This is a genomic window from Oceanobacillus timonensis (assembly GCF_900166635.1).
Lineage (GTDB): Bacteria > Bacillota > Bacilli > Bacillales > Amphibacillaceae > Oceanobacillus > Oceanobacillus timonensis.
The window spans coordinates 991,345-1,049,015 of sequence record NZ_LT800497.1 but is presented as its reverse complement, the minus strand read 5'-3'; the positions used below and the strand labels follow the sequence as shown (position 1 = coordinate 1,049,015).

Below are 57,671 nucleotides of genomic sequence, written 5' to 3'. Positions count from 1 at the left end.
GCTTTTCATAGATAGTAGGAATTTTCCCGGTTACCAAAGAAACCTTTGGAATAGGATGATTGGTCTGTTGCATTGCTTTTTGAAAAGCATGGACACGTTCCATTCTTGGTGTCACTTGTTTCAGTAAAGGCGGGCTTACTACGGCAACATGCTTATACTCCCCCTGTAATAATGTTTCAGCAGCCAGCCTTGATGCTTCTGCATTATCTAGCAGAATCGTATCTACTTTCAGTTCTTCAACAATCCTGTCCATAAATACTAGTGGATACCCCTCATCCAGCAACTGCTGGTAAAGCGCTACATTATCTCCAGTAGGAAAAGCAATCATGCCATCCACCTGCTTTGCCTTCAACATTTCAATGTACTTTTTTTCTTTCTCCGGCTGATCATCGGCATTACAGACAATCACATGAAATCCTCTTTGATGACAATAATCCTCAATTGCCCGGATGACTTGCGTGGAAAATACATGCAGAATATTTGCTACAATAACGCCTATCGTGGTCGATGATTTTTGCTTTAAACTCCGTGCTACCATATTAGGCTGATAATTTAAATGCTTGACAGCTTTGCCTATTTTTTCACGCGTCTCTTTTCCCATATAGTCAAAACGACCATTTACATATTGGGAAACCGTGCTTTTAGACACGCCTGCATATTTAGCTACATCAGCCATCGTAATTCTTTCCATTTGCTTCACCCATTTATCGTTCATTTGATAAACCGGTTTAGTAAACCGATTTAGATTTAGTATAAATCATAAGAAAGCGTTTTACAATACTTTTTTAAAGTATTCCTTCATTCAGCAAGGGAGTAACAGACGATTTTTCCATATTCACTTTTCTGTATCTACCGTTGAAATATCGCTCCTCTTACATTCTGTTCATACTTGCACGCTACGGTTATATCCGCTGCTATCCATAAGAAAAGCTGCCCCCGCGAGTTGAAGGACAGCCTCTTATTTCCTATTTTTGAAATGCCTGTACCGTAATTCCTGCTTCTTTTACTTTTTCTTTCACTTGTTTAGCAAACGCAAGCGCATTGGCCCCGTCACCGTGAATGCAGATGGTATCAGCTTGTATCATGATATCTTTTCCTTGTGCCGTTTCCACTTGGTTTTCTGTAACCATACGAATCACTTGCGCACTGGCTGTATCTACATCCTCGATAAGTGCATTTGCTTCACGGCGCGACGTAAGCATGCCTGTTTCCTGATATGTCCGATCCGCAAAAACTTCGCTGGCTGTTTGCAAGCCGACTTTTTCACCTGCTTCAAGCAGTTTGCTACCTGCCAGCCCATATAAGATGAGATTAGAGTCGAGATCGTAGACCGCTTGGGCAATTCCTTCGGCTAAATTCTCATTTGTTGCCGCCATATTATACAATGCACCATGTGCTTTAACGTGCTGGAGCTTTCCACCTTCTGATTTGACGATACCTTGAAGTGCGCCGACTTGATATTGCACGAGATCGTAAGCTTCTTTATATGAAATATCCATATTTCTTCTCCCGAATCCAATTAAATCCTGAAGACCTGGATGCGCTCCGAGCTTTACACCGTGTTCCATTGCCAGCTGAACGGTGTTGCGCATCGTTGAAGGGTCTCCGGCATGAAACCCGCACGCGATATTTGCTGATGTAATAAACGGAAGAATTTCTTCATCCGCCCCCATTTTGTAAGCTCCAAAACTTTCTCCCATATCACAATTTATATCTATGGTTAACATAGTAAACTCCTCCCTCTATATCATTTAAATAAATCCAGTAACCCTTCCAGCGCGATGATACTTGCACCAATTGTAAATAAAGCCGTAATTGCCCCAAAGACAATCAACCATGTCGGATGTTTATAGTCACCGACAATTTTTTTCTTTCGAGATGCGATAAGAATGGTGATGAGAATAATTGGTAGGATGATTCCGTTCAATGCCCCGGCAATGATTAATAACCGGACCGGCTCTCCAAGAAAAATAAAAATAACAGCAGATATTGCAATAAAAGCGGCAATAAACCAACTATTATACTTTTCGAAAATAGGATGAAAGGAACGTAAGAACGAAATACTCGTATAACCGACACCAATAACAGAACTGATAGCCGCTACAAACAGGACGATGCCAAACATATAATAACCGATATCACCAAGACCAACGAGAAATGCAGTTGCAGCAGGGTTGTTTTCATCAAGGGTATATCCCGCAGTAACGACACCTAAAAAAGCAAGGAATAAAAATAGGCGCATGAGACCGGTTGTTAAAATCCCGTAACTTGCCGCTTTACTGACAAACCCGACGTTTTCTCTTCCAGTTACGCCTGCATCAACCAATCGATGACCACCGGCAAAGGAAATATAGCCTCCGACCGTTCCTCCAACGATGGTGACAATCGGCAGCAATAATATGACATAATCTTCAGGTACAAATGCACGAACGAATGCTTCTTGATACGGTGGATTGGTCGTAAACATAACATATCCGGTCATAATAACCATGATCACACCAAAAACCTGCATTAAACGATCCATCACTTTGCCGTAATTTCGAATAGAGAAAATAATAATCGTAATCACAGCTGTCATACCAGCTCCGAGCGCCGGAGGGAGATCAAAAAGTACGTTCAAGGCAAGACCGGCTCCGCCTAAATTTGCAATGTTAAATGCAAAGCCTCCAAACACGATAAGTCCGGCAATCAGAAAACCTAAACCAGGCAATACAAAATTGGCTATTTCTTGTCCCCTCATCCCTGATACAGAAATAACACGCCAAATATTAAGCTGCACCCCGATATCAATGATAAGCGAGACAACAATTGCAAATGCGAAGCTCGCCATGAATTCATCAGTAAATGTCGCCGTTTGCGTTAGAAATGCCGGACCAATGGCCGATGTTGCCATCAAGAAAATCGCACCGCGTAAAAATCTGTTTCGTTCTTTCTCACTCAGCTGTCCATGCACATGGAGCCCTCCCTTCTCTATCTACAGGACACCTAATGTCTCATTTTTTATATCCGTAAGAAACATATGCCCCGGTGCATGCGTAATCATATCAAGCTTATTTGCTTTTGCAGCTGCTTGAGGAGTCACTCCGCAAGCCCAGAAAACCGGGACTTCTCCTTCTTTTAATGTCACTGCATCCCCATAATCTGGTTGTGTGATATTTTTTATTCCAATCGCACTCGGGTCTCCAATATGCACCGGTGCACCATGAACATCAGGAAAACGGGAGGTGACTTGCACAGCACGGATGGCATCCGCCCGTTTCATCGGGCGCATACTTACAACCATCGGACCGCTGAACAACCCGGCCGGCACGGTGTCTATATTCGTCTCAAACATTGGCACATTGCAGTTTTCCTCGTTATGTCTGATAGCAATTCCATTATGAATTAACGCCTCTTCAAAGGTGAAACTGCACCCTAGTAAAAAAGCAACAGATGTATCCGTCCAAAAATGTTCTATATGCTCAACGGTCTCCACATGTTCACCAGTTTGATAAACATGATATTTCGGGATATCGCTGCGTAAATCGGAATCCTTGCCTGCAAGTTCCGGCACTGCTCTGCCTGGTTCGGTGACATCAAGTACCGGACAAGGCTTCGGGTTTCGCTGGCAATATAGCAAGAATTCAAACGCCACAGCTTTATCAAGTACAACCAGATTCGCCTGTGCAAAACCGGGCAGGATTCCTGATGTAGGAGCAGACCAGCTTCCATCTCGAATCTTTTTTATAATGCTTTTTCTGTCCTCCATTGCAACCATCCTTTCATGATATAAGCTTGTCAAAAAGGGCTTCTTGGTACATGTCAATCAACTTGTATGACATTATCTGAATCAGATGCTTCGTTTTCCAATATTTTTAGTTGGAAAACGATGGCCGTTCCCCTTCCAAGACTGTCTCTTGCAAAACCTTTCTCTATTTAATTGCTATTGATTTCCTTCATTTTCCCACTTTAATTGAATGGCAATGGCTCGTTCTTTCATGGCATCTTCTTGTTGAAAATACAGTTCTTCTGCTTTCTCAAACGTAATTGGCTCAAAGTGAATTTGTTCATTCGTCCGCAATTGCGCGAGCTTTGGCAAATCCACAACAGCGACCTGGGCAATTCTTGGATACCCTCCGGTTGTCTGTCTATCCGCCATTAATACCATCGGCTTCCCCTCATTGGGGACTTGAACCGTACCGAACGCCACCGCTTCGGAAAGAACGTTGAATGGTTCCTTGAGTTTTAATATGTTTTCCGACTGAAAATGAAAACCCATTCGATCAGCCTGTGTAGATAAAGAATACGCTTCAGAAAAGAAAAGCTTCTGACTCTCCTTTGTAAAATAGTCAAAGTGCGTACCCGGAAAAGCTCGAACCGTATACCGGTCCTTGTCGTCGAGCCGTAAGTCAACCGCTCCCCATCTTGGTGCATAGGCTTGTCCATTTGCTTTATCAGCCAACATGTCCTTACGCTTCGCAGCACTTTCACTTAACTCCCCTATCTGTAAGGTGTCCTTTTTTTGCAGCGCACGTCCATGGTAGCCCCCAAATCCGGCACGTAAATAGGTGCTTTTACTATTCATCATTTCCGGAACCTTTAATCCTCCGGCAATAGACAGATATGCTCGTATTCCAACCCCTGTTGGTTTAAACGAAAGAACCTGTCCGCTTGGGATAAAGATTGGTGAGCCAAGATAGAAAGTCTTCCCATTCACAACAGGATTCATTCCACCGCCAGTTACTGCGATAAGAGCATCTTCTTTAAAACAAATCTCCGGACCAGATATCGTTAATTCAAGTACAGCCTCCCATTCATCATTGCCTATTAATAAGTTAGCTGTACGCATTGCAATGGGATCCATCGCCCCACTTTGAAGTACTCCCTGGTTCAAAAAACCGAATCTCCCATTGTCTTGTACTGTCGTTAACATGCCGGGCTTTACGACCTCTACGTCCATTACCTCGCCTCCTTTTGCTCCTCATATTCCTTCCGGGAGATTGGCTTGAACTTCACCATATCACCTGACTTCAAAAGGCTCGGCTGTTCCCGGTCCACATCAAACAAAGTGATGGGCGTCTGTCCGATTAGTTGCCATCCTCCCGGCGTCGCAAATGGATAAACTCCTGTCTGGGCCCCCGCAATTCCAACAGCACCGGCTGGTACGAGTTCTCTGGGTTTTTCTTTCCTCGGGGTCGCAATTTCTTCCGACATCCCGCCAATAAACGGAAAACCCGGTGCGAAACCAATCATATAAACCAGATACTCCCCGTTTGCATGAATCTGAATAACTTCTTCTTCGCTTAACTCATTCTTCTCTGCCACGTCGCTTAAGTCCGGACCAAAATCTCCGCCATAGCAAACGGGAACCTCGACAATATGCTGCTTGCTGTTTGAAGTATATTTCTTTCCTGCCTCCTTTACTCTTTCTTCCAGCCATCCCATAACTGTTTTATGAATTTTCGCTTTAGGATACGTGTTTTTTCGAACCTTTATTGGATCATAAAACACCGTAACCCCTGTATAACTCGGAACCGATTCGATATACCCTTCGAAAGGGTTTTCATTTAAAGCTGTCATCACTTTTTGAACATAAGCATGCAGCTGTGGATCAATGCCCTCTCCTAAAGTGATAATAATGGCCCGTTCACTTAAAGGATGAAATGTTGCATTTGGCAAAAGGCTCACATGAACTTCCTCCCCTCAACGCTTTTCTGCGAGACATGTTACTATTTATCCCTTGCGATAATATTTCTGATTATTTCATCGATTATAATTATCTTCTTATTACCTTTTCATTCCTTATCATGGCCCGAATATACTAAACACATATAATCCGTATTACGTCTATTCCCTTTTTTAAAACAAGAAAACGTAGCAAGTCCAGTTTTCAACCAAATGGAGGTATAAATGAAAATACAGCCATTTGGTTGACTGAGTCGCATGAATGTGCCATTTAGTATATCTCATACGACTCGCAACACAAAAGAGATTAATTTATGCTTGATTTAAACAGAATGATTTCCTTGCCAATAGGATGCTGGATGCCCATATGGATGGGCATGTCGAGGAAATTGATCAATAGCCATACCAGTGATTACCCCGCCCAGAAAGGGAACACCATATTGGAAAACTGGATTTCCGTAAAATGGAGGTCCATACCCGGGACCAAAGAAACCAGGTCCATAAAATCCTGGACCATAAAATCCCGATCCCCAGAAGCCGGGCCCTCCTCCAAAAAAGAGCCGGGAATCCGTCCCCCCATGCTGATTCATTTGTTCTTCAGGAAATTGATGCATCTCATGCATTTTACATTCGCTCCTCCCCTATTCATATCCCATTTAATATATGCATTTACCCAAAAAACGTATGGGCTTGGTCCCCTCCATTGGACTGTCCTTCTTCCATGAATACGAACCATTTCTTTATTACACAAATAGAGAAAACGCATTCTCTCACAACATCATTTTCGTTAAGGTATGGTACAATGAAAGCAATAATTTGAGAAAGCAGGTGATACAGATGACAAAGCAACACTACGCCATCATTGACATCGGCTCCAACACCATGCGTTTAGTCATTTACGAAAAAACCAAGAGTAACCGCCTGAAAGAGATTGAAAACGTAAAAGCCTCCACCAGGCTGCGAACTTTCTTAGAAGAAGACAATACGTTAAACCAGGACGGGATAGATCTTTTAATCAATACGCTGAAAAGCTTTCAGGAAGTACTCGCTACCTATGCCTTACAGGATACGATTTGTGCGGCTACAGCTGCCATTCGACAGGCTGAAAATAAAGAAGAAATAGAAACGCAGATTGTTCAAAAAACCGGTTTAAATATTCGTATTTTCAGTGAAGAGGAAGAGGCGTACTATGGCTATTTAGCCGTTGTTCATTCTACCTCTATAAAGGAAGGCGTTACCGTGGATATCGGCGGTGGTAGTACAGAAGTGACTTATTTCCAAAACCGGGAATTGAAAGAATCACACAGCTTTCCTTTTGGCGCCCTTACTTTAAAGGACTTCTTCCAAGATCCTGTTCCAACAACCCAGGAATTAAAAAAACTGCGTTCCTATCTAAAAAAACAATTTGCAACACTTCCATGGCTTGAAAATAAAGAAGTAAAATTAGTAGCCATTGGCGGAAGCGCCCGTAATATGGCACAAATTCACCAAAATCTGGAGTCCTATCCCCTGGCCGGTCTGCATGAATATCAAATGTTCCAAAAAGATATGGTGGAGGTCAGCAACTATTTAACCTCTTTAAAACCAAATAAATTAGCAAAAGTGGACGGACTGACGAAAGACCGGGCAGATATTATCATTCCAGCAATCGAAGTCTTCCACTGTCTTTACCAGACTGTTGAAGCAGAAAGCCTTGTTTTGAGCCGGAAAGGTCTCCGCGATGGCGTTTTATATGAACACCTCGCTCAGGAAACAGATGCTTCCCTCTACCCGGATGTGCTCAAGGAAAGCATCCAGGAGCTCGTTAATGATTATCATTTAAACAAAAAACACATCAAACACATCCAAAAGTTAACCAACCAGCTATTTGATTTTTGCAAGGACAACGGGTTGATTCATTTAGACAAGCAGGATCGGGAATTGCTTAATATGTCCAGTCTTTTATTTAATCTCGGGGAGTATATCGATTCGGAATCCAGTCCTCAACATACTTTTTATCTGCTTGCCAACCGTACGATTGATGGACTGGAACATCAGGAACGACTAAAACTGGCGCTTGTTGCCTCTTATAAAAATAAAACCATCTTTAAACAATTTATCCACCCCTACAAATCATGGTTCTTAAAAGAAGAGCGTCACAAGCTATTGGATTTGGGGTCCTTGTTGAAATTCACTTATTGTCTGGATGCCACCAAAAGACAGGTTGTGGAAGAAATGTCATTTCAATGGAAGAAAAACCATGTCCTAATCTATATCTACACAAATGCAAATGCCATGCCGGAAGAATATCAGGCCGAAAAGCAGAAAAAGCATCTTGAAAAGGCAATCGGAAAAAATGTTGAATTAGAATTCCGTACTTTGTAAAATGTATCTTCTTACTATAGGCATAGGCGTTTTCTAAATTGCATACCGCTTTTGCAAGTGAGATTAATTAAAAAACAGCTTAGCTTCTCCTGCAAAACAGAATGTTCACATAAACTTTACATCCCTTTAACATACTTTATATTGAAAAGGATTATGATATATATAGGACCTTAAAAGGGAGGGTGTTCCATGGAAAAACAAATGAAAAACAGCTCATCCGCCTCCTACAATAACAGGGAGCTGAGTTGGCTCTCTTTTAATAAACGTGTATTGGAAGAAGCTATGGACAGTGGCAATCCATTGCTCGAAAGGCTACGATTTTTATCTATATTCTCCTCAAACTTGGATGAATTTTTTATGGTGCGTGTTGCTGGATTAAAAGATCAAGTAAAAGCTGATTTTAATCGTCCGGATGACAAGTCAAATTTAACGCCGAAGCAGCAGCTGGCTGCCATTGCAGCATTAAATCACGAGCTGGTAAAGCAGCAGTATAAACAATACAAGCAATTAAAAAAAGAATTAGAGAAACAGGAGATTCGTCTCTTAGAGATGGATGATTTATCAGCAGATGCTTTATATCATTTAGAGCAATACTTTGATGAACACATTTATCCGATTCTTACGCCGATGGCCATCGATGCCTATCGTGCATTTCCGATGCTGTTAAATAAATCGTTAAACCTTGCTATTCAATTAGAAGATGAATATGAACAAGAACAGAATCATAAGAAAACAGCCATTGTTCAGGTACCTGCGTTGTTAAACCGGTTCATCCAGATTGAGCAAGAACATCATTATGTTCTGTTAGAAGATCTTATCAGCTTTTTTATTCATAAGCTTTTTCAAGGATATCGTGTGCTTTCATCCAGCACCTTCCGTATTACCAGAAATGCAGATATGAATATCCATGAGGACAGTGCGCATGATTTACTAAAGGAAATTGAAAAAGAGCTGAAGAAACGGAAATTCGGAGCAGCTGTCCGTTTAGAGATGCGTGCTGCAGATCAGAATCCGACCATCATTTCCTTTTTACTTCATGACCTGGAAATTCATGAGAAAGACTTATATATTGTGGACGGACCGCTGGATTTAACCTGCTTAAATGATTTCTATGATCAAATCAAGCATGATTATGAACAACTTATTTATGAAACATTTATTCCACAGCCGGCACAAGACATTCATGAAGATGAATCTGTCTTGGAAGCAGTCCGAAAAAGAGACCTCTTTCTCCATCATCCATACGAATCTTTTGAACCAATTGTTGATTTAATGCGGGAAGCTGCCGATGATCCAGACGTATTGGCTATTAAGCAGACACTTTATCGCGTTAGTGGAGACTCGCCGATTATTGCCAGCTTAAAACGGGCCGCTGAAAATGGGAAACAAGTCACTGTATTGGTAGAATTGAAAGCACGTTTTGACGAAGCAAATAATGTAGAGTGGGCTAAACAATTGGAAATTGCCGGTTGCCATGTTATCTACGGCATGATTTCGTTAAAAACGCATAGTAAAATTACATTGATCGTCCGGAAGCATGATAACCGGGTGGAACGTGTCGTGCACCTTGGAACCGGAAATTATAATGACCAGACCGCTAAATTTTATACTGATATGTCCTATTTAACAACGAAAAGAAAATATGGCATTGATGCAACGAATTTCTTTAATTATTTGAGCGGTTATACGGAAAAACCTGATTTCTATCACTTGTCGATGGCTCCTTTCGATATCCAAAAAGATTTAATCAAGTTTATTGATCAGGAAATCCAGTTTCATAAACAATATAAAAATGGACGGATTATTGCCAAAATGAACTCCTTAACAGATAAACCGCTGATTAAAAAGTTTTATGAAGCTTCCAAGGCCGGCGTGCAAATCGATTTGATTGTCCGCGGTATCTGTTGTCTGCGCCCTGGTATACCAGATATAAGCGAAAATATTCGGGTCATCAGCATTGTTGGACGCTTTTTGGAACACAGCCGTATTTATCTGTTCCATCATAATGGTGCGATGAATACATTCTTGTCATCAGCCGATTTAATGACGCGGAATATGAATAAACGGGTAGAGCTGATGTTTCCCATCTATGAACAGCGGATAAAAGAGCGCATTTACGATATACTCGATATCATGCTTCATGATACCGAAAAAGCGAGACAACAAGCAAAAGATGGCACATACGCTTATGTTGAATCCAAGGAAGCAAGGAACAGCCAATTACAGTTATTTGAACAGGCAATGGATGTGTTTGCCTAAAGTAAAGGACATGGTAAAGACCAAAGACTGTCGGAAATAGTCTTTGGTCTTTCTTTAACCCCTTCCCAGCGTTCCAGGGGAGAACTGATGTAATCCCGACTTTTCGACAACCAATATTGCCATTGTGTATTCATCTGCTTTATAATGACATATAATGAATAAAAATTCATGCATCAAACGGATATCTTCAACTTATATCATGATGCAAGCGGCAAATCACAGTAAAAGGAGCTCTCTTTCATGAAAATTACAGAGATAACGATGCATCGTTTAAACATGCGTATGAAAAACCCATTTACAACAAGCTTTGGGACAGAACAAGATCGTGAATTCATTATTTTAGAAGCAAAAGATGAGGATGGAACGATTGGCTGGGGAGAATGTGTTACTTCTGAGTCTCCTCTTTATATTGAAGAATTTACAAAAGCTGCCTGGGTGATGCTGGAGGAATATTTAATCCCTCTTACACTCGGCCGGGAGATTGCACATCCAGACGAGCTGACAGATTTATTTGCGCCATTTAAGCGTAATAATTTAGCCAAAGCAGCCATCGATGCTGCTGCCTGGGATATTTATGCAAAACAGCAAAGCATCTCCCTGGCAGAAGCAATCGGCGGATGCAGAACGGAGATTGAGGTTGGTGTCAGTCTCGGAATTGAAGATGATATGGAGGACCTGCTTCACAACATTAAAGAGAAAACCGAAGAAAGATATAAACGGATTAAAATTAAAATAAAGCCAGGAAAAGATGTAGAGGTTGTTAAGGAAATCCGCGAACATTTCCCTGATATTCCATTGATGGTTGATGCGAACTCCGCTTATACACTGGATGATATGGAGACGCTAAAAAAACTGGACCCATATCATCTCATGATGATTGAACAGCCTTTAACAGCTGGTGACTTAATTGATCACGCAGAGCTGCAAAAACACATTAAAACACCGATTTGTCTGGACGAGAGCATTCATTCCTATGAAGATGCCAGACAAGCGATTCAAATCGGCAGCGGCAAAATTATTAACATGAAGGTCGGCCGTGTCGGCGGAATTACAACCATGAAACGAATCCATGAACTATGTAAAGAAGCGAATATTCCGATGTGGTGCGGTGGCATGCTTGAATCAGGTGTAGGCCGTGCCCATAATATCGCGATTACCTCGCTTTCTGCATTTACCTTACCTGGAGACACCGCCGCTTCTTCTCGCTATTGGGAAGAAGATATTATCGATCCGGAAGTACACGTGAAAGACGGAATCGTGCAGGTCCCTGCATCTCCGGGAATCGGCTATGAAGTTAACCGGGAGAAATTAGCGAAATATACCGTTCAGAAAAAATCATTTACACAATAAGTAATATGTTTTTCACAGAAGCGAAGAGGTTTACAATGACAGGCCTTTTTTAGACAGGAGGCCTGTCAGAACCTCTTCGCTTTTTTTGATGCCAAATTCATCATGTTCTTGCAAAGATAGCACATAATAAGAGGAAGGAAATAGAATGCATACATCGATATACTGCATTTTCCGGATATGCATCAGGTAGAAGTTTTTCATGAGAATGTTCAAAGCAGCTTTCTTGAAATCAAAAAAGAATCATTGTATAGTTTAATCCGTACTATTTTTGTTGGATTTATTAGACGATGTTCAAAAGTTCCTGAAATCATAAGCCGTCAACGGTTTAGTGAACGTGCCTTTTTGAACATGCACTTTTAGAAATATTTATTGAAGGAGGATATTGCCCAATGGATAATTGGTTTATTGTATTAAATGTTGCCATCTTACTTGCATTAATCGGTTTATTGATTTATATGCAGAAAAAACATGTTTCCTTTGCGAAACGCGTTTTTACCGGGATGGGACTCGGTATTGTATTAGGAGCTATTTTCCACGTTAGCTATGGAGAAGGTTCAGATATTCTTACAGGAACACTGGACTGGTATGATATTGTCGGCAGCGGATATATCCGCTTCTTAATGCTGATTGTGGTTCCGCTCGTGATGGTTTCCATTATTCGTGCCATTATTAATCTGAATGAAACGAAACAGCTTGGGAAATTGGCCAGCTTGGTGATTGGTATACTTATCTCCACCACCCTTGTAGCGGCAACACTTGGTGTGGTAACTTCTCTCGTCTTTGATTTGAATGCGGAACAAATTGAAGCTGGTCAGGAAGAAACAGAACAAGGTGCTTCCATGGAAGAAAGCTTGGACTCGATGACAGAGGAAACAACACCACAGCGGATTATTAACTTTATCCCGAATAATATCTTCCTAGATATGACAGGGGAACGCTCCACATCCGTTATTGCGGTAGTTATTTTCTCTGTTCTGGTCGGAATAGCCACTCTCGGAGTGAGCAGGAAACAGCCAGAGCAGGCAGAACGCTTCACAAAAATGGTTAATGCTGTATTTGCCATTGTGATGCGGCTTGTTACCCTTATTTTACGCTTAACACCATTCGGGGTACTCGCATTGATGACGAATATGGTTGCGACCACAAACTTTGCCGGAATAGTACAGCTCGGTAAATTTGTGATTGCATCCTATACAGCCATGATTGTAATGGTGCTGATCCATATGCTGATTATCAGCGGATTCAAATTAAATCCAGTTACCTTTATGAAAAAAGTATTTCCGGTTCTTGGTTTCGCCTTTACATCACGTTCCAGTGCTGGTGCGATTCCTTTAAACGTCACTGCACAGAAAAATGCACTTGGTGTCGATGACGGAGCTGCGAACATGTCCGCCTCCTTTGGGGCAACCATGGGGCAAAATGCTTGTGCTGGTATTTATCCAGCGATGCTTGGTGTCATGATTGCACCAACTGTCGGTATTGATCCAACGTCGCTTGACTTTATTATACAGCTTGTACTGATTACAGCTATCAGTTCATTCGGGGTTGCCGGAGTTGGCGGCGGTGCAACATTCGCAGCAATTATTGTGCTGTCCTCTATGGGACTGCCGATTGCTTTAGCCGGCTTGCTGATTACTGTCGAACCTCTGATTGATATGGGCCGTACCGCTGTCAATGTCAACGGCAGCATGGTTTCCGGTACCGTCACTTCTAAAGTGCTGGGTAACTTGGATGAAGACACCTTTAATAAAAAAGATGCTGTTGTTGAAAGCAATGGTATTTAACCTTTCATGAAAAAAGCAGTTATCTCCGTAAGTGGAGGTAACTGCTTTTTTTATAGGGATTTTTTACTTGTCTGTATACCATCATCATTTTCCGTCCTGCCATGAAGAACCTTGTTGGCTTTGGAAGTAAATGCATTCTAAGAAAAAACGAAAACAATATGTATTCCCGCCCAAGCTGCTGCAATACTTAACAAAACAGATGTCGCAACATACCAAAAAGCCTGCACCCACTGCTTATCCAGCAGCAAATCAATCACTTCCTTCCCAAAAGTGGAGAACGTGGTGTAACCACCGCAAAAACCGACCCCTAACAGCAGCCAAAGTTCTAAAGGTAAATCAAACCCATATAGCATTCCCAACAGAAGAGAGCCGGATACATTAATCATCCATGTTGCAACAGGAAAAATAATACCTTTTTCTGCCTTGAACGGTTTCATATATTCACTGATGATATAACGTAATAATGCACCAACAGCACCGCCTGCACCTACCAAAAACATAGCAATGACGCCTCCTTCTGTTTGTTATACTTTCCTGACTTGCGAATAGATGAAATGTGCAGTCCAAACACCAGCCCCTGCAAAAATAATGCCCACAATCAAGCTTGTTCCAATATAAAGCAGAGCCATTGGCAATGTTAATAGCATAACGTCTAAAGCAAAGGTAGAAAACGTTGTAAATGCACCAAGAAATCCTGTGCCAAACGTCCATGCCCACACTTGACGGTCATGCCTTGAATGCGAAACAAGTGTTAGTAAAAAACTTAATAAAAAACAACCGATTATATTAACCGTCATCGTCGCCATCGGAAATGTCAGATCACCAAACCATCGGCTGATTTCATAGCGGGCCATTGCTCCAAAAAAAGCCCCGACCATCACAAATAGATAATTCATTGAACCACCAGACCTTTATCCGTATATCATTGCTATCCATAGAATAAGTATAATTTAATCCTAACCAGCAGAGAAAGCAAGTGTTTGCAATAAACCAGTTCTGTTTACCCAAAAAATGTATTTTTCCATTTACATTGAAACTTTCTCACACCCCGCCCGTATTTATAGTACAGACAGAATATGGAGGGAGCAAACGAATGGAATATATCTACGTTATTCAAACCTTTTTAATTCTCCTATTTTTCTTGTTCAGTTACCTTATTTTAATACGAAAAAACTATTATATTATCAGCGGGTTTCATTCAAGTACACCTGAAGAACAGCGGAAGATGATCAAAGCAGGATATCCGCATGCTGTTGGTAAGATGATGTTGCATATTGCCATTATTTTAACCATCGGAGTTCTACTCCAACTTTTGCATGTTCCTTATGCAATGGAAGGTTCATACGTTGTCATGCTTATCGTTTTATTTGTAGAATCTTTTTGGATGTCGAAAAAAGTGAAAAAGAAATCTCGGAAGATAAATAAAACAATACTATTGCTCTCCCTGATGTTAACCATTGCTATATTTGCTATTCCTTTTGTACCAAATACATTGGAAATAAACGAAAACTCCTTTGAGATAACCGGTTTGTATGGAGAAACATGGCCGTTTTCTGATATAGAACATATCTCACTCCAAGATGAGCTTCCTGAAATGATGGTACGCACAAACGGCATTTCCCTGTTCGGAAAACGCATCGGGAATTATCGTATAGAAGAATGGGGAACTGGAAAGCTGTTTCTGCGTTCGAATGAGGCTCCATTTATTGTGATACATACACAGGACAGTTTTGTCATAATGAATACGGAGCAAAGTGATAAAACAGCAGATCATTATCAGCAGCTGGAGCAAGCATATCAGCAATATAACAACCATTAGAAAAAGCTGTCCCTAGTGCGGGCAGCTTTTTCTAATCATCCATTATTTATTTCAAAAAATCAGGGTCTTCATAGGACGGATTCGGATATTTATAGAAGCCTTCTCCAGATTCAATTCCATTCTTTAAATCGGGCAATCATTTGTTTCAGCATCTTCTCAAGCTTCCCTTCTCCTTCACGCTGCTTTTTCCATTCATTGTAACTGGCTATACCGATAAACAATATACCGGCAATAAGCAGATACGCCCACCATGGAAGATTGCCCCAATATGGCCGTGTCTGATAAATCACATTAAATAACAATGTACCAATTCCGACGAAGAAGTACGATTTTAATTGATAATGCATCCCTGCAAGTAAGGACACAATGGATAGAACCCCGATAATCAATGCATCCAGAATCGTCCCGCTTTGTATAGCATCGGCAATTAAATATACCGTAACCACAATCAGCAGCACAGTCTGAATATGCCGCATAAGCGCTCCATAATCATGCCATGTTTTCTTAGACAGCAAAATCGCCAAAGCAAGGATCGGCAAGGCTTGCAGTTCTCCATAAATGACTTCTGGAACCGCATCGCTATAATGACCAAGCACCAGGTAATAAGGTGCTAACCAGGCCACGCCGCCAATCGTAATACATACGTTCCGCAGCATACTGTGGTCAATACGATTCATCTGCAAGAAAAACCAGGAAGCGAACAAGATAAGCGGCATTACAGTCAGCCAAATATTATCCAGCTCTCCTGCCCACTGCAATGCAGAAATCAGATAGGCAATTGCCATTAGAGAATACCAATCAATCGCTTGTAGTCTTCCCTCATGTGCCACATACAATTTTGTAAATAAATAGCTTCCGGCAGCTGCTAAAACGCCAAATCCAACGTTATACATCAGCCATAAATCAACTGCGCCCTCAAATACTCCTTGCATTTGCCATAAATAGACGGAGAAGAATAAAGGAACAACAAGAAATAACGTACCTTTCCGCTTATGCAGAAAATATAAAATCAAGATAATAAGTCCAACAAAGCTGATGAGCTGCCAAAATTCCTGTACAACCGCCAGAAACAAGCCCATCGCCAGAACCAGGTTTAAATATGGAATCAAAAACCAGTCGATACGGTGTTTCCATACTGCTGGCGCCACTGACCAAATAGCCACCATCACGAGTCCGGCAATTAGCCACGCATAGACAAAGGAGAGATCTGCCAGTAGTTCATAATGCGATATGAAAGAAACCACCGCTCCCACCAGCATCATAAGCCCGGCGTATAGAGCTGCTTTTATCTGCCACTCCTTTTCCTTTATCCATGCTGTATAAGCATAAATAAGAAGCGGAACAAGCCAGACTGCCGGGTGAAGGAGCGGCTGGGCTACACTATCTCCTGCTATGAGAAGAACCAGAATTAAAAGTACTCCCTGTGCAAAACAAAAGAAATAAGGCTTTAAGCGTGCCTCCCATTTTCCTAAAAAACGTTCCACCACCAAAAATAGAATAGGCAGGCCCAGCATAAACCAGATAAAACTTGCAACTGTATCGATTGAAAACGGGCTCAGCAATGATACATAAAAACCAAAACTTACTGTCGTAACAAGGTTCCAAAGGATTGGCTGCCCCGTAAAACGGACGAGCCAGTACGTTACCCCGATTCCGATAAATAACAGCATTGGCCTTATAAACATTTCATCCCCCGTAAAATCTGCAAACAATAACAGCATGGCTAACAGATAGCTTCCCTGTCCTGTATAAAAAGTTGTACGTGTCAGTTCTGTCTGCTTTCTCTGCTTCCAGATAAGGCTGACACCGAGCAGAATCAGCCCTGCTGCAGCCAGCTGAAACGGGATATCCAGCTGATTCCGGTAAACATAGGACCTTCCCGCAAATTCAAAGTAAAGAATATACATGGCCAACAGCCAATTTATTGGTACTGCCCAGGCAGCCACACGCTTCTCCAACTGCTTTTTCGATATAACAGTCATGTATAATGCAACCGCACCAAGAATAGCAAACATGATAGCAATACCGATAAACTCAAGCAATAAGAGCTTCAGCAAAATCGTTATTCCAATCACCGGCATCGACCAGACATACATACTTTTCTGCACCGATTGCAGATACGGGATACGATGTTGAAAGCCAATTGTCAGAAATAATACAACCATATAGAAAAACATAAAGTTAAGGATACTTTCCGGGAAAAACGGTTGGATGATTAACGACCAAAACTGGATACCGACAGCAATAAAGAACGCAGGAGCTATCCAACGGAACACGCCCCGCTTCGTCACCTCTGCTAAATAGACATATGTTCCTGCAATAACGATGTACGCAAGCAGCATATACCAGGAATCTCCATCTGCCCGGATAACCAGACCTTGAAAGCTGATATATAAAAAAGCAAAGCCTGAAATAATCCCGCTCGTGTAGTAGAAAACGTTACGTGCAAAATAATCTTTCCGCATGACATAAGCAAATCCTAAATAGGCCGCACCCATTAATGCATAAATAAAGGAATCTGCTGTATACAACACGGAATTCTCTGTCAGCTGATAAATGCCATAAGCAAATAGAGCGACAAACACGAACTGATACCCTTTTGTCTGATAAACAAACACCATGGCCATATATAGAAAAGCCGTTAAAAGCACATTAAAACTGTAAAAAACCGCCTGATTATAAACAAACAGCATCAATAATGTGGAAACAATCAGATTCAACTGTGCATAAGCAGGCAATTCAGGTAAAAAGACACGAAGCACCTTCTGCTCCTTCTTCTGAAAACGATGATACACCACTAACAAAACACCGTTATACAGCATCATCAGGAAAAAGAACATATCTATCGGTATTTGCAATGCTGCCAGGAAAAAGCCGATAAAAAAAGATAAGAAAAAATAAAAAATCCATACAAATAATTTTGCTTTTGTCTTATAAGCATTCCAGGCATATAACGGGAGCGGAACCAGGGTACATAGTATTCCCAGCCAATAACGCCCCTCTCCGGTTAACGTTAGATAATCGCCAAACAAACCGAAAAATCCGATACCGATAATCGCAATCGGCAACAATAAACTGCCCAGTGTCAAAAACGCAAATGCCGTCTTTTCGATTTTAAGAAAACGGGAAGATAAACCGCTCAACGCTAAAAAGAAAACCGCAACGCCAAGCAATGTTGCAACCTTCAATAACGCACCCATCTGATCCCAGGAACTGGTTGCCACCACAAGACCGCTGATCAACAGAAAAGAAACACCTAAAATAAGCAGCCAAGTAATATTTCTTTCCCGAACTTGCTCCGCCGTCTTTGGTTCCCGTACCGGCTTCTCTTTCTTCTGTTTTGCTGCTTCCTGCTTCACTTCTGCAGTCTGATACATTTCTTTGAAAGCACCTTCTTCTTGCTTCATTTCAGGCTGCTCTTGCTTTCCAACTTCTGTTGTTTGACCTTCCTTAACCTGTCGTGCGTATTCCTGATGAGCAGTTAATATACGCTTATAATCTTCCATACTGATTAAATCTCTTTTTAATAATTCAATTAATTCTTCTTGAAGAATCTGGGCTCGATTTTTTGAATGGGAAATAATAGTCACGCCCCTTTACGATGGTGAAGAATCCTGTTTATCTATTATCTATTTTTCATTCAATGTAAATAAGTAAAGTATTTAAAAACCCCCGCTTCATCGTTACAAGAAAGCGGGGAGACTGCTTTTTTCTTACAGTACCACACAAACCAAAAAAGGTTAAGCCTTCACATCAATGGAATGCCCTAAGTCCGGATGCTGCGGCTGATCCAGCATTTTAATCATTTCCGTACTTTGTGTTTCCGCATGGTCCATGGCTTTCCCCATTAAACTGAAAGACATCTGTGTCTGCAAATTAGCCTGACTCATTATCATTGACATTTTTCCAACGTCCACTTACCATTCACCCCGCTTCAAGAGATTTATTTGTTGTCTTTATTTTAACATAGCTACCAGAGGAATAACGCATATTTATGGCAAAACAATCCGCGCAAAGAAAAAATTCTTATTCAAACAAACAAGCAGAAAGGAAATACGCATACCTGCGGAATATATTTTTCAATTTATGAATATTTATCATTGCTTGACCTATTAATATAGCTCCTAGCTTGGTAAGTATAAAGATTCATGATAAAATCTTATTAATAGAATATAGAACTATTCCTAAAGAATCATCTAAAAAGATATAATTACCTATTCACTCGTTTGCATATGATCAGAAAACAGATGCATGAACCTGAAACAACTATTCATACCCGTCTCTGAAAAGAGATCGATTCTATCATTTATATCATACATACACATTAGAAATGTTACACCTCCAGAGAAAACATGATTGTGGAATAAAGGAGAGGAAACCGTTTGATAAACGGAAATATGCTATTTTATTTTTTTGACGATTTTTTTATTAATCTTTGTGTCATCATCACTTTAACGATTTTATACATACCTCTGCGTTCCAAGTTAAAGATAGCTGCCAGGCCATTTTGGCAAAAAGGGGTAATTGATGGTGTTATTTGCGGAGTGGCCAGCGTTATATTAATCGCATTCGCCATTGAGGTGACAGAAAATATACTTGTCGACTTGCGATTCGTGCCAATTATGCTGGTTCTTCTGTTTAACGGGTTATTTCCAGCTGTTATTGCAGGTATCGTCGTTATAATAGGGAGATTTATGATTGGGGGCGTTTCAAGCTTTTCTATATCAGCAATGTTTATCATTATTGCTCTGATTGTCGGTTTTCAATTCATTCATCAATTATATCAGGCCGACTATAGGAAAGTAACTTATCGAAAAGTCATTGTCATGATTCTGTATTCCAATGTAGTATTTGCTATTTTTATGCTATTCCATTTTAGTAACCATTCGTCTTATCTGATTACTTTTTTACCCATGTATTGTATTATCTCTTTTGCCGGCGGGTTGACTGCACTCTTTTTTACAAACTACATGAAAAAAACAGAGCTGCTTCTATTGAGGTATAAAGAAGAAGTATCAACAGACTTCTTAACAGGCTTGCAAAATATGCGTTCATTCGCAACTGTTTGGAAAGAATCTATTAACAAAGCGGTTACAAACAATGAGAAACTGACGATATTATCCTTGGATATTGACCACTTCAAAGAGATAAATGATACATACGGACATCCGGCCGGTGACCAGCTCTTAACACAGTTTAGCACCATTTTATCCCAAAATATACGGTCCTTAGATAAAGCCTTCCGACATGGTGGAGATGAATTTCTGGTTGTTCTGCCAAACTGCGATATTACTAATGGATTAGAGGTTGCCAGGAGAATCAGAGGAGATGTCGCAATGCATTCATTTCTAATTTCTAAAAGCCGGCACATCTATGTGACGGTTTCCATTGGTGTTGCAACTTATCCGGATACATGCAGCAATTACCAGCAAATCATCCAACAGGCGGACGAAGCGTTATATAAAGCAAAGCACGCAGGAAAAAACCACGTATTCTCAACAGTCGCGTCATCCCCAAAAGAATCCTAGAGATTCTTGGGATGACTTTCTTTTTATGTCAATGCTTATAGCTTGCCAGATACATGCTCTCATGAACCAGAAGGAAAACTGTTATGTAACCAGCATCTTCGTCTTTAATACTTCAGACATTGCCGCAACAGGAAGCGGTTTGCTATAATAATAACCTTGAATTTCATCAATATCATAGCGGCATAAAATCTCCATTTCCTCTTTGTTCTCCACACCTTCCGCAACCACTTTCATACCAAGACTTTTCCCCAGCTGAACAATCGTTGTTGCAATTTCTTTTTTTGTGGAAGCATTGGAAATACCGCGAATTAAAGACTTATCAATCTTCAAAATATCTAAATCCAGCTTTTGTAAGTAGGCCAAAGAAGAATAACCCGTTCCAAAATCATCCAGCGCTACTTTCACTCCCTGGCTTTTCATTGTTTTTAAAATTTGCTGGACATAAGCCATATTATCAATAAAGAGACTTTCTGTAATTTCAATTTGGATCCAGGACGGATTCACATGATAAGTTTGAAGGTAGGACCAGAATTTTTCGGCAAAATTCACTTGCAGAAATTGACTCGGGGATAAATTAATTGACACCGGAAGCAGGTCATATCCAAGTGCTTCCCATTGCTGCAGCTGCTTACAAACATTTTCTATCACCCAATCACCAATATCGTTAATCATTCCCAATTCTTCTGCCAGTGGTATAAATTCGCCAGGAGAAATCTCTTGAAAATCAGGATGTTTCCAGCGTATCAATGCTTCACAACTGGTAACGATGCCCTCTTCCGGAGAAACTTTTGGCTGATACACCATATAAAACTGATTATTTTCCAAACCCATTCTTAAATCATTTTTAATTTGAAAAGCCCGTTGATTAGATATTTTCATTTCCCTATCAAAAAATCCAAAATCATTTTTAGACGTATTTTTCACACGATACATGGCCAAGTCTGCATGCTTCATCATCGTGGATGTGTCTGAACCAGCCTCGGGGAAAGTTGCGATACCTATACTTGCAGTCATATTTAACTGGTATTCATCGATTGCAAAAGGCTCTTTAAAACTTGTAATAATCGCTTCAGCAAAGTACTGCATCTCTTTTGGAGCAGCTATCGAATCAATCAAAACAGCAAATACATCGCCGCTCAATCTGGAAACAACGCCCCCCTCGCCAATTATCTTTTCCAAACGGCGGGCAACCGCTATCAGTAATTCATCACCAGCAATATTTCCCAGCGTGTCAATAACGTACTTGAAACCGTCTAAGTCAACAAACATAATCCCGAATTTCGTATCATTCTTTTTCGCAATGGCCACTTTTTGGGTTAACTGTTCATCAAATTTCCGGCGGTTCGGCAATCCTGTTAAATGGTCATAGTAAGCCATTAGGCGAACCCTTTCCTGATTTTTTTTCTTGTCCGTTATATCATAGCGCATCGCAATATACTGTATCGGCTTTCCTTTGGCATCTTTTACGGGCACAATCGTGGTATCCACCCAATAACATGAACCATCTTTGGCACGATTTCTGATTTCACCGTGCCATACACCGCCAAAACCAATCGTCCGCCACATCTCTTTAAAGAAAGCTCTCGAATGATAGCCCGAATTAATGAGCTGGTGAGTATTTCCAATTAATTCATCGGGAGAGTAACCGGATATTTCGCAAAAATGTGCATTGGCATGAATGATTTTTCCCTGCGGATCCGTTATTGCTACAATCACAGATTGGTCCAGGGCATATTTAATATCGGACAGCTCTTTTAAAGCGGTCATTAATTGATTATTTGCTTCTCGCTCATCGGAAATAATACCGAATATTTCCGTACTATTTCCAGAAATCATAGAATAACCGGAAACATGTAACAACAGGAATTCCCCATGCTTTTTGTCAAAAGTTGTATGAAAATGAACTTGTTCCTCTTCCCCATTAACAAGCTGTGAAAATGCTTCTGCACCATAAGGTCCGATGTAGGTAGAAAGCACTTCTTTATAATCTCCGCCAGAAATGATACCTTTCGACTCATCTAAAACAACCTGTGACATGCCTTCTGTGAAATATATTTTCTTATCCTTAATCGTAAATATAACCTGAGCCAACTTTGGTTCCTCCTCACACCGACTGTGCAATCTAGTATAAATATATCATGTAAAGACGCGGAAAAGATATATATTTTGACGTAATAAAACATTTTCCACGGCCTTTATTTTTTAACCATTTGACAAAAACTGCTAAAATCCAAGAAATAATGCATGAGTTTCCATGCAAATAGAACATCATGATGATAAAACCTTAGCAACCGTATAAAGACCTTCATCCTTTTTGTTTATTCACCGACAAAAATGGCGTTTATTCCCTCTCTCCGTTACAATTAAATGAGAAGATAATGCGCTAAAAACATCGGAGGTATCCCATTGAGTAAAGAAGAAATGCAGCAGGAAGCGGCAGCTTTCTTAACAACCTATTACGAAGAAACCGGCGCCCCTGCAGAAAATGCACAAGCACGAATCGAGGAAGTCACAGCAGAAATACATACAAGCGGCACGTATACACAAACATACGAAGAAATAGCTTACGGAGCCAAACTGGCATGGCGAAATTCAAACCGCTGCATCGGCAGACTATTCTGGGAGCGGCTGGAAGTTATGGATGCCAGAACAGCAACATCAGAAGAAGCAATATTCGAATTTCTGTTCAGCCATTTGAAAAAAGCCTTTAACCAAGGAAGAATTAAACCCTATATCACGATCTTCCCGGCCACCTCAGCAAAAGAAGAAACCGTAACCATCTGGAATCATCAATTGCTGCGCTATGCCGGCTATGAAACAGAAGAAGGGATCATCGGTGATTCCGATTCGCTGGCATTCACAAAAATATGCGAACGACTGGGCTGGCAAGGCAAAAGAACCCATTTTGACATCCTGCCTCTTGTGATTCAAATTGGCAATCAGCCGCCTGTCTGGAGAGAAATCCCGGAAGCATTGATTCCGGAAATCCCAATGGAACATCCGACCTATGAAGCGGTTGCCAATCTGCATTTAAAATGGTATGCCGTCCCGGTTATTACCGATATGCGCCTGGAAATCGGCGGATTGCATTACCTCGCCGCCCCTTTTAACGGCTGGTACATGGGAACAGAGATTGGAGCCAGAAACTTTGCAGATGAACACCGCTATAACCTGCTGCCAAAAATGGCAGAAATCATGGGCTTAAATACAAAACATGCCAGTAATTTATGGCAGGATCGTGCCCTGATTGAATTGAACGAAATGGTGCTGCATTCTTTTAAAAAACAAGGCGTATCCATCGTCGATCATCACACCGCCGCATCCCAATTCCGCATTTTTGAAAAGCAGGAAGCAAAAGCAGAACGCGACATAACCGGAAAATGGACTTGGCTTATCCCGCCTGTTTCCCCGGCAACCACACATGTCTGGCATCAGCCTTACAACAATGAATGGAAAAAACCGAATTTCTTTTATCAGGATAGGGGCGGTAAGCGCGGGAAGGGGTGTCCGTTTCATGGGTAGAGATGATAGTGTTCTTACTTTTTGTGAGAGCACTTTTATTTGAAGAAAAAGGTATACATTTCGTTACTATGTTCAACCCGCGAATTTATGCTTACATCTTTTTAGAATTGGCTAACCCTGTTCAATTATCCGCAGCATTGTTAATACACTTACTAGTTGCTATACATGTATGAATTTCTGAACTAATGCATAGTGATTATTCATATTATTGATGCCCAACCTCTTATCTTAATTAAATGTCTTGTTATTAAATGTATCGGCTCAATTAGACTGTATTTGAAGCGATTAAGAAATACTTTTTTATTTAAGGATAATTATAGAGGTAATCAAGAAATAAAAACCTCACTAAAGAATTAAACTATACTAGCATCAATAGGTTGTTTTTTTATCCGTGTTATTTTATAGGGTCCAGTTTATTTATTGAGTGGAGGTTTTTTCGACACGCAATGATTTTGCGACCTACATTCTATAATCCGGAACGAACTGAGCCATTACTGACTGCCCGATTCCCACTTAGAATTTTCGAATGCTCTCCTTTCTTGAAATCGAGTCTTACAGCTAGTTACACTGCAATAAAGTTTATTAAAACCTAAAGTTAAAGATATTACTTTCACAAGTTAAATTTAATAAATTGTGAAAGTAATATCTATCCACTCATCAACTTCTAAAGTTGTTTAATTTTCTACTTTATTTATTTCTGCTAAATAAACGGCATAAGGAATTGCAGACCTGGCTACTTCAAATTCATATAATACAATACCCGGTTTATTGACATTCACTTCAATTAAATATATATCTGAATCTGTACCAATAGCAAAATCAAGCCCTAATTCACTTAATTCATTATTATACGATTCTTCAAAATTAACAGCAATGTTCAGAGCTGCTTTTATTATATGTTCTTTCAAGTTTTTTGACTTAGGGAAATTTCGATTTAAGAACCCTTCAATTCCTCCCATATATCCGCCATTATCAATAGTAGCTATAGTAGCGTAATTAAAACCAATCCTTGGGCGAATATTAACAGTAGACCATTGACCTTTTCCATTTTTCATAAGGTGGACTCTTATATCAAATGGATTTCCTTCTTTTGTTCTTGTATCTATATATCGTTGCACAACAAAAATTCTTTTTTTTATCATACTTCTCAAATAATCCGATAAAGAAAATTCACTATGATAAGTTTCTTTATCCCCATCTACTACAAAATACTCATTCATTTTAACCTTTCGAATAAGATGTACTTCTTTAGCAAAAGAACCAATTTCCGGTTTAACAATAACTGTTCCGAATTTCTCGATAAAACGAAATATATCTTTTACTTTATCAACTTTTTGATATGGAATTATCACATCATCAACTAATTTTGTTTTTGTCAATCTATCGTAAACCTCTAACTTACTAATCGAATTACCATAAAATTCATTGGTAAAAGGAATTCCTTCTAATTCTTGATATACAATACTATGCCCCTTCACCCCTCTTAATCTGAGGCGATCATAAATGACATCTGGATAACTGACTACTTTCGGAACCCACTCTTTTTCTTCATAAAAATAACCTTTTATCAACATTTCATCGTAGTCAATATCCTTCGGTGAAAAGTAAAAAAAGTCAACATCTTCATATTTTGCTACATAAGCACAAGCGACAGCTAACTTATTTTCTCCATGTTCGGGGACAAGCATGCCGACGCTTGTTTGTTTTTTCAGCTCACCCCAAGGTAATTTCGTACTTCTAACATTAAATTGCCCTTTATTAGTTAAGTGTTGTGAACTATTAGTTAAGTAAATTCCTTTTTCCGCAATGTATTTTGCATAACCAATGGTATTTACCGCTCGTTCTTTCTCATGATAGGTAGATTGTGGTCCCATATTTACTTCATGCATCCAGAAACGTCCTGTTTTATCAATAGTTAAATCCAAACCTAGTTCGTCTAGTACCAATCCATATATTTTATCCAAATGCTGTGTTAAGTCTAGGGAGAGTTTTTTCATATCTTCGTAGTATTTTTTTCCTTTTTCTCCAAATTCATTTATTAAAAAAAGCTCTAAATCACCCGTTTTACCACCGCGGCTAATATTACTTAAAATACTCTTTTTATTTCCAATCCGTGGATATATCTTTGTTATTTGCCATTCTCCTTCGCCATTTTTTTGAACATGGGAACGAATGTCAAATGGTTCTCCATTTTTTGTACGAGCTTCAACATACTTTTGAATCATATAATGATGTCCTCTTTGCAATGTAAGTTCATGTATCCAGCTTTTTAACTCTGGTTGAGTAAACCTACGTTCCTTTGTATCATCTTGCACAATAAAATGATTTTTATCTTTTTTAATAAAATAAACATTTAATCCTCGTTTCCCCATAACAGGTTTTAAAACAGCTCTTTCATTTTCGTTTACAAAGTCCAATACAATAGATTCGTCTGTAACTATTTTAAAAGGAACCAATAAACCAGCAAACTTCATATATTGCAGCATTTTCTTAGGTAAATGTAATTTATTTTCGACACCAAAACTTGTAAATGGTAATTTTCTTCTTAAGTTTCTTTCTGTTAGTGATTGTCTCACCCTTGGTATAATACCAATATTGTGAATAACATTAGGAAAGGAGCTCAAGACAGTCTCCCACGAATTATTTATGTACATATCACCTTTTATTTGTTCTGTCTCAAAATTAACATCTGCCGAAGAAAAAAATAACAATTTTACTTCCTGTTTTTCCGCTTCTTCTACAAGCGCATTAATTCTAGCTTCAGGATAGCTTTTTCTTGGATTGTTCGAGTCAAGATAAACACCAATTATCATTTTCTGATTAGCATGACAGTCATTACTTTCTTGAAAAAATTTCTGCAGTTTTCTTAATTGTGGCTGTAAAGAAAAACGAGTTATTTCGGATACTTTTGAGAAATTACTTTTCTCCATTTCTTGAGCAATGAATAATAATGTCTTATTAATTTTCTCTGTTTTTATATCGTCTATCTTTAATTCAACTCTATTAAGTAAATTTTCAATTGCTGTTACCCCTTCTACAATAGAATTAATTATGAATATACTTTGTTGAATCTCTTTTGCTTTAATTAATTTAGAAAAATGCTCTGTTGCTTCTAATAATGTATCAATAATATTTTTCAATTGAAATGTTTGCTTTTCTTTTAATTTTTCCATACGAAACAAAACTCCTTTACTATTTATACAGCATTTAAAATAGCTTTATATATAATATCGGATAAAAAGTCTACTTTATAAAGTTCTTCATAAAGTAAAAAAGATCCCAGCTGGGATCTTTTTTATAATTTTTCTTATTGAAGTAATTGAAGTACGCCTTGTGGTACTTGGTTTGCTTGCGCAAGCATAGATTGAGCTGATTGAGAAAGAATATTGTTCTTGGTGAACTCCATCATCTCTTTTGCCATATCGGTGTCCCTAATACGAGATTCCGCTGCAGTTAGATTTTCAGCAGACGTACCTAAGTTGTTGATAGTGTGTTCTAAACGGTTTTGTACTGCACCGAGTGAAGAACGTTCCGTAGATACCGTTTCAATAGCTTTATCGATTTTTGCAATTTGCTCATCAAAATCAAATGGAGTATCAGCTCCTTCATTTCCTCCTGAAGTTCCCATTACATTTAAATCATCTACTTCTAACGCTTCAGCACTCATATTATTAATATTTATAGATAATTGTTGTCCTTCATTAGCGCCTACTTGGAATGTAATTTCAGTATCGTCAAATGTTCCATCTAATAAGTTTTTACCGTTAAATTGAGTACGATCAGAAATACCAGGACTGCCAGAATCAACTCCACCTAATTCTTCTGTTAATGAATCAAGCTCATCTTGAATCGCTTGTAAATCTTCAGTCTCTTGAGTACCAGTATTACCAGCTTTAACAACAAGCTCTCTTTGACGCTGTAAAATATCGTGTGTTTCATTTAAAGCTCCCTCCGCAGTTTGAATAAGAGAGATTCCGTCCTGAGCATTTGTAGAAGCCTGCTCCAAACCACGAATTTGTCCACGCATTTTTTCTGAAATTGATAAACCTGCAGCGTCATCACCTGCACGGTTAATCTGAAGACCTGAAGAAAGTTTCTCCAAAGAGTTCTGAACTCCATTTTGATTTGCTCCCAATTGACGATGCGCATTAAGAGCAGAAATATTGTGATTAATAATCATAATTCCATACCTCCATGTGTTTATAAAATGTTGAGCCACATCCTTGTGAACTCTTTAACACCAACCAAATCCGGTCAATATCATCAAAATATTTTTTCGTTAAGGCCCTAACGAACCATCCTTGGATGATCTATTTCTTATATCGACAAGAACAATAAATTATTAAAGCTTTTTTAGATATTATTTTAAAATATTTATTTTGCTTCTCTCTTCTCAACCGCAAAATAAAACATCTCTATTCATAAGCTCTGCCTCAAACCAATGTTAAAAATTACTATCTTCTATTTATTTTATTTTTCTCACGTTTGCTGTTAGAATCTTGCTTAAGAGCCTTATCATATCTTTTTATGCCATATCCAAATTGACTTCTGTTTGGTAATTGGAGAGGGCGTGAGAGTATGTCGGAAATGGATGAATTGAACAAGCAGATTGAAACGAAGCGTAAGGAAATGTATGCAGTTTATGAAAAAAATCCAACGGATCCGAACTTGTTGAAATTATCGCAGTCACTGGATAAATTATTGAATCAATTAGACCAGATGTTAAAAAAATCATAGCAATAAAATATGTAGATTCTCTTCCAACGGGATTTCGCTTTCTTACTCAAACTAGGACAAAAGTTTTTTAAATTATCCTATAAGTGAAAAAATCCCGTTCAATGAAATATGAATATCAAATAGCGATACTTTCCGGTAATTGTTTATTATTGCATTTCTGTTCTTAGCAAAAACCAATTACCGCATTCTACTATGCAAACATATGGATGGATAATATGTATAGAAAGAATAAGGCTGTACTCCATATTTTCAAGTGGACAAACATTGCTGCTTGTCCACTTGAAAATCAATAGAATCTGAGTGAAATCAGGCAGGAAGTACAACGAAAATACATAGAAAAAGAAGGAATCCCATACATGAGGAATCCTTCTTTTTTGTGCCATAATAATTTTAGTATTTATACTCCGCCACTTTTGCTGTTAAATCTTCTGCCATCGTAGACAAGGATTTTGCCGATGCCGAGATTTCTTCCATGGAAGCCAGCTGTTCTTCTGTAGAAGCAGCAACTTCCTGAGAAGATGCGGCATTATTTCTGGCAATGGAAGCAAGGTCATTTGCCGTTGCTGTTACTTGCTGAACAGAGGCAGACATTTGCTCAGAAATAGCCATTACTTCTTCCATTTGCGGTTTAATTTCTCCGCTTGACTGTAGAATTTGTCCAAATTTATCAATTGCATCATAAGACACATCTAAGCCATCGTTGACATTAGCTGTTACTTCGGACATTTTTTCAACCGCTTTTTGTACATCGGCCTGAATACCATGAACAATCGAACTGATTTCACCGGCTGACGTTTTCGATTCTTCCGCTAATTTGCGCACTTCATCCGCAACAACAGCAAACCCTTTTCCATTTTCTCCGGCACGAGCCGCTTCAATCGCTGCATTTAATGCCAAGAGATTGGTTTGCTCAGAAATATGCGTAATAGCTTTTAATATCGTATCTACTTCTTTTGATCGTTCCAGTAAGGAAGCAATATCCAGATTGGTATTATCTACAGACGATTGGATCGACGTCATTTGATTTAACGTATTGCTGACGGCTTGTCCTCCGACTTCCGCCTGTGTACTCATTTGACCTACCATTTCCGATACTTTGGCAGAGCTGTCAACAACCCGGCCGACACCTGTAGAGACTTCTTCTAAGGAATTCGCACTCTCTTCTGTACCATGCAGCTGTTTTTCGGAACTGGAAGATACTTCTTGAATGGCCAAAGATACCTGTTCCGATGCGTTTGTCATTTGGTCGGCGTTCGCCGTTAATTCCTCTGCAGATGCTGCTACTTGCTGCGCATTATGCTCGACATCACGTACGAGACTCTTTAGTCCTTCCTGCATCTCATTAAAAGCCTGGCCTAGTTCCCCAATCTCATCCTTCGTTTTTATATTAATCGAATGTGTCAGATCTCCGGTACTGATAATTTTCGCATTTTCTTTCAGGTTTTGGATTGGACGGGTAATAGAACGGACCAATAATAGAATAATAACCGTACCCAGCACCAAGGTGATGACAATAATCGTTATCATCGTTACAAATGTAGATGCTGCTTCATCCTTGATTTCATCATAATTAATCGTTCCTGCCAATTTCCATCCCGATAATTCATTTGTCTGGTACACCATGATTTTCGATGTATCCTCAAAAGTATATTCATAGCTGCCGGCATCATTGTCAAACATTGTTCCCAATACACTATCTTCTACTGCTTCTCCTGTTTCAAAAGTAGGATGATACACAAAATTTTGCTGCGGGTCAATCATGACAGCATAGCCATCTTCCCCAATTGAAATCTCAGAAGCCAATTCCTGGATGGAATCGATGTACAGACTGACTCCCATCACACCAGAACCGTCATCTAATGTTTTGGTGATACTGACTACGGTTCCTGTTTCACTTGCACTTTCAAATGGTGCGGAAATTTGCACCTCTCCAGGATTATCTACGGCATTGATAAACCAATCGCGTTCAGTTGCATCGAACCCTTCTGGTAACTTTGTATCCGGTTGTCTATAAAACAAATCGCCGTCATTAGAAGCGATATATACTTCGGAGACATCTTCGTTCATCTCCTTATATTGCCCCAATATTTGATCTAATGTTTCTTCATCATCATCTATTTGCCCACTGTTAAATTGTGTTGCAAATGTGTTCAAATCATTTATTTTCAGTTCCAGGGCATCATCGATAGTCTGGTTCAACACTGCAGCAGTATCTTTTACCTGTTCTGTCTGTTGATGCTCTAGTGAATCGATCGAGCTGAAATAAGTCATTATCCCAATGGTTAATCCCGGAATCAACAACATGAAAAAGAAGGATAATACTAATTTAAATCGAATTCCTTTTGGTTTCATTAATTTCTTCACAACTGACTCTCCCTTGATATAATCTTTCATATTCTCGCATGACAACTGGCTGGGACTGCCCTTACCAATGTTGTCAGGTTAATATGACCGCTACGGAAAAACACTACGCTAGATAGTTTTATTGCTATCTAACCGAATCGAATATAATTTTTATAAAATTCATTAACCTGACAACATTGCTGCACTTACTCGTTCCACAGAAAACCATTGCGTTTACTCGTCCCATCGAAGAGCTTTTGTAAGACTCCCAATAGAAAGTTTTGCTTTATGATATCTCGCACGTTTTACTATGTTCATGTATCGAACCAGTTATTGATACAAACACTTCGCTACTTATCCTGTAGAAATAAGTACCTAGTAATCTCGATTATTTCCCTCCTTTTCATATCAAGCACTGTACTTATCCCTAAGATTTCATACCTACTATTTATCGGTTAATTTTTTATAATTTAAATATATTATCATCATTTTGTAATTTTATTCCTACGTCGTATGTCCTCTCTGATGACTAAATATCTATCATATAAAAAGAACTGTGATGGAATAAAGTTATCTACAAACTTACTCCATCACAGTTCGTTCCGGTTACTACCGTTTCACAGCAAAGCGGTTTATTTTAATATTTATACACTTGTATCTTCTCTGTTAACTCCTCCGCCATGGATGACAGGGATTTTGCGGCTGCGGAGATTTCCTGCATAGATGCCAATTGTTCTTCTGTAGAAGCCGCTACTTCCTCCGAAGATGCGGCGTTATTTCTGGCGATAGCTGCTAAATCATTCGCAGTGGTGTTCACATGTTCAACAAGTGCAGCAATTTGTTCGGAAGTAGCTGTCACGTCTTCCATCTGCGGCCGAATAGTTTCACTTGTCCGGATGATTTCTCCAAATTTATCGATGGCATCATAGGACACGTCTAAACCGTCATGGACAGAAGTGGTTACACGTTCCATTTTCTCTACGGCATTTTGCACATCATCCTGAATACCTTGAACAATAACACTGATTTCGCCTGCGGATGTTTTCGATTGTTCCGCCAGCTTCCGCACCTCATCAGCAACCACAGCAAATCCTTTTCCATGTTCACCGGCGCGGGCCGCTTCAATCGCTGCATTTAATGCCAGCAAGTTCGTCTGCTCAGAAATATCGGTAATCGCTTTGAGAATCGTGCTGACTTCTTTGGAACGCTCTAATAAAGAATCAATGTCATGATTGGTTTCTTCCACAGATGATTGGATAGATGTCATCTGATTCAATGTATTATTGACGGCTTGTCCACCTATATCCGCCTGTTCATTCATCTGTTTCACATAGCCGGAAACGTTTGTTGCGCTGTTTACAATCTTCTCTACTCCAGCTGCGGCTTCTTCTAGTGAATTCACACTGTCTTCTGTACCGTCTAACTGATTTTCCGCGCTAGCAGATACTTCCTGAACCGCAAGTGATACTTGTTCGGATGAGCTCGTCATTTGATCAGCATTGGCAGTCAATTCTTGTGCAGACGCTGCGACTTGCTGTGCGTTCATTTCTACATCACGGATTAATGCTCTTAAACTGTGCTGCATTTCATTAAACGCTGTACCAAGCTGCCCGATTTCATCATTCTTGATAACGCGAATTTCCTCTGTCAGATCCCCAGTACTAATCACTTGTGCTCGTTTTTTCAGTCCATTAATAGGACGGAGAATCGATTGGATGGTGACAGCATTGATACCAGCTCCAATCAGGAAAGCAACAATCATCACAATAACCAGTGTTTTGATAATGCCTGATGCACTATCTTGGACCTCCCCGTAATCAATACTTCCCGCTATCGTCCAGCCTGTGAACGGATCGGTATCATGAACCAGTATGTGGGAGTCATTCCCTTGTTCATATTCCAAAATCCCGTCATCCTGTTCACCAGCTAATTGATTAGCCAGGTTTTCGTCTAACGATGTACCCACCTCCTGATTCGGGTGAAAAATCACTTTTCCATCACTATCTAATAAAATCGGGTAACCGTTTTCACCAATTTCAACAGAAGATGCCATTTCCTGTACAAAGTCTATCGATAAATCAATTCCAACAGCCCCTGAGCCATCCGCCAATGATTGAGACATCGTCACAACCGTGCCGCCATCCACTGCTGTGGTTTCATATGGGGCAGAGACGATTAATTCCCCCGGTTTTTCCATTGCTTCTATGTACCATTGCTGCTCTCGGGGGTCATAGCCATCGGGAACTTCTGTTTCTTGTTGAATCAGGAATGTCCCTTCTTCAGATCCGAAATAAACTTCATCTACTTCTTCATGAAAATGTAAATATTGATCAAAAACCGTGAGTAACTCATTGTCTTCCTCTTCTATCTGGTCTCCTCTCGTATTTTCAGCGAACACGTCAATATCCCGGCTTTTTAGCCTGAGTGTATCGTCAATATTCTGCCCCATCAAGGCAACGATTTCATTTACTTGTTGTTCCTGCTGTGCTTGCATAGAATTAACAGAGCTATTGTACGTTAAAAAGCCAATTAAAATAATTGGTATAATTAAAATAGAGGAAAAGGATAGAACCAACTTTTTCTTTACGCCATTTGTTTCTTTTTGATGCTTCATCTTTTTTAGCCTCCTTTTTCTGAAATCTTCTAATTTTGTATCGGTTACATTTCCATAAAACTGAATCTTTTCTCCTCATTTAACTACTTATAACCTAATAAAAAATACTAAAACAGATATAAATACCTATTAATGTAAATAAGCCCGGCGCAAGTGTATACACTTGCACCGGGCTTTAGATTATATTCAATGAAAGGCCAGGAACGTATCTCGCTTTCTATTAATACTGATATTTACTTATCTTCTCTGTTAAATCCTCTGCCATTGTGGATAAAGATTTTGCAGATGCTGAAATCTCTTCCATGGAAGCAAGTTGTTCTTCGGTAGAAGCAGCCACTTCTTGAGAAGATGCGGCATTACTTCTTGCACTGGATGCCAAATCATTTGCCGTATCTGTTACTTGCTGCACTGCAGCTTGCATCTGTTGAGAAATTGCCATGACTTCCTGCATTTGCGGCTTAATATCCGTACTGGATTGGACGATTCCTTTAAATTTGTCCATCGCATCATTCGAGACCTCTAAGCCTTTATCTACATTTGTAGTTACTTGAGACATTTTTTCCACAGCGTCTTTCACATCTGTTTGAATGCCTTGGAGGATCGTACCGATTTCCCCTGCAGATGTTTTCGATTGTTCTGCCAGCTTCCGTACCTCATCGGCGACTACCGCAAATCCTTTGCCATGCTCGCCGGCACGGGCCGCTTCAATCGCTGCATTTAACGCGAGTAAATTCGTCTGTTCAGATATATCGGTGATCACCTTCAAAATCGTAGTTACTTCATTAGAACGCTCCATTAATGAGGTAATATTGACATTCGTATTATCCACAGAAGATTGAATCGACGTCATTTGATTTAATGTATCTGTTACGGCTTCTCCGCCGACTTCCGCCTGATCGCTCATATGATTTACCAGCTCTGTTACCTCGGATGCGCTGTCAACAATTTTACCGACACCAGTGGATACTTCTTCTAAGGAATTTGCACTGTCTTCTGTTCCGTTCAACTGTGTTTCCGAGCTGGACGATACTTCTTGAACAGCCAACGAGACTTGTTCCGACGAGCTTGTCATTTGATCGGCATTAGCTGTTAATTCCTCTGCTGATGCAGCGACTTGCTGTGCATTCCATTCCACATCTTGAATTAATCCTTTTAAGCTGTTTTGCATATCATTGAAAGCAGTACCTAACTCGCCGATTTCGTCCGTCGTCTTCACTTCGATTGTTTGTGTTAAGTCACCACTGCTGATTGTTTCAGCTTTTTCTTTTAATTCTTTAATCGGACGGATAACAGAACGGATAAGAAGTAAAATAATACCTGTCCCGAGAACGACGGTAAGAGCCAGAACAACGGTAACCGGCGTAGAAATGGATTTCGCTTCGGCAATTACTTCACTGTGGTCAATCGTTCCTCCGAGCTTCCAGCCTGTCATATCGTTTGTTTCAAATACCATTATTTTTGATATTCCATTATAGTCATAATCAAACGTTCCATTTTCCTGTTCATACATATTTTGATAAAAAGATTCTTCCGCTTGTTCTCCACCTTCTACTTCCGGATGATAAATAAAGTTCTGATGATTATCCAGTAAAAGAGCATAGCCATTTTCCCCTATATTCATTTCTGATACCAGCTGCTGGATAAAATCAATGGATACATCCATACCAATAGCTCCGGATCCATCATCCAATGTTTTAGAAACGCTTACCGCCAGTTTTCCATCTCCACTTGCGGTTACATATGGGTCCGATATAATCACTTCTCCCGGATTTTCCATCGCGTCCTGATACCAGTCACGTTCTCTCGGATCGTAGCCTTCTTCCATCTCTAACTCCGGCTGCATATAGTAATCTCCCGCTGTCGTCGCAAGATAAATTTCTGGTGCTTCCGCATGCATTTCAATATATTCAGACATTCTTCGCTCTAATTCATCCGTATCTTCTATAACGTCTTCTGTAATCACATTCGCCAACACATCGATATCGTTCTGCTTCAACGCAAACGTATTATTAACCGTTTGATCCATCACCGCAGTCAGCCTCTGCACCTGATCTTTCGTCTGCCCTTCTATCGTATCGGATGAGCTAATGTAAGACATGGTAGCTATAATAACCCCCGGTACGAGTAAAATGAGGAAAAAAGATAAAATTAACTTAAATCGTATTCCTTTAGCTTTAAATATTTTTTTCATTTCCATCTCTCCTTATCTATATTTTATATCGGGAGAAACACAGAAAATTTGTATCGAAAAATATAAAATTATAGAAAAAGTTTATATTTATTACCTATTTATCCTGATTCATTTCATATTATTAGAAAAAAATCCCTAATATTATTTTCATAATTGATACAAGAAGGATAGAACCAACTGTATTTTTCTACCTAAAAATGCAGATTTTCTGTTTAAAATTCATGTTTTTGGAGAAATATATAAATATAGAAAGGATGGATTTTTATGCTAAGTTTTATATGGAGCTTAATTATTGGCGGGATTATCGGCTGGGTAGCCGGATTAATCACAAGTAAAGACCTACCTGGAGGAATCATCGGAAATATTATTGCCGGTTTTATCGGAGCCTGGCTCGGTTCTTCCATATTTGGGCAATGGGGACCTGAAATCGGCGGTTTCTTTATTATTCCAGCTCTGATTGGAGCCATTATTCTTATTCTCATTGTCAGCTTTATCATGCGTCTATTTCGTCGTTAACACTTGGACGGACATGCACAGAGAATTAGGTGAACACAATGGAAGCAGCTGCATAAGTTAGGTATATAGTTCATATAGAAAAGAGGAATGTATATGCAACCTGACCCTAACCATGCGTATTCTCATGCAGACGAATATCAAGTGATGGATTATCAACATCCGGAACAGTTTGATATGCCTGCTTCCCAATATAATGCATACCCGGCACACCAGCAATTTCACCAGCAAGCTCCAGGACAGCGGGCGTTCTTTTTTCCATTTCTTGGCGGTTTAGCCGGCGGCCTGCTAGGCGGCGCTTTTAACCCCGGCGGCGGCCCTGGATTTTATGGTCCTCCAGGGCCTCCCGGACCACCGGGACCGCCTGGGCCGATGGGATATTATGGTCCACCGGGACCTCCCGGACCTCCTGGACCACCCGGGTATTATAATGGTTACCCATATCCGCCATACTATTAAAGAAAACATGGCAAGCTACGTCTTTCAAAGGTGCAGCTTGCCATGTTTTACTTTCCGGCAAATACGGGCGCCAATAATCTATCAGGCAGTTAAAAAGAACAATAAAAATTGTTCCTCATTCCGTTACAGCAATGGTTACTTGACTTTGAAAGAAACGCTATGCTACAATGCGCAACAGTGTATATTCACTGGGTGGGTGAGGGCAAAATTAGAAGAGAGAAAATAAATGAAGCACTTAAAACAGTATTACCAACTTCATGAACAAGGGACTTCAGTGAAGCAGGAAGTTACTTCTGGGGTAACTGCATTTTTAGCAGCAGTGTATATTGTCGCTGTTAATAGTACAATTTTAGCAGATGCTGGTATTCCGCTTGAAGGTGCAATTATATCCACCGTTCTAGCTTCATTCATCGGTTGTTTTATAATGGGATTCTATGCCAACGCACCAATTATTCTCATGCCGGCAATGGGAATCAACGCGATGTTCACTTTTACATTTGTACATGGGACTGGAATGCACTGGCAAGAGGCACTTGCGATTGTCTTTATTGCAGGTTTTCTCTTTGTAGTAATTGCGTTTACAAAGCTTGCTGACCTTTTAAATAGAGCTATTCCAGAGATGATGAAGCACGCTGTTACAGCAGGGATTGGTTTCCTTCTTACTTTTATTGGTCTAGAAAAGGGAGGACTCATTGAAGCGGATCCAGAAACTTTTGTACAACTTTCCGCACTTTCAAATCCTCTCCCCTTAGCAACACTTCTTACCTTTTTAATAGCAATGGTGCTATATGTTCGTAATGTTCCTGGCCATTTTCTTTGGGCGATAATTTGTGGTGTTTTCATTGGAAAGGTTCTTGGGGTAGGAACAGAGCAAGAAATGATGAATGCGTCTCTTAGCGAGTATAGTAATGTTTTTTTCCAAATGGATTTCACCAATATCTGGACTGTTTCTTTTTGGACATCTGTATTTGCGATGACAATGGTTCTCACCTTTGAAAACATTGGTTTGATTTCTGGATATGTATCGATGTTACAGCGTCCTGATAAAACGAAACGCGTGCTTCAGGCAAGTGCCATCTCTGCAATGAGTTCTGGTGTGTTCGGCACAAGTCCGACTGTTGCGACTGCTGAAACAACTGCCGGAATATCAGCTGGAGGTAAGACAGGATTATCATCATTAACGACAGGGGTTCTATTTGGTCTAACGTTATTTGCTCTGCCCCTTATTTCTCATATTCCCGATAATGCAATTGCACCAGTGCTTTTGATTGTTGGCGGGATAATGATGCGGTCTTTGGCAAATATTTCCTTTGATTCAACTCTTAATTGGTTCCCTGCTTATCTCACTGTTGCTTTCATTCCATTGACCCATTCGATAGCTGATGGGATAGCCTTTGGTTTTGTTTCTTATCCGCTTCTCCATATTCTTGCGGGCAAGAAAAAAGAGGTTCATAAAACGATGTATGTAATTGGAAGTTTATTTCTTATTCATCTTATATTAACAGCGATAGCACTCTAGAAACGAATGATAAATTCTAAAATAGATTACTCATAAACAATCAAGCCACAAGCGAACACTTCACCCCAAGTCCAAGAGTAAAATCTATCGTTTGGGGTGTCTTTGTATGATAAAAGGAAATAAGAAAAGACGCCCCTTGCGCATTTCGGGGCGCCTAATCTTTGAGTTTCCATTCGCCAAAGAAATTTTCAATTATCCACAGCGTATGTTATATCAGCAATTCTGTCATTGTAAGGGAGTTTTTTTATTTTTCAAGGGATGCTTTTGTTTTTGGTCCATACACACCATCAACAGTTAATCCGTGCATTGATTGATACCTTTTAACAGCATTGGCAGTATTCGGACCATATACGCCATCAATTCCATTGTTTTTTGCGCCTTTATTCGGATAGTAATATTTAGATGCCAGCGCCTCTTGCACTGCTCTTACACCACTTCCGGATGGATAAGGTTTCCTTGCTCGATAAACGGCGTCAGGCAATCCAGAAAATGATTTTGAGCTACCCTTTTTAGCATTTTGCGAATTGGATTCATTTAACTTATTATACACTTGCTTCCCAGCCAACCCGTCTACATTTAAGCCATAATAGGATTGAAAACGACTTACTGCATCCTCTGTATTGTTACCATAATAACTGTCAATACCATTATTGTCAGCCCCTTTATTTGGATAAAAAGGCGGTTGATTATTGGCCAGTTTGGTTTGTAACTGTTTTACCGGAGTGCCGTATTCACCATTTCCAAGCGTCTGCCCTGTCCAATTTCCGGTTACTTTTGTCCAGGTTGTTCCTGAGCTGTTAGAGCCACCGTCTGTATTACCGGATGCATCACTAATCATGTTTTTAAATTGGTTCCATGTAACCCCGGCATTGCCATCACGCATTTTCCTAGGACAATGTTTCCCGCTCCAATGATGATGTTGAACAACATTAGATGGAGAAATCCCCTCATCATTCATGATTTTTTTTACTAATTCAGCAGCATTTTCGCACGCTTTTTTATAATTGCTGTCACTATTAACACAAATTTCAACATGAATAGAATTTAAATTTCCGTCCCCAGAACCGTCGCCCGCTGCCCATAAAGAAAAACGATGATCGAATGACTTTATAGCAATTTTATCATCTACTTGCCAGTGCCAATTCGCACTACGCGAATTTCCATTTGACTGTAAATTTGCATGTGTTTGAGCACCCACACCTTTATCAGGGTTATCCGTTTCATGAACCGTAATATAACGTTTTTTGTTATTTTGACCATGACTATTTGGAGTGCTATGAATCAATTGATTTTTAATTTTCACCATTTAAAAACCTCCTGATTAATTTATTAAAAAAGCAGCTTGCCCGATTGAGCTAGCTGCTTATAAATAAAAAAGAGCAGCTATTTAACTACCCTTTTCTTGGACTCTTTATGTTTTTATAATACACAGTCAGATATCTGCGCTTCTTCTATTACACAATTGTTTTTTCTCCATGCGCAAAGAAGAAGTTTTTTGCATTATAAAGGAGACAACGGCATAAACCATCCGTTGTCTCCCCTTATCCACTTATACTTCTTCTACAAAGTCAGCACGTAATAAATGTATCTCTTCTTCCGTCAAACCAACATCCTTTAAAAAGCCGGCTGCATTTCCGTATTCTTTATATAAATAGTCCAAAAATGACTCCATATAAGAAGGTTCACAGCCAAGCATGGTCTTAAATTGACTGCGCGACATCATTGGCGGACGTTTATGCAACTCCTCTTCGGTTATCTCTTTATATACACTGGTTAACGCATAATCTTGCACAATCACATCTCTTGGCACACCAGCCAGGTCTAATAAAAGAGCTGCAAGGACGCCAGTCCGATCTTTCCCGACACGACAATGAAAAAGAACAGGTTCTCCTCTCTTTTCCAGGAAAATATCCATAATTTCTTTGAATTTCACTTTGCTGCTCTCTAACATAAGAATATACATTTCGACCAACGTTGCAGGTTTTTTTGTGGTAAATGTAGCCGGATCAATTAATGGGATATTATAGAAATCATACCGTGCTTTATCTTTTTTCTTGTACTTCCCTTCCACGCTCAACCGTAAGTCAATCATGGTGTGAATGCCTTTTTCTGCTTGTAAAAAAGCATGCCCCTCGGGAGTCACCAGATGCAGGGAATCTGACCGGTAGTATTTGCCCCATTTTGTCTGCTTGCCATCCTTTGTGGGATAGCCTCCTAAATCCCGGAGATTCTGTGTCCCTTCCAATACAATATGTCTGTCCGGATGATATAATAATGTCTCTGCCGTCAAAATACCGTCTCCTCTTTCCTTCTTCTGTCTTAACCTTCTATTATTTTCACATATACTTTTCGTGTTCTTGGTCCATCAAATTCACAAAAATAGACACTTTGCCATGTTCCAAGAACCAGCTGCCCATTCGAAATAATTAATGTCTCACTCGCTCCTACAACCGAGGATTTCATATGCCCGTCAGAATTGCCTTCCATATGAACATAGGCTGCTTTATTTGGAAAAGTCTCATCCAGACCAAGCGATAAATCACGGCGTACATCCGGATCTGCATTTTCATTAATGGTAATCGCACCGGTTGTATGCGGACAATAGACAACCATTATCCCTTCCTGTACACCGCTCTGTTCCAATATGTCATCCAATTGTTTATCTAAAAAAACAAACTCCTGTTTATGATTTGTCTTCACTTGAAAAACTTCTGTATTTGTTGGCATAGCTTCCACCTCTTTCTTTAAAAATCCAATTGCCATCCGATTCTTACGAGTATAATTCTATCTTAACGAAATAAACAAAAACCAACAAATAATTAGACTGTTTTGAAACATAATACTTTCATCAATCGTAAATATAGGTAGCGTTTTTCTATGCTTATTCCAATAGAAAGAAAGGAGGGGATTGTTTTGAACAAAAGATACATATTCCTGGCTGGTTTCATGCTGTTCTTCCTTTCTGCCTGTACTGATCAGAAAAGCATAGCAGAAAAGAACGCAGACGAGATGCTGCAGCAATTACAAGATGAGGAATACCAGCAAGTCACGGAAGCATACTTTTCAAATGCACTTTCAGAAAAATACCCGCCTTCTGAACTGCAATTATCCTGGGAAGCAAATCGAGGAAGTACGTTGGAAGAAACCAGTCATTTAGAAACAACTGCTGACGAAGAAGAAACAGCGGTTACAGAGGAAGTTATTTTTGATGACGCAATAATGGAGGTCCATATGGTTTGGAATAACGAAGAAAAACTGGAGAGTTTAGAAATAGCACCTCCAGAACAAGAATTAGCATTGCCTGATTCTGTGGTGGAGGAAGAAATGACAATTGAAGCGGAAGAAGGGTATCCGCTAGATGCTGTATTGACCTTGCCTGCTAAGGAAGATGGCCCTTTTCCGGCTGTCGTTCTTGTCCATGGCTCCGGCCCTAATGATAGGAATGAGTCCATCTACAGCTACAAACCTTTTCAAGATATCGCTTACGGATTAGCCGAGAAAGGAATTGCCGTGCTGCGTTACGATAAACGTACTTATACGCATGGGGAGAAGATGGCAGCTGATTTAGGCGCATCCATATCGGTTCAGGAAGAGACGATTGATGATGCCGTAGAAGCAGCGGCAATACTGCAAGACGAGGCACGCATTCAGACTGATCAAGTCTATATTGGCGGACATTCATTAGGCGCCATCGTTGCGCCACGGATTAATGATGAAGCAGATACAGCCGGAATGATTCTGCTGGCCGGCTCCCCACGTCCATTATGGGAAATCATGTATGACCAGCAAATCTATGTCATTCCGGATAATCTGAGTGAAGAAGCAGCCGCTCAAAGAAAAGAACAGGCGGAAGCATTCAAAGACCTTGCAGCACGTTTACAGGATATACCTCCGATAGAAGCCATGGAATATAACTTTGGCGGTATGAGCGGATATTATTTTCATGAAATGGACCAGTATGACGTCGGCCAAATCGCACTAGATTCCAATAAACCGCTGCTGATTATGCAGGGAGAAGCAGATTTTCAGGTAACTATGGAGAAAGATTTTGCCGCATGGAAAGACATTTTTGAAAATGAATCACAAGCAACGCTGAAAACTTATCCAAATCTGAACCATAACTTTATTCTGTCACAAGGAGAAAATAAAGGGACAGTGGAGGAATACAATATTCCCGGACATGTGGATGAACAGGTTATTACAGATATCAGCACTTGGATAAAAGAACAGGCAGAGTAAATAATGGCTTAACCGATTAAAAAGGAGTGTATGATAATGAACGTAAAAGCCTTTATGATTGCAATCATCGCTATGTTCGCGATGACATTTTTAGCAGCTTGTGGAGATACAAACACCTCTTCAGAAGATGATAATGCCAATAACCAGGAAGAAACAGACAGTGACGACACGATTCCGATCACATTAGAAGAAGCCTCCGAAACTTCTGAGACATTCTTAACACATATTCGTGATGGGGATTATGACGAAGCAGAAGCGCTTTATGATGAGACGATGGCGACGGAAATGGCTTCCGGTGACTTAGAAGCTATTTGGGATGAAATGGAAACAGCATTTGGTGCCTTTACGGGATTTGATTACGTGGATGAACAACAAGCAGATGCATCCTATTCCTTTATTTACGAGGGAGCATTCGGTGACCAATCTACTATTTTGAATGTTTCTATTAACAGCAATAAGGAAGTTGCCGGCTTTTACATTCGTCCATTGGAAGAGTAACAGGTCTCTCTGTTTTTATTTCATGCGGGAATAACCTGACCAGCACGTGCCTCGTATTTGTTTAAAAAGATGCTAAACAGCTTTTCAACTGGATGTGAAAAGCAGCGTTCCGGCACGAATAGACACAAAAAGACGGGTGCTCTTCAATCAAAAGCACCCATCTTACCCTCTCTTATGAACATCTTTTCCATTTTTAAGAACAAAACATGCCCCAAGCAGCTTGCAAAGATATCTTCATGCAAACGTCAATGGAATCTGTTATTCCTTACTTAACTGCTCCAAAACATTCGTAAATAACGCCATTCGTTCCATCAGACTGTCCACTACCAGGTATTCTTCACTGGTATGCTGCTTTCCGCCAACAGGTCCCAGACCATCAACAGTCGGTACGCCCATTGCAGCTGTAAAGGATGCATCTGATCCGCCGCCAGTTGCTGTATCTTGGACATTCAGCCCGATTTTTCCAGCTTCAGCTTGGATGATATCAACGAGACGTTGTACTTCGTCCGACCATTCCATTGGCGGACGGTTGATTCCGCCAGTCAAGGTTATTTCCGTTCCGTCGACTGCATGCTTGCGGGCAATCGCTTGAATCTCTTTATCAATGGTTTCTCCTTGCGAAGCCGTGCTGATCCGTACATCAATAGAAGCTTTCGCCGATGGAGCTATGGTATTGACGGACGTACCTCCTTCGATCATCCCGACATTGACATGCAGGTTATTTTCCGGATCGGAAAGCCCCTGCAAATCAATGATTTTATGTGCCAACTCTTCAATTGCATTGATACCCCGTTCTGGATTCATCCCTGAATGCGCGGAACGTCCTTTAATATCGAGGTCATATCGTCCGCTTCCACGCCGTGAACTGACAATGGAACCATTTTCTCTTGCCGGTTCCATAACAAGAGCAGCTTTTTTCCCTTTTGTCTTTTCTTCAATCAGCGCCCTTGAAGAAACTGTTCCAACTTCTTCATCACTATTCAGTACAATTTCGACATGCTTATAAGCTGCGTTTTGCTGTTCCATTAAGGTTTTCATTGTATAAAACAACATGGCCTGACTACCCTTCATATCGATCACGCCAGGTCCATAAGCCCGTCCGTCACGGACAGTAAACGGCCGTTCTTTTGCTGTTCCTGATGGAAAGACCGTATCCATATGTGCCAAGATTAAAATATCCGGATTTGCAGCGTCTTGATGACGTAATGAGATGGAATTTCCATATGTGTCATTCTCGTGTACTTCCGAAACAAACCCGATTTGTTCGTATGCTTCCCGGAGAAATGTACCAACCCTGTCTACACCGTCTTTGTCGTTCGATCCGCTGTCCATATTCACCAATTGTTCAAGCATTTCCAACATGTCATTAAAATGTTTTTCTTCGTATACTTGCATCATTACTTCCTCCACCTTCATTTTTTTGACTCTACTTGTCACTCTATCCGTTTTATAAAAGCTTCAAACGAAAACTTATGATTCTTATTTAAAAAAGAGGGCTGCCTATTCAAAGAATAAACAGCACAACCGTTCCATCAGCCAAATGCTTAAAATGGACCGTAGTTAATCATAACCGCGATTCCCATAAATATAGCACCTACTGCTATCCATAATAACACTAACGGGTAAACGAACCGTACCCATTTTGTCCATGGCACTTTCCCAACAGCGAGCACCGCCATCAATACCCCTGAAGTAGGCGTGATAACATTTGTAATACCATCGCCAAGCTTCAATGCCAGTACACCCGTCTGCCGGGTAATATCAAGCATATCCACCAGTGGAACCATTAAAGGCATGACAATCGAAGCCTGTCCGCTACCAGATGTCACGAGTAAATTAAACAATAAATTAAATACGTAAAGTGCTTGAGCGCCTAAAATAACAGGTAAGGACTCCAGTGGAATCAGCGCACCGTGAACAATCGTGTCCAGTATTCTGCCGTCTTCCATGACAACAATAACTGCCCTGGCGATTCCGACTACGAGAGCTCCATATGTAATACTTCTCGCACCATTCATAAACTTTCTCATAAATTCATTTGGTGTTATCTTATCAACAATAGCTACCGTAATTCCCATCATAATAAAGATAGCAGATAATTCATCAATGGACCATTCGAGATTCAATGCGCCGTATAGGAATATACCGATAAAAATAAAGAAGATCAGAATAATAACCATATGTTTTTTTGTAAATGCATCACTTCTGTTTTCCTCTTCTACCTCTGCACCCGGATTATCCATAAAAGGGTTCGCTTTCATTAAACTCCGGCTTGGATCCTTGCTGATTTTATTCACATACCTGCAGATATAGATAATGGTCACAATCAGCAAAGCAATGAACACAGCCAACCGCAGCAACAATCCCGAAAACAGAGGTAATTCTGAAATCGATTGAGCAACTCCTAAAATAGTAGGTTCTAAAACCCCCGCCGTATTGCCGACAAAATAACCAAGATATATGATAGCAACTCCGGCGATTGCATCCAATTTCATAGCCCGCGCCAGTCCGATACCGATAGGAATAAAAGCAATAACTGCATTCGAAGCAACACCTACCGTACATATAATACCAAAAATGGTACTGACTACGGCAATAAGCAGCGTTTTATTACCATTTGCCTTTCGTATCAGAGAGTTAATTCCGGCATCAATGGCACCTGTCGATTCTAGGACAGCTACCGTTCCGCCTATCATAAATATTAAAAATATGATATTGCCGGATTCAATCATTCCTTTCTGGACAGCCAGAAACAAATCCATCAACGATGTGGGAGAAGATTCTACAAAGCTGAAACTATTGGGAATAGCTTGCGTAATACCATCAACTTCTTCCCTCTCATACATCCCTGCTGGAATGATATAAGTCGCAATTGCAGCGAGCACCGATATCCCAAATATGATGATAAAGGCATCCGGTACCGCCCAATATCTTTTCTTATAACCTTTATCATTATTTTCACTTGTTTGTTTCTTCATAATAGCCTCCTTTTTTCGACAAAAAATCGTATAATTAATAACAGAATATTACTTATTTAAGAAACTGTCAATCTGCTGATTGATAATGTTTGTCTTACAATCAATTACACTGTGAAAAATTTGTACTATGGCATACGAATACTTCATGCGGGGAGTTTATTGTCACTTACTGAAAATCAAATTTCCATATCAATCAATCAGTTTACATTTCGTTGAGCGAACGATAAAATAATATTATTGCGATTCATGGACTTAACCCGGCGGGAGGAAAACTTTTGTTAAATCAATCACTCATCAAAAAAATAACGATTGGCTTATTGCTTATAGCAATAGGTGTGTTTTTATACTTTTACTTTTCCGTATTTGTGCCTGTTTTACTGGCCTTATTAACAGCAATCATATTTGAACCGCTGGTGAATGTATTAAAAAAATCATTCAAGACAGAGAAACGAATCTGGCCAGTTACGGTTGTTTTTACATCATTTGTCGTCATCGCGTGCGGATTAGTTTATGTTATGCTGACAAGTGCGATTAGCCGTATCGTCGAATGGAGCCAAAATGTTCCCAGATACGGAAGTGAAATTCAAACGATTATCGACGAGGTAATTTACCGCTTCAATGACTTAATTGCGGATTCACCGCAGCGCGATTCCATTATCAGTGAGTTGAATCGCCAATCCGATCGGCTGTTAAATACAGGGTATGACTTGGTAGAGGACTTCATCGGTATGTTGGGATCATGGGTGCAATCGATTCCTAACCTGCTCTTTGTTTCGCTTGTTTATTTGATTACCTTCTTTTTATTCAGTCTGGATTTACCCAAACTGTTTCAAGCATTTTACGCTCTTTTCCCTGAAAAAACAGCTACAAAGCTAAAAACATTCTTCCAGCGTTTAAAATCGGTTTTCTGGGGATATTGGAAAGCGCAATTTCTGCTTAGTGTGATGATTTTTATACTGACCTATCTGAGTTTATTATACATTTCACCACGTTTTGCGCTCTTTATGACCTTTATTATCTGGCTGGTGGATATTATTCCGCTTTATGTTGGTCCGGCATTAATCCTTGTGCCATGGGGCGGTGTGATGATGCTTATCGGCGATGTTCCAACAGGCCTGCAACTGATGATATTAGCCTTATTCTTACTCATTATCCGGCGAATCACAGAACCAAAGGTACTCGGCGATCAAATGGGACTCGCCGCGCTGCCGACCGTTTTATCCATGTATTTCGGTTTTGTTTTCTTCGGCGTACTCGGCCTTATATTTGGCCCGTTCGTTGTCAGTGCATTCCAGGCAGCCCATGAAGTCGGTTTATTTCAATTCGTGAAGAAAAAATCCGTTGAAAAAGTAGAAGAATAAAAACTTGCAAATAAATAAAATCCGAATCCAGTCCACACCTTCTGATTTAAAAGTGTGGAACGGGTTCGGATTTTGTTATACAAAGGATGATTGCATTTTCCTACGCTTCTCTACTCAATTATTTCACGCAAAGCGTAACTAACTCCATTTTCATCGTTACTGTGAGTAATATCGTCTGCATATTCCTTGACTTCCGGTTCTGCATTTTGCATGGCAATAGAAGTCCCCGCATATGCAAACATGGAAATATCATTCAGATTATCTCCAATGCAAGCCGTATCCGCTTGAGCAATTTGATAATAGTTTGCCAGTTCTTTCAATGCATTTCCTTTGCTTGCGTCCGGATGCGCAACTTCTAATTTTTGGTATCCTGACGTAGTGATGGAGATATCCGATCTGTCTTCCCAGCCTTTTGTAAGCTTCTCTAACGCATCCCGCCGAAAGGACATAATAAACACTTTATACGGCTCCAGCTCTGTAACCCCCGCTTCTAAGTAATCATCTACTTCTACCATGCCATACTGTTTATTTTGTATGTAGATAATATGTTCAGCTTTTTCCTTTTCTTCTGGTGTATCAAAAAGAGCTTCCTTCTCCGTTTCTAAAATTTGCTTTTTATCTTTTTGAATATATATGCCTTTATTGGTATAGATTTCAAAATACAATCCGCTTTGAGATACTGTATCCATGATTTCTGTTAACTTGTCCGGAACCAGTATCTGACTGCGAATAACCTCTCCATTTACACTGGTCAATGACCCGTTCGCACAAATCAGCGGAACCTCTATATTGGATAATGTCGCAATTTCCTGCATATCATGTAATGATCTCCCGGAGCAAAAAGCAACAATATCACCGTTCGCTTGTCTCATGCGAATAGCTTCCTGGTTCGATTCACTGATTTTTCCATCTTCCCCTAATAACGTACCATCTAAATCAATTGCGATTAATTTCATGCGTTCCACACCCTTTCCGTTGATATCGTATCATATTTGCAGGGATGTTTCGTGTTTGATAGATTGTTCCTGTTATATAAATATAGCGGAGCACGTTTCCACTGCCCCGCTATATATGAGATGCTACATTCCCAATAACGTCGTGACAATCCAGCCGGAACCGTAGAATATCATAAATTGAACACCGATCCCCACACCAAGGAAACGATTCAATAAACCGCCGACCATTGCCATCGCAAAAGTGACAGTAACACTGACCAGTCCCCCCTCATAAAATGCAAGCAGGGTAACCACCCCGATAAACATCGCAATAATAGCTTCCTGATTAATATGCTTTAACACAAGCACAGTCGCTTTTCTCGCAAAATTCATGGAGAATGGATATGCGATAACAGCAGCAACAATAATGCCAATCAACCCGTAGATAAGAAAATCGATCGGTTCCATTAACGTATGTAGATTATGAACTGGATCAGCTGTAAATACCGGCGGTGCGTTAAATAAAGCTTGCGCAGGCCCGATTGCTACGGGACTGAGCGGAATACCAAAAGCAACAAGCGGAATAATGGTTTCTGCAATATAGGTAGATTCGGTTACCCCATTCATAGTAGACAAGCTGGTTGTTGATTTTTTATATTGTCCTTTGACACGCGAACCGACTATTTCTCCCATTAATGCGGTCATCCCGACCGGACTTAACGCAAAGGTCAAGGAAGCTAAAAACGATGTCCCGCCGACCGATGCGGTTTGTTTTTTCGTTAGTACTTTGAATGGATTCGGAAAGTAGCCCGTCCATGATTTCTTTTCCGGAGCTAATTTATATTCATTCGGCTGCTGACGTTGAATCAGTGCACGCCCGCTTGCAGACGAGGCTAATAACATATCGGTAAACATCGGCCCAATGGCAATCCCCAAGAAGAAACTGATTGATAAACCAGTCCCTAAAATATTCGTACTGACCAAGTTTAATCCTTGGATGACAAGGGCAAGCGGAATAATTAAAATAATACTCGCCCAGCGCCCTTTGGAAAAATATCCAATCAGCACAGCTGCCAACGTAAATATAAGTCCGGAGTTCTCCTGGAAAAAATCCCCGAATTGGCTTAGGAACACCGCAAATGCCAAAGAAACAGGGAGCGCAATAAAGGCACCAATAACCCCTCCGGAAATCATTTTCCGCAGGGCAATATGCGGTAACCCGATTCGCCGCATAAAGTTCGCATGATCCAACATCGGTGTCGCTGTCGTATCTCCCGGAACCCCCATTAACGTCGTAGGAATCGCATGCGTGAGATGCTTCGAAAGCACAGCAGACATGAAAAAAGCAAAAACAGCCTCTGGAGGTGCTCCCAATAACACGACAATTAATGTTGCAGGGACAATCACAGCCGTTTCATCCGAACCGGAAATTAATCCAATGGCTGTAAATATAAGCCCCGCAATAACCGCTAATACGATTGATATCAATAACACATCCATCTTCGTTCATTCTCCTCTTTCAACTATTTCTTCTCTTTTTGTGGAAGGTCTTTTTCTTCATCAGGAATAAACATGTCATAAAAACCCTGTTCCTTCATCTCTTCTGTGATAACTGGATCATTTAAAATAGACGCACGTTCTTCTTCCATATCCAGCTGCAGGTTCTCATATATTTCCGATAGCTCTGTATTGGTAGATGCCGTTTCATTTAATGTTCGCTTTGGCTTAAATAAAAACGTGTTCACAAGCAGACCCGTTACACTGCCGGCGATACCTAACAATAAGGAGTAAGACAGAATCATTTCTTCCGGAGCAATCCGCGGAAAAATAAGTTCTCTGCCAGTAAAAAAGCCAATAAAGCTGAGAACCACACTGATGGAAATCGTCATGATTAAATCCTTTCCGACAACCGTATCACCAATAATTTCAACATATGATTCTGAGTCCTCTTGTTCTTGTTTCGTCATCTTTATCATCACCTCTCTATTTAAGAATATCTTTAAAAGTTTGAGTTCAAAAAGCTTCCATTTCTATCATGGTCTGCATTATATTTTATAAACTTGATAATATTGGTAATTATCATCCCACTCAGTGGATGAAACAATGCGATTATACTACATACAAGCTAATTATACTAGAATCTATTAGCAGATACTAATTATAGAATATCCTATTAACAAGATAGTCAATCCGCCTTTTTTTTGCTGAAATAAAGTGAAACTTCCTTCAAGGGGAGGTTCAACACACATGGATGTGTAGTGCAGATATTGCGACAACGAGGTTCGATGGGGCGAGTAAGCGCAGTCCCTGTCCCAGCCAATTATACTGCGATAAATCAATGATACACAAAGTTTTAATCGTAATAATTACAGCTCCTGTCGTAATAATCTTTTCTTTGTTTGTATCAATGATCATATATAAGAGAAATGAATGGGCCAGATTCTTTTTAGAAGTGTATACTACTACCTGCTGTTACTTTAGTAGCAGCGTCACGGCATAAAAAAGGAAAGCACCTTATTGCAAAGTACTTTCCCTCAAATTTGTTCTATTAAGTTTCTACTATTCTACGACAGTCACATTAACTTCACGTACGCCCCAGTTAAGAGCCTCTTCATCTGTCGGAACATGAACATCGATTCTATTACCGTTAATTGCGCCGCCAATATCGCCGGCTACTGCATTACCATAGCCTTCAACATACACTTCTGTACCTAACGGAATCACATTTGGATCAACAGCAATGACCTTTTCATTCGGGTTTGCGTTTAAGTCAATTCCAGTTGATGTAACACCAGAACATCCTTCACAGTTAGCTGTATACGCGGTAGAAGTTACAGAGATTGTTTCACCGCTAGCTTGTTCTTGTGTGTTGGTTTCCGTTACAGGTTCCTCATTTTCTGTGGAGTTTACAGTAGCTGCTTCAGCTCCTGCTTCCGCTTGTGCTGCTTCTTCAGCTTCTGCTTCCGCTTGTGCTGCTTCTTCAGCTTCTGCTTCCGCTTGTGCTGCTTCTTCAGCTTCTGCCTCTGCTTGCGCTGCTTCTTCTGCTTCCGCTTGCGCTGCTAATTCAGCTTCTTCTGCTTCTTTAGCTTCTTCTGCCTCTTTAGCTTCTTCTGCTTCTTTAGCTTCTTCTGCCTCTTTAGCTTCTTCTGCCTCTTTAGCTTCTTCTGCCTCTTTAGCTTCTTCTGCTTCTTTAGCTTCTTCTGCTTCTTTAGCTTCTTCCTCCGCTTCTGCTTCTTCAGCTTCTTCTGCCTCTTTAGCTTCTTCCTCCGCTTTTGCTGCTTCAGCCTCTTCTGCCTCTCTAGCTTCTTCCTCCGCTTTTGCTGCTTCAGCCTCTTCTGCCTCTCTAGCTTCTTCCTCCGCTTTTGCTGCTTCAGCCTCTTCTGCCTCTTTAGCTTCAGCCTCTGCTTGTGCTGCTTCTTCAGCTTCCGCTTCCGCTGCTTCTATATCTTCACTTGCCTGATTATTTTCATTCAATTCATCTTCATTAGCTGATTTATTATCAGGTACTTGTGCAACCGGTGCATCTGTTTTTTCCACATTTGATTTCTTAATCGTTAACATTTGACCAATAAAAATAAGATCTGATTCAAGATTATTCCATTCTTTCAAATCAGTAACCGTTACACCTAATTTATGTCCGATACTAGATAATGTATCGCCCTTTTGTATCTTGTATTGTTCGTCAATAATTAATACTTGATTTGGAAGAATGAGAGATGACTTTAAATTATTTAAATCAAATAATTTGTCAACACTTGTACTATATTCTTTTGCTATATTCCACAAGTTATCACCATTTTGAACCTGATATCCCGCTGCTGAAACATTTGATAAACAAGAGCCACCTAGAATGACACCCGTAGCAACCGTAGCTACTATTTTTTTCATTATGTAGTCCCCCTTAAATATTCGCCAAATTCAATAATAGCACATTTTCCCAACTACTAAGTTACAAAAATGTTAATAGTTTATTACAAACGGCATCCGTACAAGTAATAAACCTTGCCATTTTATTGCGTAATACGTTTACTTCGCTTCTATTTCTCTCATTGCCATTTGATAATCATTCTCCAGCTGCTTCACACAAATGCTCCCCATCTTTTTCCAGACACCCGTCATTTTACAGGATTTCTACGGATTGCTCTCCATGATAATTTCCTTTTCTTGTTAAATTAAAAATCGGCCCATTGTGTTCCATTACTTCTATCATGTCAAAATATTACGTAAAATAGGACAAGATGGATTATCACAATATGATACAAAGATACTTCTTTATTTTGTGATGTAAGCGCATTCATTTATTGTTTAGCAATTGATATGATTCTAATCAAAGGAGGCGACATTGTGTTAGGAGAAAGAGAAGAGATTATTTTTAATGCATTAATCAATGACACAAGTATTACAAGCTCAGAGCTTGCAGATAAATATAATCTTTCTCGCCGACAATTAGGCTACACCTTTCAAAAAATAAATACATGGTTACAAGATAGCCATTTGCCAGAAATCGAACGAACCAAAAAAGGGCAATTTATCATTGATCAATCTATTTTAACTGCGACGGTGAAGCAAAGCATCACTGCAGATTCCAAATTCCAAGATGGAGTGATGTCAGAACAGCATCGGGGAAGATTTCTGATTATGGCCATATTAGGCGGAAAAGATGCTATCTCGTTAAGCGGTTTAACCAGACAGTTAGATGTCAGCAAGAATACCATTTTAAATGATATGAAGCATGCTCAGAAGCTGTTAGATGCTTATCAATTGAAAATAAAGTACACAAGAAAAGATGGGTATCAGATTATAGGTAACGAATTTCAAGCGCGCAAGATGATGATAGGACTCGCAAATGAATTGATTCTGCATGATGACAATAAAAGAAAGCTGCAGGAAATCCTGATGCTGGAGGATGAACTGGTTGATCAGTTCGAGCGCCGGTTAGAACGGGTTGAACAAAAGCTGACCATTCAATTTACAGATGAAATTATGATGACACTTCCGGCTGTCTTTGTCTTGATTCTGCGGAGAATTCAAAAAGGATATTCGATTCAGCCTTTGTTTATCCGTTATGATGAGCTCTCTAATACAAAGGAATATCAAGCAACAGAAGAAATTCTATACGACAAAAAACTTCCAACGCCGGAACGCATTTTTATTACATTGAACCTGTTAACAGGAAGTGTCCACCGGAATTCATGGATGACCGAGGATTATATTCCTGACCTGGTACCAGCCATCGATAAAATGGTCCGGCTCTTTGAAAAGAATGCCTGTATTAATTTCCATGACCGTAAACAGTTAATCGATAAGCTGCTGCAGCATGTAACACCAGCGTATTACCGGATTAAATATCAGCTGACCGATTCAATTCTTTTTGAAGATAACGATAATGAAGAATTCGAACAGATTCGCCATCTGGTTCATTTAGCAATTACGCCGCTTGAGGAAGTGATAGAAAGCAAGATTCCTGAAAATGAAATCACGTATATTGTGATGTTAATCAGCGGCTGGATGCATAAACAGGGAGAAAGCATGGCTCAAAAAATAAAAGCCCTGGTGGTATGTCCGCGGGGAATTTCCATTTCCCGTTTAATGTTCCAGCAGCTTCGAGAGCTCTTTCCTGAATTCGTATTTTTGGATTGGTTATCTGTCAGGGAGTTTTTACATTACGAACTCGAATACGATATTGTCTTCTCGCCCGTTTCATTAGAAACAGATAAAAAATTGTTTATCTGCAAACCAATTCTGCGTACGGAAGATAAACAGCGGATTCGTAAACAAGTGATGCTGGAGGTATACGATTATATCCCAAATGAAATCAATGTGGATGATTTAATGTTAAAGATTCAGCAGTATGCGGCCGTTTCCGATGAAAAAAGTCTGCGGAAGGAACTCTATGCTTTTATCCACAGAGATAAAAATGCTTCTATTACAAAACAAGCCGCCACAGCAGGAGAAAAAGAGTTATATGATTTTCTGACAGTGAATCATATGACACTGAGAGAATCTGTCTCCTCCTTTGATGAGGCCATTCGGCTGTGCGGAGCTCCATTGCTTAAAAATGAGTATATTACGCCTCATTATATAGAAGCAGCTATCCAGCATTCCAAAGAAGATTCCTATATTGCCATTGGCGAACATGTCGCTATTCCACATGCTACACCTGAGGAAGGTGTCAAACAAGTTGGAATGAGTCTATTAAAAATTCGTAACGGCGTAGCTTACGGAGAAGAAAACCATCAGATTCACTTGATGATTATGATTGCTGCAGTGGACAAAAAACAGCATATTCACGCACTGATGCAGCTAATGAAAATAGCTTCTTCGTCCAGTCTGTTACCTAAACTGATTCAGGCCAGCTCGAAAGAATATATTTATAAGTTAATCCAAGATTATATCATTGATTAATAGTGAAGGCAGGAGTGTTATGTCATGAGTAAATTACGCTTTAATGAAAAGGTTATTTTAATGCATTTAGAAGCTGATGATTATACAGAAGTACTTCAGCAAATGGGAGAAAATTTAGTAAAACAGCATTATGTCAAAGACAGCTTTATTCCGGCAATTATCGAAAGAGAGAAAGAATTTGCAACCGGATTACCAACACCAGGCGTATCTGTAGCTATTCCGCATACAGATGCGATTCATGTAAATCAAAGAACCATCAGTGTAGCTACATTAAAAAATCCGGTAGATTTTGTCATTATGGGAGAAGAAAAAGAAACCACTCCTGTGCAAATTGTATTTATGCTGGCAATGGATGAACCTCATTCCCAATTGAAGCTTCTGCAGGATTTAATGAAGATTTTTCAAGAAGCGTCTTTTCTCAATCAATTACTCCAGACCGAAGACACGTTGGAAATCCAGAAACGCGTAGCTGACAAACTTAATCTGAGTACCTTTAAAGGAGGTGAGAAGTTATGAAGCAAGTACTTGTAGCTTGTGGAGCAGGTATTGCAACATCCACTGTAGTGAACAATGCAATTGAAGAACTAGCGAAAGAAAATGGGATAAAAATAGATGTAAAACAAATTAGAATTGCAGAAGTAAGTACTTACGAGGATACAGCAGATCTATTGGTGACTACTGCAATGACAAAAAAGAACTATCCCTTCCCGGTTATCAATGCACGTACATTTCTAACAGGGATCGGTGTAGAAGATACAAAGAAACAGATTTTAGAAGAATTACTAAAATAATATTTGGCTGCTTTATTCCCCAAGGGGTAAAGCAGCATCCTAACCCATAGGAGGGAATTCTTATGCAAGGATTTGTTGACTTTATACAAGCATTTCTGGACTTAGGAGCTACCGTCATCTTACCTGTTGTCATTTTTTTACTCGGACTTTTATTTGGTCAAAAGCCCGGAAAAGCTTTCCGTTCAGGTCTGATAATCGGTGTTGCATTTGTAGGTATTTTCCTTGTTATTGATTTATTAACGTTAAACCTTGGTCCAGCAGCTCAAGGAATGGTAGACAGACTTGGCGTCAGCTTGAATACCATTGACATTGGCTGGCCAGCTACCTCATCCGTTGCGTGGGCGTCAACAATTGCTGCCTTTATTATTCCGTTAGGATTAATTGTAAACGTTGTCATGTTGGTAACAAAAACAACCAAAACGATGAACGTAGATATTTGGAACTTTTGGCACTACACTTTCACAGGGGCTATTGTCTATACCGTATCCGGAAGCATTGTGCAGGGTCTGATTGCAGCAACATTATTTCAGATTGTCTGTTTAAAAATAGCAGACTGGACCCAACCGATGGTACGTGATTTTTATGAAATGCCTGGTGTCTCCGTTGCAACAGGAAGTACGATTTCTTATGCACCATTTATTTTTGTTGTCAAAGGAATTCAAAAAATTCCTGGTCTAAATAAACTCCATGCTGATCCAGACTCCATCCAAAAACGTTTTGGGGTATTTGGAGATTCCATGGTTATCGGCTTAATCCTTGGTGCTGCCATTGGTGCTCTAGCCGGCTACGGTGTTGGTGACATTATCAACATCGGTATTTCAATGGCTGCCGTTATGGTGCTGATGCCAAGAATGGTAAAAATCCTGATGGAAGGATTAATGCCAGTATCTGAATCTGCACGTACCTGGCTCAATAAACACTTTGGTGATCGCGAAATTAATATTGGCCTGGACGCTGCCGTTCTTTTAGGACACCCATCGGTGATTGCAACAGCGTTAATTTTAACACCAATTACCGTTTTTATCGCCGTTATTTTACCGGGAAATGCGGTACTTCCTTTTGGAGACTTGGCGACGATTCCATTTGTTATCGCTTTTGTGGTTGGAGCTTCGAAAGGAAATATTATTCACTCTGTTATTGTCGGGTCAATTATGATAGCTGTTTCGCTCTATGTAGCAACAGACATTGCCCCATTATTCACGGACATGGCAATGAATGCAGACATTAATCTTCCTGAAGGCTCCGCACAGGTATCGAGTATTGATCAAGGCGGTAATATCGTGAACTGGGTGATTTGGAGATTCTTTGACCTGTTTAATTAATATACGAACAATTGCTGGGAACCAATCGTTACTTTTAATAGAAAATTAGCAGAAAATAATGATGTTGCGAAATAGGATCTAGGAATCTCCCTTCTTTATTAACACAAGCATCCTTCATCATTTTTTCTGCTAGTCCATTCAAACTGTTTATATAGCTTGAACTGGAAATTGATAAAAAAGGAGAATGAACGATGAAAGCCCTTGTAAAAACTGCTTTGGGACATGGCCATTTACACGTCCAAGATGTCGAGGAACCCGTTGTATCCAGTTATCAAGTAAAAATTAAAGTAGCTTACGCAGGGATTTGCGGCTCCGATATCCATACCTATGAAGGGCATTATAAAGTCGCAGCTCCCGTTACATTAGGACATGAATTTTCCGGTGAAATCGTAGAAACTGGAGAAGGTGTTACTCATTTTAAAGCAGGTGATCGTGTTACATCAGAAACTACCTTCTATATTTGCGGTGAATGTCGC

The 57,671-nt window shown here is 40.0% G+C and carries 45 protein-coding genes (2 of these 45 only partly in view); 19 read left to right on the top strand and 26 right to left on the bottom strand.

The window, feature by feature from the left end; genetic code table 11:
* From B7E05_RS05140 to B7E05_RS05110, 7 genes are all read right to left on the bottom strand, one after another.
* A protein-coding gene (locus tag B7E05_RS05140; RefSeq protein WP_080873037.1) for a LacI family DNA-binding transcriptional regulator crosses the window boundary here: on the bottom strand, positions 1-691 show its 5' portion. It extends 314 nt beyond the left edge of the window; only the first 691 of its 1,005 coding nucleotides appear in the window; it begins with the start codon at positions 689-691; its stop codon lies beyond the left edge, outside the window.
* A 274-nt stretch (positions 692-965) separates the two neighbouring features.
* On the bottom strand, positions 966-1,727 hold the full coding sequence (locus B7E05_RS05135; protein WP_080873036.1) for a LamB/YcsF family protein: 762 nt from the start codon (positions 1,725-1,727) through the stop codon (positions 966-968).
* Positions 1,728-1,747: 20 nt separating this feature from the next.
* A complete protein-coding gene (locus B7E05_RS05130) occupies positions 1,748-2,893 on the bottom strand; it encodes an NRAMP family divalent metal transporter (RefSeq protein WP_080876224.1) in 1,146 nt (381 codons plus the stop codon).
* An 81-nt stretch (positions 2,894-2,974) separates the two neighbouring features.
* On the bottom strand, positions 2,975-3,748 hold the full coding sequence (locus B7E05_RS05125; protein ID WP_080873035.1) for a putative hydro-lyase: 774 nt from the start codon (positions 3,746-3,748) through the stop codon (positions 2,975-2,977).
* A gap of 174 nt (positions 3,749-3,922) precedes the next feature.
* On the bottom strand, positions 3,923-4,939 hold the full coding sequence (locus tag B7E05_RS05120) for a 5-oxoprolinase subunit C family protein (protein WP_080873033.1): 1,017 nt from the start codon (positions 4,937-4,939) through the stop codon (positions 3,923-3,925).
* Positions 4,939-5,667 (bottom strand): 5-oxoprolinase subunit PxpB, encoded by a 729-nt coding sequence (pxpB, locus tag B7E05_RS05115; protein WP_080873031.1) that lies wholly within the window; start codon positions 5,665-5,667, stop codon positions 4,939-4,941. The genes B7E05_RS05120 and pxpB overlap by 1 nt, the downstream gene beginning before the upstream one ends.
* A 320-nt stretch (positions 5,668-5,987) precedes the next feature.
* Positions 5,988-6,287 (bottom strand): hypothetical protein, encoded by a 300-nt coding sequence (locus B7E05_RS05110; RefSeq protein ID WP_080873030.1) that lies wholly within the window; start codon positions 6,285-6,287, stop codon positions 5,988-5,990.
* Positions 6,288-6,501: 214 nt separating this feature from the next.
* On the opposite strand from B7E05_RS05110, the gene B7E05_RS05105 reads away from it, so the two are divergent.
* The 4 genes from B7E05_RS05105 (at position 6,502) to B7E05_RS05090 (ending at position 13,421) form a co-directional block, all read left to right on the top strand.
* The gene (locus B7E05_RS05105) at positions 6,502-8,028 is read left to right on the top strand and encodes a Ppx/GppA family phosphatase (protein WP_080873026.1); all 1,527 of its coding nucleotides are present in this window, start codon (positions 6,502-6,504) and stop codon (positions 8,026-8,028) included.
* Positions 8,029-8,217: 189 nt separating this feature from the next.
* Positions 8,218-10,287, top strand: coding sequence for an RNA degradosome polyphosphate kinase (locus B7E05_RS05100; protein ID WP_143833177.1), 2,070 nt, complete (start codon positions 8,218-8,220; stop codon positions 10,285-10,287).
* Between the two features lie 240 nt (positions 10,288-10,527).
* Complete coding sequence (menC, locus tag B7E05_RS05095; RefSeq protein ID WP_080873024.1) at positions 10,528-11,637, top strand: o-succinylbenzoate synthase; 1,110 nt, start codon at positions 10,528-10,530, stop codon at positions 11,635-11,637.
* A gap of 389 nt (positions 11,638-12,026) precedes the next feature.
* Complete coding sequence (locus tag B7E05_RS05090) at positions 12,027-13,421, top strand: L-cystine transporter (RefSeq protein ID WP_080873022.1); 1,395 nt, start codon at positions 12,027-12,029, stop codon at positions 13,419-13,421.
* Positions 13,422-13,558: 137 nt separating this feature from the next.
* On the opposite strand, the gene crcB is transcribed toward B7E05_RS05090, so the two are convergent.
* Complete coding sequence (crcB, locus tag B7E05_RS05085) at positions 13,559-13,921, bottom strand: fluoride efflux transporter CrcB (RefSeq protein WP_080873020.1); 363 nt, start codon at positions 13,919-13,921, stop codon at positions 13,559-13,561.
* Between the two features lie 24 nt (positions 13,922-13,945).
* Positions 13,946-14,317: a fluoride efflux transporter FluC gene (locus B7E05_RS05080; protein ID WP_080873018.1), complete on the bottom strand. Its 372-nt coding sequence runs from the start codon at positions 14,315-14,317 to the stop codon at positions 13,946-13,948.
* A 197-nt stretch (positions 14,318-14,514) separates the two neighbouring features.
* On the opposite strand from B7E05_RS05080, the gene B7E05_RS05075 reads away from it, so the two are divergent.
* Entirely contained in the window at positions 14,515-15,240 is a 726-nt protein-coding gene (locus B7E05_RS05075) for a DUF3784 domain-containing protein (protein ID WP_080873016.1), read from the top strand.
* Between the two features lie 110 nt (positions 15,241-15,350).
* On the opposite strand, the gene B7E05_RS05070 is transcribed toward B7E05_RS05075, so the two are convergent.
* Positions 15,351-18,830, bottom strand: coding sequence for a hypothetical protein (locus B7E05_RS05070; protein ID WP_080873013.1), 3,480 nt, complete (start codon positions 18,828-18,830; stop codon positions 15,351-15,353).
* 150 nt (positions 18,831-18,980) lie between these two features.
* Positions 18,981-19,157: a YjfB family protein gene (locus tag B7E05_RS05065; RefSeq protein WP_080873011.1), complete on the bottom strand. Its 177-nt coding sequence runs from the start codon at positions 19,155-19,157 to the stop codon at positions 18,981-18,983.
* A gap of 465 nt (positions 19,158-19,622) precedes the next feature.
* Here B7E05_RS05065 and B7E05_RS05060 point away from each other — a divergent pair, with 465 nt between their 5' ends.
* Positions 19,623-20,768, top strand: coding sequence for a diguanylate cyclase (locus B7E05_RS05060; protein WP_080873009.1), 1,146 nt, complete (start codon positions 19,623-19,625; stop codon positions 20,766-20,768).
* A gap of 81 nt (positions 20,769-20,849) precedes the next feature.
* Here the strand turns inward: B7E05_RS05060 and B7E05_RS05055 are convergent, their stop codons facing one another.
* Positions 20,850-22,859, bottom strand: a complete 2,010-nt coding sequence (locus B7E05_RS05055) for a putative bifunctional diguanylate cyclase/phosphodiesterase (protein ID WP_080873007.1) — start codon at positions 22,857-22,859, stop codon at positions 20,850-20,852.
* 315 nt (positions 22,860-23,174) lie between these two features.
* Here B7E05_RS05055 and B7E05_RS05050 point away from each other — a divergent pair, with 315 nt between their 5' ends.
* Positions 23,175-24,290, top strand: coding sequence for a nitric oxide synthase oxygenase (locus tag B7E05_RS05050; protein ID WP_080873005.1), 1,116 nt, complete (start codon positions 23,175-23,177; stop codon positions 24,288-24,290).
* Between the two features lie 674 nt (positions 24,291-24,964).
* Here the strand turns inward: B7E05_RS05050 and B7E05_RS05045 are convergent.
* Complete coding sequence (locus B7E05_RS05045) at positions 24,965-27,463, bottom strand: YheC/YheD family protein (protein WP_080873002.1); 2,499 nt, start codon at positions 27,461-27,463, stop codon at positions 24,965-24,967.
* A gap of 134 nt (positions 27,464-27,597) precedes the next feature.
* Positions 27,598-28,470 carry a flagellin Hag gene (hag, locus tag B7E05_RS05040; protein ID WP_080873000.1) on the bottom strand — a complete coding sequence of 291 codons (873 nt, stop codon included), beginning with the start codon at positions 28,468-28,470 and terminating at the stop codon, positions 27,598-27,600.
* A 398-nt stretch (positions 28,471-28,868) separates the two neighbouring features.
* Here hag and B7E05_RS05035 point away from each other — a divergent pair, with 398 nt between their 5' ends.
* Positions 28,869-29,027 carry an aspartyl-phosphate phosphatase Spo0E family protein gene (locus B7E05_RS05035; protein WP_080872998.1) on the top strand — a complete coding sequence of 53 codons (159 nt, stop codon included), beginning with the start codon at positions 28,869-28,871 and terminating at the stop codon, positions 29,025-29,027.
* A gap of 390 nt (positions 29,028-29,417) precedes the next feature.
* On the opposite strand, the gene B7E05_RS05030 is transcribed toward B7E05_RS05035, so the two are convergent.
* The 3 genes from B7E05_RS05030 to B7E05_RS05020 form a co-directional block, all read right to left on the bottom strand.
* Positions 29,418-31,391, bottom strand: coding sequence for a methyl-accepting chemotaxis protein (locus B7E05_RS05030; RefSeq protein WP_245832972.1), 1,974 nt, complete (start codon positions 31,389-31,391; stop codon positions 29,418-29,420).
* 616 nt (positions 31,392-32,007) lie between these two features.
* A complete protein-coding gene (locus B7E05_RS05025) occupies positions 32,008-33,984 on the bottom strand; it encodes a methyl-accepting chemotaxis protein (RefSeq protein WP_080872996.1) in 1,977 nt (658 codons plus the stop codon).
* A gap of 220 nt (positions 33,985-34,204) precedes the next feature.
* Positions 34,205-36,175, bottom strand: coding sequence for a methyl-accepting chemotaxis protein (locus B7E05_RS05020; RefSeq protein WP_080872994.1), 1,971 nt, complete (start codon positions 36,173-36,175; stop codon positions 34,205-34,207).
* A 264-nt stretch (positions 36,176-36,439) separates the two neighbouring features.
* Between B7E05_RS05020 and B7E05_RS05015 the strand changes: the two genes are divergently transcribed.
* The 3 genes from B7E05_RS05015 to B7E05_RS05005 all read left to right on the top strand — a co-directional run bounded on the left by B7E05_RS05015 (position 36,440) and on the right by B7E05_RS05005 (position 38,666).
* The gene (locus B7E05_RS05015) at positions 36,440-36,691 is read left to right on the top strand and encodes a GlsB/YeaQ/YmgE family stress response membrane protein (RefSeq protein ID WP_080872993.1); all 252 of its coding nucleotides are present in this window, start codon (positions 36,440-36,442) and stop codon (positions 36,689-36,691) included.
* 93 nt (positions 36,692-36,784) lie between these two features.
* The gene (locus tag B7E05_RS22055; RefSeq protein WP_179134422.1) at positions 36,785-37,147 is read left to right on the top strand and encodes a hypothetical protein; all 363 of its coding nucleotides are present in this window, start codon (positions 36,785-36,787) and stop codon (positions 37,145-37,147) included.
* 226 nt (positions 37,148-37,373) lie between these two features.
* Positions 37,374-38,666: an NCS2 family permease gene (locus B7E05_RS05005; protein WP_080872991.1), complete on the top strand. Its 1,293-nt coding sequence runs from the start codon at positions 37,374-37,376 to the stop codon at positions 38,664-38,666.
* Positions 38,667-38,910: 244 nt separating this feature from the next.
* Here B7E05_RS05005 and B7E05_RS05000 read toward each other — a convergent pair whose 3' ends face one another.
* The 3 genes from B7E05_RS05000 to B7E05_RS04990 all read right to left on the bottom strand — a co-directional run bounded on the left by B7E05_RS05000 (position 38,911) and on the right by B7E05_RS04990 (position 41,393).
* Positions 38,911-39,972 (bottom strand): peptidoglycan recognition protein family protein, encoded by a 1,062-nt coding sequence (locus B7E05_RS05000; RefSeq protein ID WP_080872990.1) that lies wholly within the window; start codon positions 39,970-39,972, stop codon positions 38,911-38,913.
* A 243-nt stretch (positions 39,973-40,215) separates the two neighbouring features.
* Positions 40,216-40,956, bottom strand: a complete 741-nt coding sequence (locus B7E05_RS04995; protein ID WP_080872988.1) for a tyrosine-protein phosphatase — start codon at positions 40,954-40,956, stop codon at positions 40,216-40,218.
* Between the two features lie 29 nt (positions 40,957-40,985).
* A complete protein-coding gene (locus B7E05_RS04990) occupies positions 40,986-41,393 on the bottom strand; it encodes a secondary thiamine-phosphate synthase enzyme YjbQ (protein WP_080872986.1) in 408 nt (135 codons plus the stop codon).
* 186 nt (positions 41,394-41,579) lie between these two features.
* Here B7E05_RS04990 and B7E05_RS04985 point away from each other — a divergent pair, with 186 nt between their 5' ends.
* Complete coding sequence (locus tag B7E05_RS04985) at positions 41,580-42,905, top strand: alpha/beta hydrolase family protein (RefSeq protein ID WP_179134470.1); 1,326 nt, start codon at positions 41,580-41,582, stop codon at positions 42,903-42,905.
* 36 nt (positions 42,906-42,941) lie between these two features.
* Positions 42,942-43,403: a DUF3887 domain-containing protein gene (locus tag B7E05_RS04980; RefSeq protein ID WP_179134469.1), complete on the top strand. Its 462-nt coding sequence runs from the start codon at positions 42,942-42,944 to the stop codon at positions 43,401-43,403.
* 258 nt (positions 43,404-43,661) lie between these two features.
* Here the strand turns inward: B7E05_RS04980 and B7E05_RS04975 are convergent, their stop codons facing one another.
* Positions 43,662-44,801 carry a M20 family metallopeptidase gene (locus B7E05_RS04975; protein ID WP_342744977.1) on the bottom strand — a complete coding sequence of 380 codons (1,140 nt, stop codon included), beginning with the start codon at positions 44,799-44,801 and terminating at the stop codon, positions 43,662-43,664.
* Between the two features lie 146 nt (positions 44,802-44,947).
* Complete coding sequence (locus B7E05_RS04970) at positions 44,948-46,381, bottom strand: YfcC family protein (protein ID WP_080872980.1); 1,434 nt, start codon at positions 46,379-46,381, stop codon at positions 44,948-44,950.
* A 275-nt stretch (positions 46,382-46,656) separates the two neighbouring features.
* Between B7E05_RS04970 and ytvI the strand changes: the two genes are divergently transcribed.
* Entirely contained in the window at positions 46,657-47,742 is a 1,086-nt protein-coding gene (gene ytvI, locus B7E05_RS04965) for a sporulation integral membrane protein YtvI (RefSeq protein WP_080872978.1), read from the top strand.
* A gap of 110 nt (positions 47,743-47,852) precedes the next feature.
* On the opposite strand, the gene B7E05_RS04960 is transcribed toward ytvI, so the two are convergent.
* The 4 genes from B7E05_RS04960 to B7E05_RS04945 all read right to left on the bottom strand — a co-directional run bounded on the left by B7E05_RS04960 (position 47,853) and on the right by B7E05_RS04945 (position 52,565).
* On the bottom strand, positions 47,853-48,698 hold the full coding sequence (locus B7E05_RS04960; RefSeq protein WP_080872977.1) for a Cof-type HAD-IIB family hydrolase: 846 nt from the start codon (positions 48,696-48,698) through the stop codon (positions 47,853-47,855).
* 123 nt (positions 48,699-48,821) lie between these two features.
* Positions 48,822-50,177 carry a tripartite tricarboxylate transporter permease gene (locus B7E05_RS04955; protein ID WP_080872975.1) on the bottom strand — a complete coding sequence of 452 codons (1,356 nt, stop codon included), beginning with the start codon at positions 50,175-50,177 and terminating at the stop codon, positions 48,822-48,824.
* 23 nt (positions 50,178-50,200) lie between these two features.
* Entirely contained in the window at positions 50,201-50,644 is a 444-nt protein-coding gene (locus B7E05_RS04950; RefSeq protein ID WP_080872974.1) for a hypothetical protein, read from the bottom strand.
* Positions 50,645-51,236: 592 nt separating this feature from the next.
* Positions 51,237-52,565 carry a 3D domain-containing protein gene (locus B7E05_RS04945; protein WP_080872973.1) on the bottom strand — a complete coding sequence of 443 codons (1,329 nt, stop codon included), beginning with the start codon at positions 52,563-52,565 and terminating at the stop codon, positions 51,237-51,239.
* A gap of 456 nt (positions 52,566-53,021) precedes the next feature.
* On the opposite strand from B7E05_RS04945, the gene B7E05_RS04940 reads away from it, so the two are divergent.
* The 5 genes from B7E05_RS04940 to B7E05_RS04920 form a co-directional block, all read left to right on the top strand.
* Positions 53,022-55,082: a BglG family transcription antiterminator gene (locus B7E05_RS04940; protein ID WP_245832969.1), complete on the top strand. Its 2,061-nt coding sequence runs from the start codon at positions 53,022-53,024 to the stop codon at positions 55,080-55,082.
* 24 nt (positions 55,083-55,106) lie between these two features.
* Positions 55,107-55,598 carry a PTS sugar transporter subunit IIA gene (locus B7E05_RS04935; protein ID WP_080872970.1) on the top strand — a complete coding sequence of 164 codons (492 nt, stop codon included), beginning with the start codon at positions 55,107-55,109 and terminating at the stop codon, positions 55,596-55,598.
* Positions 55,595-55,873, top strand: coding sequence for a PTS sugar transporter subunit IIB (locus tag B7E05_RS04930; protein WP_080872968.1), 279 nt, complete (start codon positions 55,595-55,597; stop codon positions 55,871-55,873). Before B7E05_RS04935 ends, B7E05_RS04930 begins: the two co-directional genes overlap by 4 nt.
* Positions 55,874-55,935: 62 nt before the next feature.
* Positions 55,936-57,195, top strand: a complete 1,260-nt coding sequence (locus B7E05_RS04925; protein ID WP_080872967.1) for a PTS galactitol transporter subunit IIC — start codon at positions 55,936-55,938, stop codon at positions 57,193-57,195.
* 191 nt (positions 57,196-57,386) lie between these two features.
* Positions 57,387-57,671, top strand: partial view of a zinc-binding dehydrogenase gene (locus tag B7E05_RS04920; protein ID WP_080872966.1) — the beginning only. It continues 759 nt past the right edge of the window; the window shows 285 of its 1,044 coding nt (coding positions 1-285); it begins with the start codon at positions 57,387-57,389; its stop codon lies off the right edge, out of view.

Bases quoted from the DNA above. Each gene is read 5' to 3' on its own strand.
- B7E05_RS04950 (WP_080872974.1), bottom strand. From the start codon at position 50,644: ATGACGAAACAAGAACAAGAGGACTCAGAATCATATGTTGAAATTATT.
- B7E05_RS05105 (WP_080873026.1), top strand. From the start codon at position 6,502: ATGACAAAGCAACACTACGCCATCATTGACATCGGCTCCAACACCATG.
- B7E05_RS05035 (WP_080872998.1), top strand. From the start codon at position 28,869: ATGTCGGAAATGGATGAATTGAACAAGCAGATTGAAACGAAGCGTAAG.
- B7E05_RS04970 (WP_080872980.1), bottom strand. From the start codon at position 46,381: ATGAAGAAACAAACAAGTGAAAATAATGATAAAGGTTATAAGAAAAGA.
- B7E05_RS05020 (WP_080872994.1), bottom strand. From the start codon at position 36,175: ATGAAAAAAATATTTAAAGCTAAAGGAATACGATTTAAGTTAATTTTA.
- B7E05_RS04960 (WP_080872977.1), bottom strand. From the start codon at position 48,698: ATGAAATTAATCGCAATTGATTTAGATGGTACGTTATTAGGGGAAGAT.
- B7E05_RS04980 (WP_179134469.1), top strand. From the start codon at position 42,942: ATGAACGTAAAAGCCTTTATGATTGCAATCATCGCTATGTTCGCGATG.
- B7E05_RS04945 (WP_080872973.1), bottom strand. From the start codon at position 52,565: ATGAAAAAAATAGTAGCTACGGTTGCTACGGGTGTCATTCTAGGTGGC.
- B7E05_RS05075 (WP_080873016.1), top strand. From the start codon at position 14,515: ATGGAATATATCTACGTTATTCAAACCTTTTTAATTCTCCTATTTTTC.
- B7E05_RS05000 (WP_080872990.1), bottom strand. From the start codon at position 39,972: ATGGTGAAAATTAAAAATCAATTGATTCATAGCACTCCAAATAGTCAT.
- B7E05_RS04955 (WP_080872975.1), bottom strand. From the start codon at position 50,177: ATGGATGTGTTATTGATATCAATCGTATTAGCGGTTATTGCGGGGCTT.
- hag (WP_080873000.1), bottom strand. From the start codon at position 28,470: ATGATTATTAATCACAATATTTCTGCTCTTAATGCGCATCGTCAATTG.
- B7E05_RS05080 (WP_080873018.1), bottom strand. From the start codon at position 14,317: ATGAATTATCTATTTGTGATGGTCGGGGCTTTTTTTGGAGCAATGGCC.
- menC (WP_080873024.1), top strand. From the start codon at position 10,528: ATGAAAATTACAGAGATAACGATGCATCGTTTAAACATGCGTATGAAA.
- crcB (WP_080873020.1), bottom strand. From the start codon at position 13,921: ATGTTTTTGGTAGGTGCAGGCGGTGCTGTTGGTGCATTATTACGTTAT.
- B7E05_RS04925 (WP_080872967.1), top strand. From the start codon at position 55,936: ATGCAAGGATTTGTTGACTTTATACAAGCATTTCTGGACTTAGGAGCT.
- B7E05_RS05130 (WP_080876224.1), bottom strand. From the start codon at position 2,893: ATGGCAACATCGGCCATTGGTCCGGCATTTCTAACGCAAACGGCGACA.
- B7E05_RS04990 (WP_080872986.1), bottom strand. From the start codon at position 41,393: ATGCCAACAAATACAGAAGTTTTTCAAGTGAAGACAAATCATAAACAG.
- B7E05_RS05005 (WP_080872991.1), top strand. From the start codon at position 37,374: ATGAAGCACTTAAAACAGTATTACCAACTTCATGAACAAGGGACTTCA.
- B7E05_RS04930 (WP_080872968.1), top strand. From the start codon at position 55,595: ATGAAGCAAGTACTTGTAGCTTGTGGAGCAGGTATTGCAACATCCACT.
- B7E05_RS05135 (WP_080873036.1), bottom strand. From the start codon at position 1,727: ATGTTAACCATAGATATAAATTGTGATATGGGAGAAAGTTTTGGAGCT.
- B7E05_RS05025 (WP_080872996.1), bottom strand. From the start codon at position 33,984: ATGAAGCATCAAAAAGAAACAAATGGCGTAAAGAAAAAGTTGGTTCTA.
- B7E05_RS05125 (WP_080873035.1), bottom strand. From the start codon at position 3,748: ATGGAGGACAGAAAAAGCATTATAAAAAAGATTCGAGATGGAAGCTGG.
- B7E05_RS05015 (WP_080872993.1), top strand. From the start codon at position 36,440: ATGCTAAGTTTTATATGGAGCTTAATTATTGGCGGGATTATCGGCTGG.
- B7E05_RS04935 (WP_080872970.1), top strand. From the start codon at position 55,107: ATGAGTAAATTACGCTTTAATGAAAAGGTTATTTTAATGCATTTAGAA.
- B7E05_RS05090 (WP_080873022.1), top strand. From the start codon at position 12,027: ATGGATAATTGGTTTATTGTATTAAATGTTGCCATCTTACTTGCATTA.
- B7E05_RS22055 (WP_179134422.1), top strand. From the start codon at position 36,785: ATGCAACCTGACCCTAACCATGCGTATTCTCATGCAGACGAATATCAA.
- B7E05_RS04975 (WP_342744977.1), bottom strand. From the start codon at position 44,801: ATGATGCAAGTATACGAAGAAAAACATTTTAATGACATGTTGGAAATG.
- B7E05_RS05120 (WP_080873033.1), bottom strand. From the start codon at position 4,939: ATGGACGTAGAGGTCGTAAAGCCCGGCATGTTAACGACAGTACAAGAC.
- B7E05_RS05110 (WP_080873030.1), bottom strand. From the start codon at position 6,287: ATGCATGAGATGCATCAATTTCCTGAAGAACAAATGAATCAGCATGGG.
- B7E05_RS05100 (WP_143833177.1), top strand. From the start codon at position 8,218: ATGGAAAAACAAATGAAAAACAGCTCATCCGCCTCCTACAATAACAGG.
- B7E05_RS05045 (WP_080873002.1), bottom strand. From the start codon at position 27,463: ATGGAAAAATTAAAAGAAAAGCAAACATTTCAATTGAAAAATATTATT.